Genomic DNA, 56,096 nt, shown 5'->3' on the forward strand with positions numbered 1-56,096 from the left:
AGGCATCGCCGCGATGGCCGGCTATGACGATGCCGGCGGTGGCAAGGGCTATCGGCCGGTCGATCATTCCCGCGCGCTGGAGAAGATGGGTGGATCGCTCGCCAGCGTGCTGCGCGCGAGCTGGCTGCCCAAGATCAGCCATGGCTGGTTCTTTCGTGCGGAAAGCTTCTTTTCGGTGGCGCGATATCTCGACGAGGCCGCACTCGATGATCCGTTCGGTGGCCCTCCGCCGGACTTCCTGTCGCATTCCCACGGCGAAGGCTTTCTGCGCTTCTTCAACGAGCGCTGCCAACGGCAGGGCATCTTCATCTTCGACGAGCCGGAATCGGCGCTGTCGCCGACGCGTCAGATCGAATTCCTGAAGCTGCTGCACCGGATGAACAGGACGACCCACTGCCAGGTCATCATGGCCACGCATTCGCCAGTGCTGATGGCCTATCCCGACGCGACCCTGCTGCGGTTAACAAAGGGCGGGCTGGAGCCCGTGAGCTTGAAGAGCACCGACCATTACAGGCTGATGCGCCAGTTCTGCGATGACCCAGAGGGCTTTGTCGCAGAGGCGCTGACGGAGGCAACGACATAATGGCTCGCAGGCGGCATCGCCCGATCAACCTTCCCGCGCCGTATCTCAAGCGCGTCTGGCTCGATCCATCGCTCATTCCCGATCGTGAGATCTATCCGTTTTGTCTCCCGATTTTCAGGGATCCATTCGACCTGAGCTTCGAGTCCGCCATCACCATCATCGCCGGCGAGAACGGGACGGGAAAATCCACAATCCTCGAGGGCATTGCCGCGATTGCCGGCTTTGACAGTGGCGGAGGCGGCAAGGGACATCGGTCGGTCGAAGCGGGCATCGAGGAGACGGGTGCGGACCTGGTGATCGCGCTGCGTGCGGGCTGGGTGCCGAAAGTCACTTACGGCTGGTTCTTCCGCGCCGAGACGTTCTTCTCGGTCGCGCGATACCTCGATCGTTCGGCAGTAGTGGCGCAACAGGATCTCGCTGCGACCGTCGGGGCGTCGCCGCAATTCGCGCCGGACTATCTGTCCTTCTCCCACGGCGAAGGCTTCATCCAGTTCTTCCAGGAGCGCTGCCAGAAACAGGGCATCTTCATCTTCGACGAGCCGGAATCGGCGTTATCACCCGCGCGCCAGATCGAATTCCTGAAGCTGCTGCGGCGCATGGATCAATCGGGACATTGCCAGGTCATCATGGCAACCCACGCGCCGATGCTCATGGCCTATCCCAACGCGACGCTGCTGCGGCTGTCGAAATACGGGCTCGAGCCCGTCGACGTCGAGCAGACCGATCACTACCGGGTCTTGCGCGAGTTTTGCACGGACCCGCGAGGATTTGTCGAAGCCGCGATCGAGGACTGAGAACGGGCAGAGGCCGCGCCTAGTACGCCGGGCGGAACCCGCCGAGATCGTCGCCGGGTACGGCGGATGATGCTTCGCCGACCACCGCTGTCATTTCGTGCTAGACTACGGTCAAACAAGCGGAAACAGGGAGGATGCCATGCATCATGCCTTGGTGCCCAGTGACCGCGTCGAGCGCGTCCACGTCTACGGACGCGACGGCGCCAAGCTCGGATCGATCGAGCGGCTCATGCTCGAAAAGTTGAGCGGAACAGTGGCCTATGCCGTGATCAGGACCGGCGGGGTGCTCAGCACCCACCACCATTATCCCGTGAAGTGGAGCGCGCTTCGATACGATCCGGTGCGGCAGGCCTACGAGGCCGAGGCGACACTGGAAGACTTGCAGGCAGGCCCGTGCGAGATCGACGGTGACGAATTCGACTGGGGCGATCGTTCGCGGTCGTATACGCACCCGAACTACTGGGCGGTGTAGGAACGGCGGAGTAACGGAGCGGACGAGGGCGCTTCGGCAAGCTGCACTACGCCCGCGTTTCCGCAAACGCCTTCAGCTTCAGGAAGAAGTCCTTCAGGATCGCGTTGCGGTCGATGAAGGTGACGTAGCGGATCGCATGCCGCCGGCGATCGGTGCTCCACGTCATCTGCTCGGTCAGGACAGGAGCGGGAATGATCACGCTCGGCGCCCAACTGGCGTTGAGCAGCCAGCCGACCGGCGCCATGTCCCAGATCTCCTTGGCCCAGCCCAGATGATCCGGCGAATACTCCTTGAATCGCTGCGCCAGGAACGCGCCGATGCTGCCGTGTGGTTCGACGTAGCGCTCGATCTCCGGCACCGTTGAGTGCAGGCGCGAGGTGACGCCGAGGCACGGCACCAGAACCAGCGGCACGCCACTGTCGAGCAGCACCTGCGCGCCGCCGACATCCTGTCTCATGTTGAACTCGGCCGTGTCAGGCCATTCCAGCGCGTGGCCGCCGAGCCAGACCACGACGACGCGATCGACGATGTCAGGCGCCTTGAGCAGCGCCGAGGCGACGTTGCTGATGGCGGCGATGGCCACGATGTAGAGCGGATTGTCCGGCGATCCTGACCGGGCCCGCGCGATCAGCTCATCGACCGCGGCCGCCTCGCGCGCCTGCTTCGCTTTACCGACATAGTCGGTGACACCGCGATGCACCAGCCCGTCCGGCGAAACGTTCAGCCGCTCCAGCAGGCGCAGGATTTCCTGGTAGCTCAGCTCCATGCCATGAGCAGGACTATCCGCGCGCTTGTTGAAGAACGGCGCGGCATAGATCGCCTCCACATCGAAGCGATCTCGCGACAGCATCATCTGCACAATCGCGAACTGGTCGTCGATCTCGTTGTAGGTGTCGGTGTCGAGCACGACGCGCACCTTGCCGACGGGCGGCGCGAGCAGCTTGAGGCGGGTGGCTTCAGAGAGAGGCATTGTGTTGATCCGAACTGACTTCTTGCCATTGAGACTAGGTCTTCGATCGAGGCTCGCATAGCCGCCATCGGTAGCCGAGCGGACCGACATGCGGGGTTTCCAGGTCGACGGCCCCGGATGTCGCTCCGCTCATCTGGGCTACTCGTAGCGTTTGGCGATCGAGACGAGAGCCTGGTCTGTCGTCAAAGTTCGCATCGAGCCTTCGCGTGAGTTTTTCTCACATTATGCGCGAGTTTTTGATGGATTGTCCGGCTCAAATTTTAGAGATACGTCCGTGGCAGAGATCAGTCTCAGCCGGCAATTACGGGTGAAGTGATCTGAACAGGAGACACAGGCGACATGGTGGGCGACACGAACGTTCGAGCCGGCCGGTGCCATTGCGGCGCAGTGCGCCTTGAGGTGACGCTCAGCGACGGCCTCAATTCGATCCGCCGCTGCAATTGTTCGTACTGTCGAATGCGAGGCGCCGTCGTTGTCATGGCGGAAATCGGTGGGATCAGGATCCTGCAGGGCGAGGATGCGTTAACAACCTACCGCTTCCATACCGGATCAGCGCAGCATTTCTTCTGCTCTCGCTGCGGAATTTACACGCATCATCAACGACGATCGAACCAGAATCTGTATGCCGTCAACGTCGCCTGTCTGGACGGGTTAAACCCATTCGATTTCCCCGAGGTACCGGTCATGGATGGCATCAATCATACGAACGATACCGGCCGGCCAACGCGTCGAGCAGGCACACTCCGCTTCATCCCCGCTGACTAATGTCGCGGTCAACTGACCGTCCCTTGCCTCCCGAGGAAGACGGCGGCCGGCGACTTCGCTCTCGTGCAAGAAACCGATCTCCCATCCAGTCTAAATGCCGAGCGATAAGCTTCGGCACGCGCGCCGCGCGGGCCGATCCAATGGAGGAGACGGGGATGAAGGGAACGATCGCGAAGGCCTGCGTCGTGGTGGCGGCGTTGGCGGTGCTGGGGACCGCCTGGGCGCACGGGCCGACCCGCCGCAAGGTGCAGGAATCGATCGAGATCGATGCGCCGCAAGCCAAGGTGTGGGCGGTGATCGGCAATTTCCAGGACATGAACTGGCTTGTGGGCGTCAGCAAGACCGAGGGCGAGAAGGGCAATGAGATCGGCGCGACCCGGCGGCTGACGCTGACGCAAGGCGCGACCATCGACGAGGAGCTCTACAAATACGACGCCGACATGATGAGCTATTCGTACCGGATCACGGCGGTCGATGTGAAGGTGCTGCCGGTCACCAATTATTCCTCGACGTTGACGGTGTCGCCCGCGCCCGACGGCAAGGCAAAGCTGGAATGGGCCGGCGCGTTCTACCGCGGCTATCCCAACAACGATCCGCCGCCCGAGCTGAACGACGAGGCCGCGATGAAGGCGGTGAGCGGGCTTTATCGCACCGGGCTCGAGGCGCTGAAGAAGAAAATCGAGAGCGGCACTTAGAGCATGATCCGGAAAAGTGTGAAGCGGTTTTCCGAACAGATCATGCTCAAACAAGGAGCTAAAGCGCGATCACGATTCAACCCAATCACATAGCGCTTTAGCCATGCGCGCGATCCTACTTGTGGCGCTGCTCGCCGGCCTGACGGCCGCGCATGCCGAGGAGGCGTTCGTCACCAACCAGCTCAGCGACGACCTCACGGTCGTCGATCTCGCGACCTCGAAGGCGGTCGCGACGATCGCGATCGGCGGCAAGCCGGCGGGCGTCGCCCTCACGTCGGATGGCCGTTTCGCTTATGTGACGAGCCCCGATGCCAAGGTGCTCACTGTGGTCGACGCCGCCGAGCGCAAGGTCATTGGCCGGGTCGATGTCGGCGGCGGTCCGCTCGGCATCGCCGTCGCACCCGACGGCGCTGTGGTCTATGTCGCCGACTGGTACGCCGCCGCGGTGCGGGTGATCGATGCGCGCGAGCAGCGCGTCGTCGCCAGCATCACGGTCGGCGCCTCGCCGTCCGGCCTCGCGGTGACGCCGGACGGGCGATGGCTGCTCTCGGCGGATCGCGACGACGACAGCGTGTCCGTCGTCGACACCTCCACGCGCGAGCGGAAGGGGATCGTGAAGGTCGGGAGCCATCCGTTCGGCGTCACTGTTGATGCCGAGGGCCAGCGCGCCTACACCGCCAATGTCGGCTCGAACGATGTCTCGGTGATCGACATCGCCAGCCGCAGCGAGATCGCCCGCGTGCATGCCGGCCTGCGGCCTTACGCGGTCGCGCTGGCGCAGGGCCGCGGCTTCGTCACCGACCAGTATGACGGCAAGGTCAGTGTGTTCGACCTCGCGACATTGCAGCCGCTGAAGCGGATCACGGTCGGCGATTACCCCGAAGGGATCGAGGCGACCGCCGACGGCAAGCGGATCGTGGTCGCGAACTGGGAGAGCAACACGCTGAGCGTGATCGATGCGGTCGAGCTGAAGGTCGCGGGCACGGTCAAGGTCGGCGACGGCCCGCGCGCGTTCGGGGTGTTTCTGAGAAGGACGGAGTAGGCGTGGAGGGTGGCCGATGCGGGTAGGGCGGGTTAGCCGCAAGCATAACCCGCCGTTGCCGCGGCAGCAACGGATCGGCCGATTAGGCTTCACTAATCCGCCCTACGCTCGCACGACGACTAGATCGGGGGCAAGTTTCCTATTTCCCAATGAGGTTTGCTCGCCTCAAGCTCAAGAGCTGGGAGTACTCTATTGATCTCTTCTACGATCCGTCGAACGTTAAATTCTTGGCCCCAGAAGATCACATTTGTCGTTGTCGGGTCATAGTGCCTGAATTTCTCATTTTCGAGCAAACCATTGATGATGTCTGGAGGGCCAACTAGATGGTCGGCGATGTTGTGATTGGCGGATTTTGACCACCATCTATCCAAGCGCTCGTCGAAGTGCTCGAAGTTATTGCGCATTGTTACTTCTTTGAGTGGAGAAGCGTCGGTGATTCCAATGCTGTCTCGCAACGGCTTGCGTTGCTCCGCAAGCTTGCCACCTTGGCCCCAAAGCGCTTTAGAGATATTTGCTCCCGCGTTAAGCAAATTCTGCAAGGCGTAGAAAACCCGGTCGATGTCACGGTTTTTCAGTGCCGCATCCAACTCGCGCGCCGACGATAGGACATATTTGCATTGTCTCAATGTCTGCGTTTGAAAGACGCGCAAGAGCATAAGTTCCATTGAATTGCCCCTTCAGATAACCCTCGTCGGTCAACGCGGAACTTTATTCGTATGCCGGGCGACCAGCCTTGAAGAGTACTGTATCGCTCCGGATTAACGGCTACTCTGCCGCCTCGCTCGCGCTGCTCTTCCGCGGCTTGCTGTTCGCTTTCTTCAAGACCGGCGCCAAAAACTTGCCGGTGTAGCTGCGCGGCGCTTTCACGATGTCTTCTGGCGGGCCCCAGGCGACGATCTCGCCGCCGCCGTCGCCGCCTTCGGGGCCGAGGTCGATCACCCAGTCGGCGGTCTTGATGACCTCGAGATTGTGCTCGATCACCACGACCGTGTTGCCCTGCGCGACCAGCTCGTGCAGCACCTCGAGCAGCTTGGCGACGTCGTGGAAGTGCAGGCCGGTGGTCGGCTCGTCCAGGATATAGAGGGTACGGCCGGTGGCGCGCTTCGACAGCTCTTTTGCCAGCTTGACGCGCTGGGCCTCGCCGCCCGACAGCGTGGTGGCCTGCTGGCCGACATGAATGTAGTCGAGGCCGACGCGGTGCAGGGTCTGAAAGGTCTCGCGCACGCGCGGCACCGCCTTGAAGAACTCGGCGGCTTCCTCGACCGTCATGTCGAGCACGTCGGCGATGCTCTTGCCCTTGAACAGCACCTCCAGCGTCTCGCGGTTGTAGCGCTTGCCCTTGCAGGTGTCACAGGTGACGTAGACGTCGGGCAGGAAGTGCATCTCGATCTTGATGACGCCGTCGCCCTGGCAGGCCTCGCAGCGGCCGCCCTTGACGTTGAAGGAGAAGCGCCCGGGCTCGTAGCCGCGCGCCTTGGCTTCGGGCAGGCCCGCGAACCACTCGCGGATCGGCGTGAACGCGCCGGTGTAGGTCGCGGGGTTGGAGCGCGGGGTGCGGCCGATCGGCGACTGGTCGATGTCGATGATCTTGTCGATATGCTCGAGCCCCTCGATGCGGTCGTGCGGGGCGGCGCCCTCGCTGGCGTTGTTGAGCTTGCGGGCGATGGCGCGGTAGAGCGTGTCGATCAACAGCGTCGACTTGCCGCCGCCGGAGACGCCGGTGACGCAGGTGAACAGGCCGAGCGGAATCTCCGCCGACACGTTCTTCAGATTGTTGCCGCGGGCGTTGACGACCTTGATGGTGCGGCGATGGTTCGGCGGCCGCCGATCGGGCACGGGGACCGAGAGCTCGCCGGTCAGATACTTGCCGGTCAGCGACTTCGGATTGCGCATGATCTGGTCGGGCGTGCCTTGCGCCACGATATGGCCGCCATGCATGCCGGCGCCGGGGCCGATGTCGAGCACGTAATCGGCGAGGCGGATCGCGTCCTCGTCATGCTCGACGACCACGACCGTGTTGCCGAGATCGCGCAGCCGCTTCAGAGTGTCGAGCAGGCGGGCGTTGTCGCGCTGGTGCAGGCCGATCGACGGCTCGTCCAGCACGTAGAGCACGCCGGTCAGCCCCGAGCCGATCTGCGACGCCAGGCGGATACGCTGGCTCTCGCCGCCGGAGAGTGTGCCGGAGGAGCGCGACAGCGTCAGGTAATTCAGGCCGACGTCGAGCAGGAAGGTCAGGCGCTCGCGGATCTCCTTGAGGATGCGGGCGGCGATCTCGTTCTGCTGGGCGTTCAGCGCTTCCGGTACCGTCTCGAACCATTCGCCGGCGCGCTTGACCGACAGCTCTGATATCTCGCCGATATGCTTAGCCCCGACCTTGACGCAGAGCGCCTCCGGCTTCAGCCGGTAGCCGTTGCAACCCTCGCAGGGCACATCGGAGAAATACTTGCCGAGCTCCTCGCGCGCCCACTCGCTCTCGGTCTCGCGGTAGCGGCGGTTGATGTTGGTGACGACGCCCTCGAACGGCTTCTTGGTGTCGTAGGAGCGCACACCGTCCTCGTAAGAGAACTTGATCTCGTCGTCGCCGGAACCGTACAGCAGCGCGTTCTGAACCTTCTTCGGCAGGTCCTTCCACTTGGTGTCGAGCGTGAACTTGTAGTGCTTGCCGAGCGCGGTCAGCGTCTGGATGTAATAGGGCGAGGACGACTTCGCCCATGGCGCGATTGCGCCCTTGCGCAGGGTCAGCTCCTTGTCGGGGATGACGAGATCCTCGTCGACATGCTGCTCGACGCCGAGGCCACCGCAGGCCGGGCAGGCACCATAGGGGTTGTTGAACGAAAACAGCCTCGGCTCGATCTCGGGGATCGTGAAGCCGGAGACCGGGCAGGCGAACTTCTCCGAGAACAGGATGCGCTCGGGGCCGCTCTTGTCGTGGATCTTCGCGGTCTTCTTCCTGTCTTCGCTCGCAGCCGCTGCCGGCGCGTCGGCGTACTCGATCACGGCGAGGCCGTCGGCGAGCTTCAGCGCGGTCTCGAAGCTTTCCGCAAGGCGCTGGGCGAGGTCGGGGCGCACCACGATGCGGTCGACCACGACGTCGATGTCATGCGGAAATTTCTTGTCGAGCGCGGGCGCCTCCGCGAGCTCGTAGAAGGTGCCGTCGATCTTGACCCGCTGAAAGCCCTTCTTGAGATATTCGGCGAGCTCCTTCTTATACTCGCCCTTGCGGCCGCGCACGACCGGTGCCAGCAGATAGAGCCGCGTGCCTTCGGGCAATGCCAGGACGCGATCGACCATCTGCGAGACGATCTGGCTCTCGATCGGAAGCCCGGTGGCCGGCGAATAGGGCACGCCGACGCGGGCCCACAGCAGGCGCATGTAGTCGTAGATCTCGGTGACGGTGCCGACCGTCGAGCGCGGGTTCTTCGATGTCGTCTTCTGCTCGATCGAGATCGCCGGCGACAGGCCGTCGATCTGGTCGACGTCGGGCTTCTGCATCATCTCCAGGAACTGGCGTGCATAGGCCGACAGCGATTCGACGTAGCGGCGCTGGCCCTCGGCGTAGATGGTGTCGAACGCGAGCGAAGATTTGCCGGAACCGGACAGGCCCGTGAACACCACGAGCTTGTCGCGCGGAATCTCGACGTCGATGTTCTTCAGATTGTGTTCGCGGGCGCCGCGAATCGTGATGGCGCGCGACGAGGAGCCCGCGGTCTGTTGGCGCTTCGACTTCAGCACTTCATCCATTGCGGCGATTCCGGGCGCCTGGTGTTTGCGCCTTTTTGGGCGCGCGTCACCGGTGATGCCGGGACCTTGCGCCGATGGGTGTGTGAAGACTGGAACGTAGGAAGAACGGCGGCGGATTTCCAGTGCCGTGTTGGGTCCATCAACGGATAGTTTGCCGGATGGCAGCAGCCGTCAGCAGGACGATTCTCGCCAAGCAAAAAAGGCCGGCGTAAGGCCGGCCTTTTCATCACGACGGTGTCGTGAACGTCGATCAGTAGCGCGCGGCGACCGGCCCGCCGAAGTGATAGTTCACGCCGACCTGGACGCTGTGCAGGTTCAGATCGCCGGACGGAACACCAAAGTAGTTCTCGCTGCTGAGGCTGCGATAGAGGTACTCGCCCTTCACCGACCACTGCGGAGCAAAGAACGCCTCGATGCCCGCACCGACGGTCCAGCCGGAGTGGAAGTGGCTCTCCGAGACCGTCACGCCCAGCGCGCTGAGGCTGAGCTCGTTGTTGGCCCAGGCGTAACCGCCGGTGCCGTAGAACAGCACCTTGTCGACTGCGAAGCCGAGGCGGCCACGCACGGTGCCGAGCGAATCGATCTTGCTCTTCGCGGTGACACCCAGCGCAGACACCGAGGCGTCGACGTCAGCCCAGCCGCCATCGGCCTCGATGCCGAACACGATGTTGCTGGTCTGCCAGTTGTAGCCGATCGTGCCGCCGGCGAAGCCGCCGCTCATCTTCGGGCTGGAGTCGCCATTCTCGCTGGCATAGCCGCCGAAGCCGCCGATGTAGAAGCCGGTCCAGTTGTAGATCGCGGCGGGCGGCGGAGCCTTCACGTAGGGCGCACGCGCCGCCAAGTCCGCGGCCGAGGCCGGAGCAAACGCACTCAAAACAAGCAAGCCGGCCGACGCCAGCAAAACGGTCTTCATTTTCAAAATCCCAGTCCCATTCTTCTTGTTGTCCCTTCAATCCTTGAAGGGAACGTCACAGCAGTGTTGCGTGACGCTGGCGCGTTTCTACACGGATAACCTGGAACTTGTGTATCCAGAAAGCAACAATGCACGGCAAACGCGCGATCTGATGCCCATATCGGGCACCAGCCTGTGCTCTCCAGGCAACAAAAAGGCCGGCACGAGGCCGGCCTTTACGCTAGATTGTATCAGTTCGATCAGTAGCGCGGGACGACCGGGCCGCCGAACTTGTAGTTCAAGCGGACGGTGACGAGATCGACGTCCTGACGGATGCTATCGCTGGCGACAGTAAGACCGGTGACCGGCGAGGTGAAGTTGAGGGTACGATCCTGCATGAACAGGTGGTCGTACTCGATGCCGGCCGTCCAGTTCGGCGCGAAGCCGAATTCAAGGCCCACGCCGACGGTGCCGCCCCAGCGGGTGTCGTCGCCGCTGCTCGCAAACAGCGCGCCGGTGAGATCGTTGATGCGGTACTTGTTCGAGGTCACGGCGGCGCCGCCCTTGAGGTAGAGCAGCACGTTGTTGTTGGCATAGCCAATCTGGCCGGTGAACAGGCCAAACGCATCGATCTTCGAGGTGTTGATGAAGCCGGGGAACAGCAGGCTCGCGTTGCTGCCCTTCAGATCGGCCCAGTCGCCCTGTGCTTCAAGGCCGAACACCCAGGTGCCCGCCTGCCAGCGATAGCCGATCTGGCCGCCGGCCACGCCGCCGGTCGCATCATGGCTGCCTTCCGCGCCGATCAGGAACGGAGAGACCGAGTTCCAGCTATTGCGGCTCGAGCCCCAACCGCCGTTGGCGCCGATGTACCACCCGCTCCAGTCGTACACGGCGGCGATCATCGGCGGCGGCGCCTTGGTGTAGGGACGCGCGGCGAGGTCGGCCGCCGACGCGGAGGTGATGCCGAGAGCGGCGATGCTGACCGTTGCGATCAGGAACTTCTTCATGGGATCCCCCTTCCTGAGAATTCGGAAGCTCTAAACTTGAAGCCGAAGCTACCACGGGTTTCCCGGAAGGGCTGTCACTGCGCGGCCACAGTCGCCAACAAGTTGCATCGGTTCCATTTTTTACAACTGCTTAACACTTGAAGGGGTTCCGACCACACATCGGGAAATCCGAAATCGCAAAGTGGCCCGGTCGTCCGGGGTGTTCAGCGTGCAGGTGTTGTCTTGCATGATTGGGTGATCGGACCACGCCCGCCGCAAGCGGGATTGGAGGCGTGGCGACCGCGCGCTACCGCGGCGGAGATCGGAAGCGCTGCAGGCGGCGAGGGGTGTCGATTACGGAGTGTGTCGATTACGAAGGTGCGAAAGCGCGTCCGGGATCAGCACAGTCGCCCTCGCTTCGAGGCCGCTGATAAAGGCCCGCCTGGTTGTAGCTAGCAAATGCTTCTTTGCTGGCAAGTCTGGACGCCGCTTCCCTTGGTCCCGAAGCGGCGACGCGAGCGCCCATGCCATCCGATCGCATTTATACGCCGATTCAACCGGAAATGCCGTCTCCGAACAGCCACACTCGCGCGAAGAAGTGCTTCTCGAGCAAGCCATTGACTCGTCTGTAGTTATTACGACGCGTGATTTTGGCCGGCTATTCGCTGCTGCTCTGTCCCGAGCGATTGCCTGCCACGGCAGGTTGCACGGAACAAACCTGGAACATTTCGCTGCGCGATGCTATATGTGGGGATAACCGGCGAGGGGCCGCGCGAATAGCGGAGGCGGCGCGGCGGTGCCGGCGTATAGGGTCGTTCGCGACGCCTGCAGTAAGTGGCGAAGGTTGAGAGCGGCGGCTGATGTCCGGCTGCCCGGTTTTGAGTGGAGATGAAGCAATGGCGGGAAGCGTGAACAAGGTGATTCTGGTCGGCAACCTCGGCAAGGATCCGGAAATTCGGCGGACTCAGGACGGCCGACCAATCGCAAACCTTTCCGTCGCCACCTCTGAAACCTGGCGCGACAAGGGCACTGGCGAGCGCAAGGAAAAAACCGAGTGGCACCGCGTGGTGATCTTCAACGAGGGCCTCTGCAAGGTTGCCGAGCAGTACCTTAAGAAAGGCGCCAAGGTTTATATCGAAGGGCAACTGCAGACCCGCAAATGGACCGACCAGAGCGGCGTCGAGAAATACTCGACCGAGGTCGTGCTGCAGGGCTTCAATTCCAACCTGACCATGCTCGACGGGCGTGGCGGCGGAGGCGGCAGCTTCTCCGACGATGGCGGCAGCGATTTCGGGTCATCTGGCCCGGTGAGCTCCGCGCCGCGGCGCGCGGTCGCCGCCGGCAGCCGCAACAGCGACATGGACGACGACATCCCGTTCTGAACGGGATCGCGCGATTCCGAACAATTCAGCAGGCCGCCGTTCCGTGGAACGCATGTTCGCGGGACCGCTGCCTGATGCTTGATATTCGCATCTTCACATGACTTGGCAATGTGGCCCGATAAGCGGCTGACGTATCGAATCTACTTTGCATAGTGCGGGGAAGTGAATTCCCCGCTTTGACAGATCTGAATGTTAATGATATTTACATTGCCTCGATAGCATTGTTGCCCTCGCCGGTCTGAAGGCCTGTCACCATGAGCCTTGCGCCTCTGCTCGACGCAGCGCCCGCGATCCCGCTCCATGCCTTCGCGGCGATGGCTGCCTTCGTGCTCGGCTCCATTCAGCTCGCAGCACCCAAGGGCACGCTGCCGCACCGGGCCTTGGGTTGGATCTGGGCGGCGTTGATGCTCGTCGTGGCGGTGAGCTCGTTCTGGATCCATCAGATCCGTCTGGTGGGCCCGTGGAGCCCGATCCATCTGCTGTCGATCTTCACGTTGGTGATGCTGGTGCTCGGCGTGATGGCCGCACGGACCCACGATGTCCGCCGCCACAAGTTCACGATGATCGGCATCTTCTTCGGCGCGCTCGTCATCGCCGGGCTGTTCACGTTCGTGCCCGGCCGGATCATGCATGCCGCGGTGTTTGGGCAGTGAGCGAGAGAAACCGAATGGCGAATGGCGAAGTGCGGGTAGGCACGCGGTTCCATTCGCTATTCGCCACTCTCTAGGGCGTCTCGGACCTCTGTGTCTCGAACCCCAAGACCACCTCGTAAGTCCATGAAAAAACGAGCGGAAAAACGGCTTGCCGAAGCCGGGTGAGGGTGGTTTTCGCGGCCCCGATACGCTATATGATTCCCAAGTAGAACTGACCGGATTTCCCCTTTGTCCGATAACGAAGACCACAAGCCCGGCGAGCCGCCGGGGCCCTCAGATATTCGTCCCGTTTCCATTCTCGACGAGATGAAAAAGTCCTACCTCGATTACGCGATGAGCGTGATCGTGTCGCGTGCGCTGCCCGATGCGCGCGACGGACTGAAGCCGGTGCACCGGCGCATCCTCTACTCGATGAACGAGAGCGGCTACACGCCGGACAAGAAGCACAAGAAGTCCGCCGGTATCGTCGGCGACGTCATGGGCAACTACCACCCGCATGGCGACCAGGCGATCTACGATGCGCTGGTGCGCCTAGCGCAGGATTTCTCGATGCGCGCGCCGTTGGTCGATGGCCAGGGCAATTTCGGCTCGGTCGACGGCGATCCGCCGGCGGCGATGCGCTACACCGAGTCGCGGCTGACCAAGATCGCGCTGCATCTGCTCGACGACATCGACCGGGACACGGTCGACTTCCAGGACAACTATGACGGCTCGCACAAGGAGCCGACGGTCCTTCCTGCCAAATTCCCGAACCTGCTGGTCAATGGCGCCGGCGGCATCGCTGTCGGCATGGCGACCAACATCCCGCCGCACAATCTCGGTGAGGTGGTCGACGCCTGCGTCGCGCTGATCGACAATCCCGCGCTGTCGATCGACGAACTCATCAACATCATTCCTGGACCGGATTTCCCGACCGGCGGCATCATCCTGGGCCGTCAGGGCATCCGCTCGGCCTATCATCTCGGCCGCGGCTCGATCGTGATGCGCGGGCGGGTGACGATCGACACGATCCGCGGCGGACGTGAAGCGATCATCATCAGCGAAATTCCCTACCAGGTGAACAAGGCCTCGATGGTCGAGCGTATCTCCGAGCTGGTGCGCGAGAAGAAGATCGAGGGCATCGGCGACCTCCGCGACGAATCCGACCGCGACGGCTACCGTGTCGTGATCGAACTGAAGCGCGACGCGATGCCCGACGTGGTGCTGAACCAGCTCTACAAGTTCACGCCGCTGCAGACGAGCTTTGGCGCCAACATGGTGGCGCTCGACGGCGGCCGTCCGCAGACGATGAATCTGAAGGACCTGCTCACGATCTTCGTCGCGTTCCGCGAGCAGGTGGTGACGCGGCGGACCAAGTTCCTGCTCAATAAGGCGCGTGACCGCGCCCATGAGCTGGTCGGCTTGGCGATCGCGGTCGCCAATATCGACGAGGTCATCCGCGTGATCCGCGCGTCGCCCAATCCGGCCGCCGCGCGCGAAGCGCTGATGTCGCGCGACTGGGCGGCGCGGGATGTCGAGGCGATGATCACGCTGATCGACGATCCGCGCCACCGCATCAATGCCGACGGCACCATCCGCCTGTCACTCGAGCAGGCCCGGCACATTCTGGACCTTCGCTTGCAGCGGCTCACGGCGCTCGGGCGCGAGGAGATTTCGGCGGAGCTCGACAAGCTTGCCGCCGAGATCAAGGACTACCTCGACATTCTGCGCTCACGGGCGCGTGTGCAGGGAATCGTCAAGGACGAGCTCGCGGCCGTAAAGGCCGAGTTCGCCACCCCACGCCGCACCGAGATCATCGAGCAGGAGGGCGAGGTCGAGGACGAGGACCTGATCCAGCGCGAGGACATGGTGGTGACCGTGTCGCACGCCGGCTACGTCAAGCGCGTGCCGTTGTCGACCTATCGGGCACAGCGCCGCGGTGGCAAGGGCCGCGCCGGCATGCAGACCCGCGACGAGGATTTCGTTAGCCGCCTGTTCGTGGCATCCACGCATACGCCGGTGCTGTTCTTCTCCTCGCGCGGCCAAGTCTACAAGGAAAAGGTCTGGCGGCTGCCGATGGCCGCGCCGAATGCGCGCGGCAAGGCGCTGATCAACATCCTGCCGCTGGAGCAGGGCGAGCGCATCACCACCATCATGCCGTTGCCCGAGGACGAATCCTCCTGGGCCAATCTCGACGTGATGTTCGCGACCACGGGCGGCAATGTCCGCCGCAACAAGCTGTCCGACTTCGTCGATGTCCGCCGCTCCGGCATCATCGCCATGAAGCTCGACGAAGGCGAGGCGATCGTCGACGTGCAAATCTGCACCGAGCATGACGACGTGCTGCTGACCGCCGCCGGCGGCCAGTGCATCCGTTTCCCGGTCACCGATGTGCGCGTCTTCACCGGCCGCACCTCGATGGGCGTGCGCGGCATCGCGCTCGCCGAGGGCGACAAGTTGATCTCGCTGGCAATCCTGCGCCACGTCGAGACCACCTCGGATGAGCGTTCGGCCTATCTCAAGATGCGCCGCGCCGTCGCCGGCGAGGCTGCTGCCGAGGAGCCGGCGGAGGCCGAGGGTGAGGAGGCCACGAGCGCGATCCAGCTCTCGCAGGAACGTTATGTCGAGATGTCGGCGCAGGAGCAGGTGGTGCTCACCGTGTCCGTCAACGGTTACGGCAAGCGGACGTCGTCTTACGAGTACCGCACCACCGGCCGCGGCGGCAAAGGCATCGTTGCGATGAGCGTCAACAACCGCAACGGCAAGCTGGTCGCCTCGTTCCCGGTCGAGGACGCCGACCAGATCATGCTGGTCACCGACAAGGGGCAATTGATCCGCTGCCCGGTGGCCGACATCCGCATCGCCGGCCGCTCGACCCAGGGCGTGATCGTGTTCGACACCGCCGAGGACGAACACGTCGTTTCGGTCGAGCATATCCCGGAAGAGGAGAACGGCGAGAACGGCAACGGAAACGGCGGCTAGTGCGCCGCCGTTTCGGAGAGCCGCAGCCCGGATGGAGCGAAAGATCCGGGTTCTTTGCCATGTGGCAGTCACCCGTCCCGGATTGCGCTGCGCTGCTCCGGGCTACGCCGCTACGGGATCAGCACGCGTTCTCCAGCTCCCTGGTGAGAGCGGGCAGCGCGTCCGGCTTGCCGATCTGGGCCATCCAGCACCACAGCTCCAGCGTGCAGGCGAGCCGGTAGAGCTCGATCGTGGCCGCCCAGTCCGGGCGGTCGCGCGTGCCATGACCGGCAAGCAATCCATCCCGTTTGGGCGCATCCTCGGGTGTGAAGTAGTAGAGCGCCTTCGCGACATCCATCAGCGGATCGCCGGCGGTGGCATTCTCGAAATCGACGATCCCTAAGAGATGCGGCGCGCCATCGGACGTCACCAGCACGTTCCCGGCGTGGAAGTCGTAGTGACAGAGCCGCGGCATGTCGGCAGCGTCGAGCAGGTGCCGGCGGGCGGCGATGCTGGTACGAAGCCGCTCGGCCAGCGTTTCGTTTCCGCCTCGGGTGCAAAACTCGGCGAGCTTCTTGTCGAACTGGGCCGACATGTAGGCGCGGTTGCTGGCGTGAGGCGTCCAAACCCCGTTCGGGCCGATGTAGCCGAAGCTGCCCAGGGTGACGTCGTTGATCCTGCGCAGGCAGGCGCCCATTTCGGCGTAGACCGCGAACAACTCCGCGTCCGTCAGCGACGGCTCGCGCGAGCCGAGCAGGGTGCCGTCGAGCTTGGTCATCAGCACGACGTTGAGGTCGATCACCGAGCGCGTGTCGTCTGCAAGAAGGATGCGAGGCACGGCCGGCCCGGCATCGCGCAGAAGTCCCAGGACATAGACCTCCTTCGCCATCTTCCAGTGCAGCGAGGCCGGATAGACCTTCATGATGCAGGCGGGTGCGTCGGCCAGCGTGATATCGAAGATGGTGCTGATCTCGCCGCCGTGCAATTCGGCGATGCCGAGCACCGTCGAACCGGTCAATGCGCGGTCAACGATCGCCTGCGCCTGATCGCGCGAGACCGCAAGCCGGGGCTTTAGCTGAAGAGGTGGATCGTCTGACATGTGCCGTCCGGGAGATCACTCGCACTGCGATGGTAGTCGGTCGCACCCAACAGCCAAAGCGCTCTTTTCACCTTCCGAATCCAGCGCTGGATACGTTAAGGCCTGACGCCATGATCGTCGCCCTCTGCTCCCAAGGCCCCGGATTCAGGGTCAGCCCAGAGACTTTGCCAGCCGCATTTCTGACGAATGCGATGCGGGTGTGATCGTCGTCGTCCACCGTGAATTCGTTGCTCGATGTCGCCACCAGCGGCGTCGCCTTGCCTTTCTCGAACTCCAGGATCGGCCAGGCCCCCACAGCTTCCGCGACGAGCTTGCCTTGCTCGACGCGAACTTGAAGTTGGACCGTGTTGACGCGGCGGGCGGCTCTCTCGACGCTGAGATCGCTTGCGCCATCCTGGCCCTTGTGGACGAGCTTCAGCTTGATCGTCGTGTTGGCGGGCCCGCGTAGCCTGGCCAGAACGTCGGCGAGCGAGAGACCTTTGAGCAGCGCGCCGTCGAGTTCAGTGATGAGATCGCCCGCAGCCACGCCGGCCTTGATTGCGGGACCGCCGGGAGTGGGCTTGTTGATCCTCAATCCATCCCGCTCCATTGCAACGAACGACTCGATGCCAAGCCATCCGGTCTTGCCATCGGCCAGGCCCTGTCTGTCGCGCGAGCTCACGGAGGAGCCGAAGTCATAGGTGCCGGCATAATCGGCGAGCGTCTCGGGGCTCGGATCCGTCGCTGCCGGCGGGGTGGACGTGGAGGGCACGGGAATTGCCAATGCGCCATAGACGAGATGATTGATCCCCGAGGGCAGCATCGCCGCGCGCCCTTTGCTGCCAGGCGTCGCCTGGATCATCTGTATGCCGATCAGTTTCTCCGCCGGATCGATCCAGAAATAGGTGCCCCATAGTCCAGCCCAGGAAAAGCTCCCGACCGCTCCGGGAATCCAGCTAAAAACGGGATTGGTGCGAATGCCAAAGCCAAGCCCGAAGCTTGTGCCAGCACGGCTGCCAACTTCGTCTCCACCGAAGATTTTGACATCCGGTGGCAATGCGTTCGTCGTCATCTGCTTCACCGCCTGAGGGCTGAGCACGCGCACGCCATCGAGCTCGCCGTCGTTGAGAAGCATCTGGCAGAAGCGAAGATAGTCGGGGGCCGTCGAAACCAGCCCGCCGCCGCCGGCGAACAGTTTCGTCGGTGTCGTGACATCCCAGATCGGCGGCCGCTGCGGCATGGGAGAATCGACGAGCCGGTCGAGCTTCTCGCTCGGGACATAGAAGCCCGTGTCGATCATGCGCAGCGGCGCAAAGATGCGCTCTTGCAGGAATTGGTCGAAGGGCCGGCCGGACACGACTTCGACCACACGACCGAGCACATCGGCGCTCCAGCCATATTCGTGGACCTCGCCGGGCTGATGGGCGAGCGGCAAGCCGGCCAGGCTGGAAACGAAATTCGCCAACGTCCTGTCGCGCCGGTACACGGCCTTCCAGCCGTAGAGCATGTGGATCGCCCGAATTCCGAAATCAGCGGTTGGGTCGGCAAGACCGCGTTCCGGATACGCAAAATCCATTTCCGGATAAATGAGGCCGGACGTGTGGCGCAGCAAGTCTCGAACCGTCATTGGGCGTTTTGGTGGATCGAGCCCGAATTCCGTCTTGCCAGTGGTGGCGTCCGTCTTCGCGAACGCGACCTTCATGTCTTGAAGCTCGGGCAGATACCGGGCGACGGGTGCGTCGAGGTCGAGCTTGCCGTCATCGACCAGGATCATCGCGGCGACGCTGGTCACCGGCTTGGACATCGAGGCGATCCAGAAGATGGAATTGGCCTTCATCGGAATCGTCTTGGCGCGGTCCTGAAATCCGATCGCCTGCAAATAGGCGAGCCTGCCACCCTTTGCGATGGCGACGACGGCGCCCGGTACAAGGCCATCCGACGGCGGGAAGGCATCAAAGCGCGCCTGATACCACGGCGCGATCCGTGCCAGACGCGCGGCCGAAAAGCCGACGCTTTTTGCATCGCCTGCTGCCGGGAGTTCATCTGCGAACGCCGACCCCAACAGGCATAGCGCGATGGAAATGGTCCACATCGACGCGATGAGTTTCATCGCGCAACTCCGCAAGAACGCCGCTACAGGTCGATGGTGGCCGCTTTGCCGATGATCGAACCCGGTCTCTAAAGGCTGGGCTTTGACCATCAAATCTCGATCTCCGTGCCGAACTCCACGACCTGTCCGGTCGGCACGCCGAAGAACGCAGCGGTGCGCTCGGCGTTGCGTTGCAGGAAGGCGAATAGTCCTTCCCGCCAGACCCACATGCCAGGAATATCCTCGCGCGGGATGATGGTCTCGCGGCCGATGTAGTAGGTCACGTCGGAGAGATCGATGCCGGGCAGCTTGCCCTGCCGGCAGGCGAGCTTCAGGCCCTCATAGATCGTCGGATATTGCATGAAGCCGTAATGCAGGATGATCCGCGTGATGCCAGGGATGATCTCGATCACCTCGGCCCGGTCCTCGTCCGATATCCGCGGCAACTCCTCGATCTGCACGGTGACCAGCAGCACGCGCTGATGCAGCACGTGATTGTGCTTGACGAACTGCGTCAGCGCGAGCGGCACGCCCTTGGGCGCAGAGGCCAGGAATACGGCGGTGCCGGGCAGGCGGCTTCGGCACTTGTTGACCGCGGTCTCGATCAAATCCTCTTCCGGCTGGCGCAGCTTGGCGCGCGCCTTTTCGACGAGCTTCACGCCGCCGCGCCAGGTCAACATCAGGAACGCCACGGCGGCGGCGAGCAGCAGCGGAAACCAGCCGCCTTCGAACAGTTTGGCTGAATTCGCCGCGAAGAAGATCGTGTCGATGACGAAGAAGAAGCCGTTCACCGCGATCACGAGGATCGGCGAATAACCCCACTGGATTGCGACCAGCGCGGCGAGTAACGTGGTGATCGCCATCAGCAGCGACACTGCGATGCCGTAAGCGCCGGCGAGCGCATCCGACGTGCCGAACGCAAGCACAGCGCCGAGCGTTGCGGCCGCGAGCAGCCAGTTTACCAGCGGCACGTAAATCTGCCCGATCGCATCGCTCGTGGTGTGCTCGATATGCATGCGCGGCAGGAAGCCGAGCTGGATCGACTGCTGGGTCAGCGAGAACACGCCGGAGATGATCGCCTGCGAGGCGATCACGGTCGCGATCGTTGCGAGCAGGACCAGCGGATAATGCGCCCAGTCGGGGGCAAGCTGGAAGAACGGGTTGTCGGCCGACGTCGGGTCGGTGATCAATTCACCAGCTTGGCCGAAATAGTTCAACACCAGCGCCGGCAGGCAAACCGCGAACCAGGCGAGGCGGATCGGGAACCGGCCGAAATGGCCCATGTCGGCATACATCGCCTCGCCGCCGGTGACGGCGAGGAAAGCGGCGCCGAGAATGGCGAAGCTGATGTGGAAATCCTGATGCACCAGGAAATCGAACGCATAGAACGGGCTGAGCGCAACCAGCACGCTTGGGGCCTTGACGATGCCGTGGATGCCGAGCGCCGCCAACACCGCGAACCAGCCGAGCATCACCGGGCCGAAGATCCGGCCGATGAAGCCGGTACCCTGCTTCTGCATCACGAACAGGCCGACCAGGATGACGACGGTGAGCGGCACGACGGCAGGCGCCAGCGACGGGGCATCGACCTTCAGGCCTTCGATCGCCGACAGCACCGAGATGGCCGGTGTGATCGCGCCGTCGCCATAGAGCAGGGCGGCGCCGATCAGCCCCACGATCAGGAGTTGGGCCCGCCAGGTGCCGGGCGCGGCGTTGCGGGCCGACAGCAGGGCCAGCAGCGCGACGATGCCACCTTCGCCGCGATTGTCGGCACGCAGGATCAGCATCGCGTACTTGAGCGAGATGATGAGAATAAGCGCCCACAGGATCAGCGAGACCACGCCGAGAACGGCGTCGTGCGTGAGCGCGCCGCCATGGGCGGCGGCTTTGGCCGCCTCTTTCAGGGCATAGAGGGGGCTGGTGCCGATGTCGCCGTAGACGACGCCGAGCGCGCCGAGCGTAGTCGCGACCGGAAGCGGGCTCGGATGGTGGCCGGAGGAAACGATGGCAGGCGTACTGGTCACGTGCAAATCCCCCGGATGCCGCGCGCCCGAACGGAACATCGGCCGGGCGCGCTAGGTGATAGTCTGCGACGAGACGTCGCAAATTTCCATGGGATTTGCGTGACAGTGAACGGCGCCGCCGTGCCGACTACGGCGCGCGGGGGGCGGTGACCAGGCGGGCTTCACGGACCAACAGCTTGCTGCCGGCAGCGCGCAGGCAGGATGCCTCGAAGTTGGGCCAGGCCTGCTGCGAGCAGTCCTTGCCGACTGGATGGATGTCGAGGCGGTCGGCCTTGGCGAGCGGCTGCGGGGTGCTGGCCGCGACCTGCGGGGCGAAGCCGGGAAGAACGGTAAGCGCCGCCGCAATGAACGCGGCGATAGCGACGGCGGAAAGTGCCTTGATCATGACGGTCCCCTGTGATCGGGCCCCCCGGGCCCGTCGTTTTCGTTATGCAGGCTGTACCGGCCGCGCGTTTCCTGGTGTCTTCGCCGCGCGCGAAAAATGGTTTCGTCGCCGAGCGGTTTTGTTTCGTCCGTCACTGGCTGACGAAACATTCGGCTTGATAGACGCTGGGATGCCAGGGCTGGTTCACTGGCCGAGGCGAAATAGGAGGGCCAAGGTCTCTGGAACCGGGCCGGCTTGCCGGGCAAGGCAGGGCGGGTTAGAGGGGATTATGACCCGCATCGCGCTCTATCCTGGCTCCTTCGATCCCGTCACCAACGGCCACCTGGACGTGGTCCGGCAGGCCGTTCATCTGTGCGACCGCCTGATCGTCGCGATCGCCGTCCATCCCGGCAAGAAGCCGCTGTTCTCGACCGATGAGCGGTTTGAGATGCTGCGCGAGGTATGCGGGCCGATTGCCCAGAAAGCCGGCTGCGCCTTCGATTGCACGACCTACGACAACCTCACCGTGACGGCCGCGCGGAAGCTTGGTGCGAACATCATGATTCGCGGTCTGCGCGACGGCACCGATCTCGACTACGAGATGCAGCTTGCGGGCATGAACGAGGCCATGGCGCCCGAGGTGCACACCGTGTTCGTTCCGGCATCGGTCGCGGTCCGCCCGATCACCGCCACACTGGTGCGCCAGATCGCCCAGATGGGCGGCGACTTCTCTGCATTTGTGCCGTCATCGGTCGCCGTTAGCCTGAAGGCCAAATTCGCCGGCTGATGCCGGCACCGCCATATCCCGAACGTCCTGATCCGGAGTTTCCATGATCCGAATTCTTGCATTCGTTGCCGCGCTGTTCTGCGTCGTTCCCGCGATCGCACAGCCGTTGCCTGCCGGCCTCGACAAGGCCAATGCGATCGTGATCGACACCACCAAGGGCCGCATCGTCATCAAGCTGCGCAGCGACATCGCGCCGAAGCATGCCGAGCGCATCAAGCAGCTCGCTCGTGAGGGCTTCTACAACAACGTGCCGTTCCACCGCGTGATGGACGGCTTCATGGCGCAGACCGGCGACGGCCAGAACTTCAACGGTACCGGCGGCTCGAAGTATCCGAACCTGAAGCAGGAATTCTCTCAAGTGCCGTTCAAGCGCGGCATCGTCGGCATGGCCCGGCGCGGTGACTCGGTCGACAGCGCCAATTCGCAGTTCTTCATCATGTATGCCGACGGCCCGAGCCTGAACGGCCAGTATACCGTGATCGGCGAGGTGGTGTCGGGCATGGATGTGGTCGACAAGCTGAAGAAGGCGCCGGCGGGCTCGGCCAGCGGCACCGTGACCGATCCCGACAAGATGGTGAAGGTGCAGGTCGCATCCGACATCAAGTGATCCCGATGGCGGCGCGCAGCAAGCCACTCCTCTGGTTTGCCGCGCCGCTCGTGTGGCTTGCGCTGGCCGGGCCAGCACCGGCCGAACCCCAGCAACTCAACACGATCCGGGATGTTGTCCTGAGCATTCATCGGTGCTGGAGGCCGCCGCCGCTGGACAAGGCCAACCCGATCGACATTACGGTTATTGTGAGCTTCAACCGCGACGGCGCGATCCTCGGGCATCCCAGGATCTCCTACGAATCGGAACAGGCGACCGACAATGACCGGCTGCAATATCGGATCGCGGTGATGGAGGCGTTGCAACGCTGCACGCCGTTGCCATTTACGGAGAGCTTGGGCGGCGCGGTGGCGGGCCGCCCGTTCGCGATCCCGTTCAGAAACAAGAAATACCCACCCAGAAGCCAGGAGAAGCGAGCATGGCTGCTACCGAGAATACTCTGATCCTTGAAACCACCCAGGGGCCCGTCACGATCGAGATGCGCCCCGATCTGGCGCCCAACCATGTCGCGCGGATCAAGGAGCTGGTGCGCGAAGGCTTCTACGACGGCATCGTGTTCCACCGCGTGATCGACGGCTTCATGGCCCAGACCGGCTGTCCGCAGGGCACCGGCATGGGCGGGTCCGGCAAGAAGCTGAAGGCCGAATTCAACAAGGAGCCGCATGTCCGCGGCACCGCCTCGATGGCCCGCGCGGCCAATCCGGATTCCGGCGACAGCCAGTTCTTCATCTGCTTCGACGACGCGTCTTTCCTCAACGGCCAGTACACCGTCTGGGGCAAGGTCACCGAGGGCATGGAGAACGTCGACAAGATCAAGCGCGGCGAGCCGGTGAAGGACCCGGACAAGATCGTCAAGGCGCGCATGGCCGCCGACGCGGCGTAACTGTTGTCCCCTTATGGTGAGGAGCCTGCGAAGCAGGCATCCCGAACCATGAGGCCACGATGCTACAACAAGCTGGCCTCATCCTTCGAGACGCGCTGTCGCGCTGCTCAGGATGAGGGTCAGCAGTGTGCAGGCTAAAATGCGCACCGATCTCTTCGACTTCGAACTTCCTCCTGAGCGGATCGCGCTGAGGCCCGCGAGCCCGCGTGATTCCGCGCGGATGCTGGTGGTGCATCCCGACGGCGTGCTGCGCGATGCCACGATCGCCGACCTGCCGCACTGGCTGGAAGCGGGCGACCAGATCGTGGTCAACGACACCAAAGTGATCGCCGCCCAGCTCAAGGGCCGGCGCATCGGGCGCGAGACCGAGCCCAAGGTCGAGGCGACGCTGATTAAGCGGCTCGACGGCTCGCGCTGGCAGGCGCTGGTCAAGCCGGCGAAGAAGCTTGCGGTCGGCGACATCGTCCGCTTCGGCAATGAGGGGAAGGTGTGCCTGCTCGGCCATCTCGACGCCGAAGTCGAGGCGAAGGGGCACGAGGGCGAGGTGACGCTGTCGTTCTCCTTCCACGGCCCCACGCTCGACCAGGCGATAGCGGACGTCGGTGCGACGCCGCTGCCGCCCTATATCGCATCGAAGCGCACGCCCGACGATAACGACGTGGCGGATTACCAGACGATGTTCGCTGCGAACGAAGGCGCGGTGGCCGCGCCGACGGCGGGACTACATTTCACGCCGGCGCTGGAGGCGGCGCTGCGAGCTCGCGGCGTCGAGCTGCATCGGCTGACGCTGCATGTCGGGGCAGGGACCTTCCTGCCGGTGAAGACGGAGGAGACCTCCGAGCACAGGATGCACGCCGAATGGGGCTGCATCACCGCCGCAACCGCATCCGCTCTGAATGCCGCGCGCGCCAAAGGTGGACGGATCGTCGCGATCGGGACCACGTCGCTGCGGCTGCTCGAGAGCGCCACGACCGGCGACGGCACCATCCTGCCGTTTTCTGCCGAGACCTCGATCTTCATCACGCCGGGCTATCGCTTCCGCGCGGTGGATATTCTCCTGACCAATTTTCATCTGCCACGCTCGACGCTGTTCATGCTGGTGTCAGCCTTCTCCGGGCTCGAGACGATGAAGCGTGCCTATGAGCACGCGATCAAGCACGGCTATCGCTTCTATTCGTATGGCGACGCCTGCCTGCTGTTTCGCGCGCACGAGCCGCACGCCAATTTGTAGTGCGCAAAGCGCAAGCCACGTGCCCTAAATCAAGCACAGCGCGAGAAATGGCGAACGCTTACGTTTGCCCATTTCACCGCGTCGGCACGTGCGAATCGATCGCCGCCATTTGCCTAGTCAGCGCTCGCCCAATCCAGCGCGATATCAATCCGTTGCGCAGTTGCCGATGAACCTAACTTGTCTGTCAGACTCTGATTCACTTGTCATTTGAAATGCGGGATCATTTGGAAGCTCCGATCGTTTTGTTCGCCATTGCTGCAACAAGCAAGGAGGAACATTCCCATGACCTGCAAGATCCTTAATGGCCTCGCCGTTGCCGTGCTCGGAACGGCGCTTGGTCTTGCATCACCGGCCTTGGCCCAGCATGGCGGCGGTGGCGGTATGTCCGGCGGCGGCATGTCTGGTGGTGGCATGTCCGGAGGTGGGGCTGGCATGTCCGGCGGCGGAGGTGCCATGTCCGGTGGTGGAATGGGTGGCGGCGTGTCCCGTGGCGGCGGAGGCGGAGCCGGGATGAGCCCCGGCGGTATGGCCGGCGGAATGCAGAGCCCGGGAGGCGGCACGCATGTCGGCGCCACAGGTGGACGGACGCAATTCGGCGGCGGAGGGCGTTTCGCCGGCGAATCTTTTGCGCATCGAGGCTTCTCGCCCCGGTTCTCAAGGTTCGCTGATCGAGACGACTTTCACCGTCGGTTCTTCGATCATCGGTTCGATCACCGCTTCGCGGACCGCCGCTTCTTCGATCATCGCTTCCGTCGCCTTGCGTTCGTTGGCGACGATGGCTGCTTGCGCAGGATTTGGACGCCGCGTGGACCGCGGTTCATCAACATCTGCGGCTAGCTAGCGCGAGGAATGACGTGCGGCGGGAGTGTAACGGCGTGCCCACCACCGAAGCGAAGTGGTGGGCACGCTCGCGCTTTGCCGATCCTACAACCTCACGCCGGCACGCGCTCGGGCAACAGCTCGGCGATCTGCACGGCATTGAGCGCCGCACCCTTCAGGAGCTGATCGGCCGCGACGAAGATCGAGATCGAGTGTCCGCTGGGGTCGCTCAAGTCCTTGCGGATGCGGCCGACCAGGACGTCGTCCTGACCCGAGGCGTCGATCGGCATCGGGAAGTAGTTTCCGGCGCGGTCGTCGACGACCTTCACGCCCGGCGCCTGCGCCATGATCGCGCGCACCTGGTCTTCGGTGATCGGCTTTTCGCATTCAAAGGTGATCGCCTCGCAATGGGCCCGCAGCACCGGCACCCGCACGCAGGTGACGCCGATCGCGATCTTGTCGTCTTCGAAGATCTTGCGGGTCTCCTTGATGACCTTGGTCTCCTCATCGTTGTAGCCAGTCTCGGGATCGACAGCCGTATTGTGGTTGAAGAGGTTGAAGGCGTAGGGGTGCGGCATCACCTTCGGCGTGTAGACCTGTCCGTTGAGATTGGCGCGGGTCGACTCGACGAGCTCGTCCATCGCGGCGGCGCCGGCGCCGCTCGCGGCCTGGTAGGTCGAGATGATCACGCGCTTGATGCGGTTCTTCTGGTGGATCGGCCACAGCGGCACCAGCGCGGTGATGGCGGCGCAATTCGGGTTGGCAATGATGCCCTTGTGATCGCGGATGCGGTGCGCGTTGATTTCCGGGATCACCAGCGGCACGTTCCGGTCCATGCGGAAGGCCGAGGAATTGTCGATCACGACGGCGCCGGACTTCACCGCAAGTGGCGCGAACTTCTTCGAGATGCCGCTGCCAGCCGAGAACAGCGCGATGTCGACGCCGTCGAAGGCGCGTTCGGTGAGCTCCTCGATCACGACGTGCTTGCCGCGGAAGTCGATGGTCTTGCCGGCCGAACGGGCGCTGGCCAGGGCCCTCAGCTTGCCGACGCGAAAACCGCGCTTGTCCATAGTGGCGATGAATTCGGCACCGACTGCTCCGGTGACGCCGACGATCGCGACGACGGGATCGTTACTCACTTTGTCCTCCATTCGAGATGTTGCTACAGGCAATAAAAAAGCCCCGGACCTTCATCAGGCGGGGCTTCGGGTTCAGATGATGCGGTTCGACCGACTACGCGCGCACGCCTCCCGAGGCCCCGGAGGGCTTGGTGGTTTTGGTCGTGCGTTTGGTCGCGGTGATCATGTGGCGCACTTATGCGGGAGAGATCGGCGGCCGTCAATGTCTTTTCGGCGAAACCGTGGCGGCCGTAGCTCTGGCGTCATCGCTTGCGCGTCGCCCCCGGCGGCTCGAGGATGACCTCTTTCAGATCGGCGCCGCTGAGCACGACGATCACGAAGTTGAGCCGGCCGCGCTCGCGCGTCAGGCCGCCGCTGATCGCCCGGCCCGACGTTGCGTGCTCGGCCACGCGCACGGCATCCGACAGGCGATGCCGAAGGCCCCGCAGCACGACGAGGTTGCTGCGATCTTCGTCGTCCAGCATCGCGAGCGGTGAGGCGGCCTCGCCGCCCGTCACTTCTCCGGTCGCAGCATTGATGGCATGCTGCCACACGCGGTCGCGCTGGACCGTCTTGACCCTGTAGACTGCGGGGTCAGCGCCGCCGTCGAAGCTGATATCCGCCGCGGTCGCGCCTGCATGCTGCGCCTCGGCGATCGCCACGGCTTGACGCAGCGAGATCTGGGCCGCCCGGAAGCTGTCGATCTCGCGCCGGACCGCCTGTGCGTCGAGCTGCGCGCTGTCGTCGTTCTGGAGTGGAGCCCCTGCTGCGGCATCCGTCGTGGCGATCGCGCGGGCCGGGGAGGCGACGAGCAGGGACACCAGCGCAATCGCAAGCAGCCACGTCCCGAACATCCGGTGTCCCAGCCTGCGCAGTCGTCCTGTCGTCATCGTCGAACTCGTGCTTTTCGCGCTGAAGCGCTTGCGCGTCGCGGCCGCCATGCGGATGGAGAAAGTGCGGCCGACCCGTTGCGTGAAGGTCGGCCGCTGAACGTCCAGCGGAGCGACGGCGTAGGCTCCGTTGCGGCGATCGTAGTTTGTCAGGCGACGCGAAACCCTTGGGGGGCTCGTTGCAGTGGGTTCGCATCTCTTTATAAATAAAACCATACGGTATCGTTTTGTTTTGGTCAAGCACGGAATTGCCGCAGTGCGCGAGGTAGCCTGATGCGGAACTGTCAGCGTGCGGGCCGGCGGCGCTGGCTGGCCTTAGGCAAGATAGGAGCCCGTCCGGGCGGACCAAGGGCCCCGGCGAGAAACAGTCGGATCGAGACCTCCATGCGCCTCTCGGCGGTTTCCAGGTCCATTGGGATCCCGAAGGTCGCCATCCGATGGGTGTGGCCTACCACCATGTTGAGGAACGTCTCGGCGGCGATCGTGGTGTCCTCGAGTTCGAGGGCGCCGCTCTCGACCAGATGGTCGAAGAACACCGCCGTCGTCGAGACGGCTTTCGACCAGCCTTCATCCACCGCAAGTTTTGCAACCTCGGGAAAGTTGATCGCCTGCGCGGTCAGGATTCGGCTGAAGGCGATGGCATCGTCGCCGCAGTTGAGCTGCAGCAATTGGCGTCCGAGGTCGGTCAGTCGCTGCTCCACCGAACCATCCGAGACGTCATCGACGTGCATTTCGGCCGCGGCCGCAGCGAGGGGGGCAAGCCAGCGCGCGATTTCACGCCGGAGCACCGCAGCGAACAGGCCACGTTTGTCGCCGTACTGCGCATAGACCGTGGGCTTGCTGACCCGCGCGGCTTCCGCCACCGCGTCGATGGAGGTTGCGTCGAACCCGCGATCAAGGAAGAGCCGCGTGGCGACTTCGATCAGCCGCTGGTCGCGTTCGATCGCGGCGTCCCGGGTCGGCCTGCCGCCGCGCGATTTCGCAACGTTGCGTTTCGTTGCCCTGACCTTGGTCGCGGTCAATCCCATTCCTGCTCATCTGGTTGCGTTTCGGACGGGCGTGTCCGGTCTATAACCCGTGGCGGCCGGATTCGTCCATTCGCGCCGTCGCTTCGAGCCGGCCTCTCATGGAGGCGTTGACGTCCAGGCATGGCCAGACGCGGCCTTCTGGTAGCCGTATTGATAGAGGGCGCGCATGTAGGCCGTGTCGAAACCCTGTGAAGCAGGCGACGGATAGTCGCGCTCGATGTAGGACAGATGGAAACCCAGCCGGTTGCGGCGGGCGAAGTCGTAGGTCGACAGGATCACGGACCGGGTTTGCGCCTGCGTGATTGCGGAGATGCTTCGCGAGGCGACCTCGATCGTCGAGTTGGAGACCAGCTCAAAGCCCTGTTCGAGCTTCTTGTTGACGAGGACGTAGATATTCAAGCGGCGGTTGGCGGGCCATTTTCCGTCCTGAAAGAGCAGGGCGTCCGGCAAGGTCAGCACCGGCGCCGTCACACCGCCATCGACATGCATCTCCTGAAAGCGCCGGCCCTGGCCCTCGGCGTCGATCATGATCGGCGGAAACACCAAGGGGATGCTGGCCGAGGCGGCCATGACATCGCGGAACAACTGCAGCGCCCCGGGAGTTCCGACGCTGGCGATCCGGCCCATGTCCCAGATCACCGAGCGCTGGGTGTCGAGGTCGGTGGTGACGATCAGGAGCTTCCGGCCCCTTGCGTTCTCCTGGGCCACTTCACTCAGGACCTGTGGCCCGACGTAGCGGGCCACCAGCTCGCGCAGCCGGGTGTTGCCGAACAGGCCGGACCCGAACAGCACCCGCATCAGGCTTGGATCCTGGAGCAGGCTCTCGGCGATGCCGCTGGTGTAGACGTCCTTCAGCGTCTCGTCGTAGCGGGGCCCGAGAAAGGCGAAGGGGGCGATCAGGCCGCCGGTGCTGACGCCCGACACGGCCGAGAAGGCCGGCCGGGTGCCTGCTGCCGTCCAGCCGTTCAGGACGCCGACGCCGTAAGCGCCGTCGGCACCACCACCGGACAGCGCCAGATATGTCGTGATCGGCGCGACGGTTTCTTTGTCGAGACGGAATTTCGCCGCCGGTTCGTCCGCGTAGCGCCGCAGCCCGTCGAGGTCGAGCACACGCGCATCGGCGGCGTCGGCGGCCGTGTAGGGGGTACGCGCCAAGGTGCTGCAGCCGGCCAGCCCGAGCGCAAGGCCACACAGCAGGACAACGGCATGCCGTGTCGTGCGTGCGGGAACTGCCGTCATCGCGCGAGCGATGGACGCTAGGGCCTGGCCGGCTGAGAACATCGTTCGCCTGTTACTGTTTGAAGCACATCAGGCGCCGAGGGCATCTCATCGCCATACCGTCAACGTAAAACGATACGGTTTCGTTTTGTTTAAAAGAAGGCATCAATGACCTAGCCGCGATCGGTCGCACGCATTGGACCGCCGCGAGCCGGGTTGATTGAGCCTCGTCGGCACGCAATAAGCAGCCGCATGAGTCTTCCCAATCATTTCGAGCTTCTCGCAACCGACGGTGCGGCCCGCACCGGGCGCCTTGCGACGCCTCACGGCGTTGTGCGGACGCCCGCCTTCATGCCGGTCGGCACCGCCGGCGCCATGAAGGGGATGCATTGGCGCGAGGTGCGCGAGGCCGGCGCCGACATCGTGCTTGGCAACACCTATCACCTGATGCTCCGGCCAGGCGCCGAACGGGTTGCGGTCCTTGGCGGCCTGCAGCGCTTTACCGGCTGGGGCGGCCCGATGTTGACGGATTCAGGCGGCTTCCAGGTCATGTCGTTGTCGGAGCTGCGCAAGGTGACCGAGAAGGCCGTCACGTTTCGCTCACATATCGACGGCACCAAGGTCGAACTGTCGCCGGAGCGCTCGATTGAGGTACAGCGATTGCTCGGTTCCGACATTGCGATGCAAATGGACGAATGTGTCCGGCTTCCGGCCGAGCGCGCCGACATCGAGCGGGCGATGCAATTGTCGTTACGCTGGGCCGAGCGCTCCAAGCGCGCCTTTGAAGCCGCACCTGACGGCTACATGCTGTTCGGCATCGTGCAGGGCGGTGACGTTCCGGCGCTGCGCCACGCCAGCGCGCGCGGACTGACCGAGGTCGGCTTTCACGGTTACGCGATCGGGGGTCTGGCGGTCGGCGAGCCGCAGGACGTGATGCTGTCGATGATCGAGGAGACCGCGCCGGCCCTTCCTGCCGACCGGCCGCGCTATCTGATGGGCGTCGGCACGCCTGAGGACATGCTGGAAGCGGTGGCGCGCGGCGTCGACATGTTCGATTGCGTGATGCCGACGCGGAACGGACGCCATGGAATGGCGTTCACCCGGTTCGGCCAGATCAATCTGCGCAACGCCCGCCACATCGACGATCCACGCCCGCTGGACGAGGAGAGCCCATGGCCTGCGGCGCGAACTTGCTCGCGCGCCTATCTGCATCATCTGGTGCGCGCAGGCGAGACGCTGGGCGCGATGTTGTTGTCGGAGATCAACGTCGCCTATTACCAGGAGCTGATGCGCGGTATTCGCGAGGCGATCGCCGGCGGCACGTTCGCGCAGTTCAGAAACCAAACGCGCGCCGGATGGGCGCGCGGGGACATCACACCGAGGTAGCTTGGTCAGTTGCAGACGATCGGCTTCACCAGGTGTTTGGTCACGAACCCATAACCGCAGGTGTCGCAGGTCCAGAGATAGCTGATTAAATTCTCATGGAGGTAGGCGGACGCTTCCGCCGCGACCATGGAGTCGGCGCACACCGGGCAGGTCGGCAAATCGCTGCCGCGCGGATCTGGCTTAGACGCGACGGTCGACAGGATTTCAGCAAGCGCTGGCATCGTGACCTCCTTTGCGTTCTGAGCTTCGGTGACGAAAGTATATAGCCAGATTTGTTTGACCTTGTCGCAACACAAATGCGTTGGTTTTACGTTATTTGAATTGGTTCTGATTTTGCGATGCAACGAATTCCGGATGAACCGGTTTCTCCCTTGCGCGTCACCCCGCGCCGCATCTAATGACATGAAGATCGCATCTCTCCCGCGCACCTGGCCATAGGAGCCGCTTGATGGACGCATCGTCGACAACGCGTGCAGTGCAACCCGGACGCGGCCGCGTCTTCGATTCCATCGTCGACGCGATCGGGGATACGCCGATTGTCCGCCTGCGCAGATTGCCGCAGGCCAGCGGCGTCAACGCGACGATCCTCGCCAAGCTGGAATACTTCAGTCCTGCCGCCAGCGTGAAGGACCGCATCGGCGCCGCGATGATCGTCGCGATGGAGCAGGCCGGCATCATCAATCCCGATACGGTGCTGATCGAGCCGACATCCGGCAACACCGGAATTGCGCTCGCCTATGTCGCGGCGTCACGCGGGTACCGGCTCAAGCTGGTGATGCCGGAATCGATGTCGATCGAGCGGCGGCGCATGCTGGCCTTCCTCGGTGCCGAGATCGTGCTCACGCCGGCGTCGCAGGGCATGAACGGGTCGATCGCGACCGCCGAAGAGCTGGTGCGCACGACGCCGAACGCTGTGATGCCGCAGCAGTTCAAGAACCTCGCCAACCCCGAAATCCATCGTCGCACCACCGCCGAGGAGATCTGGAACGACACCGGCGGCGACATCGACTACTTCGTGGCCGGCGTCGGCACAGGCGGCACCATCACCGGGGTCGGGCAAGTGCTCAAGCCGCGCAAGCCCTCGCTGCGGATCGTCGCCGTGGAGCCTGAGGAAAGCCCGGTGCTGTCCGGCGGTCAGCACACGCCGCACAAGATCCAGGGCATCGGCGCAGGCTTCATCCCTGACATCCTCGACCGTTCGGTGATCGACGAGATCGTCAAGATCAATAGTGCGACCGCGATCGAGACGTCGCGGGCGTTGGCGCGCAACGAGGGGATTCCCGGCGGCATTTCATCGGGCGCCGCGATTGCCGCAGCCTTGCAAGTCGGCAAGCGGCCGGAGGCGGCGGGCAAGACCATCCTGGCGATTGTGCCCTCGTTCTCGGAGCGCTATCTGTCGACCGTGCTGTTTGAAGGAATCTGAGACATGGCCGATCAACCCCGGCGACCGCGAACCCTGAACGATGCCCGCAGCGAGGCCGAGGCGGCGTTCAAGCGCGCCACCACCAAGGTTGCGGAAGCACCGCCGAAGGCTGCGGCGATCCCCGGTGTCCGCGAGCAGGTCACGTTGCGGATCGATCAGGACGTGTTGGAGTACTTCCAGGAGGGCGGCCCCGGCTGGCAGGACCGCATCAATGCGGCGCTGCGCAAGGCCGCGGGGAAATAGCGTTCCAGCAAGACGCCGCCGAGGACGAAGTCACGCTCTGGCGCGCGCAGTCATTGGCGTGCCTGGTTTCAGGTTCAAGAGATTGCCGGCGAGGATCATGGCCGCGCCGAGCACGGTGAAGGCATCAAGCCGCTCCGCGTAGAGCAGCCAGCCCAGGATCGCGGTCAGCGGCACGCGCAGGAAATCCATCGGGATCACGACCGTGGCGTCGGCATGCAGCAGCGCGCGAGCCATGCAGTAATGCGAGAAGGTGCCGCCGAACGCGATCAGCGCGAGCCAGCCCCAGGTCTGGAGCGGCGGCCAGCTCCAGACGTAAAGCGCGGGCCCGAGACTTGCGGCCGACTGCACCACCAGCATCCAGAAGATGATCGCCAGCGTCTGCTCGGTCCGCGTCAGCGACTTCACGATCGCGACCGAAACGCCGAAGCCGACCGCCGCCGCGAGCGCGATCAACTGGCCCGGATTGATCTCGCCGGTTGCCGGCCGCACGATCACGAATACGCCGACCAAGCCAAGCACGATCGCGCCGATCTTCATGGCTGTCATTCGCTCGCCGAGAAAGCTCGCCGCGAGGATCGCGGTCCAGATCGGCATGGTGAACTCGATCGCGACCACCTGGCCGATCGGGATCAAGGTCAGCGCATAGAACCAGCCGAGCTGCGCGCCGAAATGGATCAGGTTGCGCCCGATATGCACGTGGAGCCGCGCCGTCTTTACGATCGCGAAGCCGCCGTTCATCCGGATCAGCGGATAGAGCATCACGAAGCCGAGCACGCCGCGCACGCACATCAACTGAAAGACGTTCACCTCGCGCGTCGCCTCGCGGCCGGCGACTGCGACAATCAGCATCAGCGCAAGCCAGCCTGACATCCACAATGCGGCGCGGGTCTTCGAGGGAGTGCGGTCCATGGCTGCGAGACGAGCGGAGAGGGACCGCCGGTATCGGCGAGATGGTCCGGATTTGCAACGCGCAATTCTGCCGATCCAGTGATGCGCCGTCCATGCGATCGGTGCTAAGCACTGGCTGGAATAATCAGGAGGATTTGCTCATGCGTGTCTTGCAACCGGCCGAATGGTCGAAACCCCGCGGCTTCTCGCACGGCGTCGCCTTCGACGGCCCGGGCAAATGGATCGTGCTGGCCGGCCAGACCGGAGGCGACGAGCGGGGCGACTATCAGCCCGACATAGCCGCCCAGGTCGGCACCGCGCTGAAGCGCATCGTCAAGCTCCTGAACGAAGCGGGCGCGGGGCCCGAGCATATCGTCCGCCTGACCTGGTACCTGACCAGCCGCAGCGAATACGAGGCCGCAGGCGCGGGTATCGGCGCGGCGTGGAAGGAGACCCTCGGGCGCAATTTCCCGCCCTCGACGCTGCTTTACATCGACGGGCTGGTCGATCAGCGCGCCAAGGTCGAGATCGAAGTCACCGCGTTCGTGCCCGCTGCATAGGATCTGTCATCATGAACAATCTCAGGAAGGCACCGGACTTTCTCACCGGCTTTGCGACCGGTTGGCCGGAGCAGCAGCCCGACATCATGGTGATCTCGATGACGACCGATAAGGGCGTGCACGACTTCGCGGTGAACAAGGAGCAGGCGCTGTTGATCGCTCGTACCATTCAGCAGACCGCCGAGAAGCTCGCCACGCCGCCCAAGGCATAGCGTTCGTTGGACGCAGCAAAAAGCCCTCAGGGGACGACCCGAGGGCTTTTCGTCGGTGTATCGCTTTACCGCACCAACGCGATGGTGGCGCCGCGGAACTGGCTGTCCGCCCGGATCGAAACCGACTGGCGGTTGCCGGTTGTGCGCATCGAGATGTCGGCATTGAAGCCGGGCGCACTGGCGATGACCTGGAAGTTTCCACCGCCGCCGCGACCTCGCAGGTCGCCGCTGACATTGCGGCTGGACTCACTCCAGGAGCCGGTGACCGCGCTGCCCTCGGCCTGCACATCAGCCGCCAGATTGAACTTGTAGGCGTCGCTGGCGCAGATCAGGCTCATGGCCATGCGCGGGCCGGTGACACGATAGGTTGCGCGGCAGCGAATACGCTCGCTCGAGCCGTCGTCCAGCGTGACCGAGCCGCTGCCCGACCAAGTGCCGGCCATGCCGGTGAACGGGCCGGACTGTGCGTGCCCAGCCGTGCTTGCCATGGCCGTCACAAAAAACGCGGCGGCTGCAAAAGCAGGCCGCCGCGCCTTGGCGAAAAATCCTGCTGCGCTGCTGATTTTACTGACGGGACGCTTCCCATCGGCCGCTGCACGGTACACCCGCTGATGCCCCATTCCACTTCCCCGATCCGGAGTTGCCACTGAGTTGACCGTTCGCATATGCACCATTGATCGAGACGCGCACAAGTCCCCCGCTGCCCACGGTTCCGGAGATCGCCGCACCCTGAGCCGAAATCCTTCCGTCGGTCACGGTCACGGTCGAACTGGTCGACGGTTCGCAGCTACCAGTTTTGGTCACGACAGTGACCTGCCAAAGGCCGTCATAGGGTTGCTGGGCAGAAACGGGAGCCGCTGCGACAATGATTACGGAGGCGGCGACGGACGCAACAAGCAGGTCCCGAATGCGGGTCGAACGCATGGATCAAATCCCTGTCATTTGATGAGATAGCGCGGCTTATCCGGGGACAATGTGACGAAAATTTGCTGCGACGCAAGAGTCGCGGAAAGTTCCTGTGGACTCAAACACATCATAGTGAAGTGAGACGGTGAATCCGGCCCGATCCGAGGACCCGGTGATCGAAGCCGTCGCTCCAATATTGGCGGCATTTGGACACCTAGTGCTTGCTGCCCGGCAGGCTGGGCGCCTTGGTGGCAAACTGTTCGTCCTGCGGCTTGGCGGGCAACTCCTTGTAGGTCTTGGCGTAATCGATGACTTCGCCGAGTAGCTTGAGGCCGAGCGGCGCCAGCGCGCGCTCCCACAGCTCGCGCGCGGTCTCGCCTTTCTTGACGAACACCCAGTCCTGGGCGGCGATCGCGCCGGCATCCATGCGGTCGGCCAGATGATAGATGCTGCCACCCGCAATCGGATCGCCTTCCTGGATGGTCCATTCCACGGCGGCGATGCCGCGATGCCGGGGCAGCAGCGACGGGTGATATCCGATGCCGCCGAGCCTGGCGACCGCCAATGCCTCCCTGCTGACGCGGGCGTGGCTGTGCGCCGTCACAATCAGATCGGTACCCGGCGCGACCTCGGACGCGGTGACCAGCTTGGGGTCTGCCTGCACCACGACGTCGATGCCGGCTGCCCTGGCCGCCGCGGCCAATCGGTCCTCGCCGTCATGGACGACGACCCTGACGATCGTGACGGCGTGTTCACGCAGCATGTTCAGGGTCGCCACGCCAAAATGGCGAGAGCCGACGAGGGTAATGCGCATGGGACCAATTCCGTGGGTTCACTCGGACCGCTATGCCGATAGCACAGCGCGGCTGGCCTTTTCGATTTCCTGCCGGTTATCAACAGGGCGGTGGGTAAGCAATTTCAGGACTTGCGCGACCGGCTCGCCACGACCTTGTCGATACGCCGGCCATCGAGATCGACGATCTCGAACTCCCAGCCCTGCGCGGTGACCTTGGCGCCGACGTCCGGAATCGCTCCGAAAGCGTGCAGCAGGAAGCCTGCGGCGGTCTGGTAGGGGCGCGGCGAAGGCAATGCGATGCCGAGCAGTTCTGCGAATTCCAGCGCGGCCATCCAGCCCGAAATCAGATAGGAGCCGTCGTCGCGCCTGACATAAGCGGGCTCGGCCGGACCCTCCTCGGTGTGGAAGGCGCCGACGATAGCCTCAAGAATGTCAAAGCTGGTGACGACGCCCTGGAAGGTGCCGTACTCGTCGTGGACGAGGCCGATATGAACGGCGGAGTCGCGCAGGATCGCGACCACGTCGCGGGCATCGACGGTCTCGGGGATGATCGGTGCATCGCGCGTCAGCGCCCGGATGTCGGGGGAGCGGCCGTCGAGATAGACATCGAGCACCTCCTTGGCCTGCACAATTCCGAGCGCATGGTCGCGATTGCCGTCGAACACCACGCAGCGCGAGTGCGTGCTGTTCTGCAGCGCCGCCAGGATTTCGGACTCGGGGTCGGACAGGTCGATCAGACTGACCTCGTGGCGCGGCGTCATCACGGCGCCGACCGGAAGATCACCGAGGCGCATGACGCCTGCGATCATCTCTTTCTCGCCTGGCTCCAGCACGCCCGCGTTTTCGGCCTCCACCACCAGCGTCTTGATCTCGTCCTCGCTGACCCGGTCGTGCGGGTCCTCGCGATGGCCGAGAACCCACAGCAGCCCCTTGCCGGAGCGGTCGAGCAGCCACACCAGCGGCAGCGACAGTTTCGCCAGCAGCGTCATCGCCGGTGCGACCTTCACCGCAACCGCCTCGGGATCGCGCAGCGCGATTTGTTTCGGCACCAGTTCTCCGACGATCAGCGAGGCATAGGTGATCACACTTACGACGAGGCCGACGCCGACCGCATCGGCGATGCCTGGCGACAGCCCCAGATCGAGCAGCCATTGCGTCAGACGCTGGCCGAGCGTCGCGCCCGAAAATGCGCCTGACAGCACCCCGATCAGCGTGATGCCGATCTGCACGGTGGAGAGGAATTTTCCGGGATCGGAGGCCAAAGCGAGGGCAAGACGCGATCCGCCGACGCCTTTCTCCACCAACGCCGCAAGCCGCGCCGGACGCGAGGATACGATGGCGAGTTCCGACATCGACAGAAGGCCGTTGATGATGATCAACGCCATCACGATCGCAAGTTCCAGATAGAGCACGGGTGTTCCTGAGAATCAGCGGCGCTGGCCGCGGCACTACGCACGATATAGGCATGCTGGCGCGGTTCTGCCGCGGTATGCATGGACCGCGGCGGACAAGGCGGCGGCGCGGATGACCCGCATGCGCGGGACGATTTGCGACATTTTGGCGCGATCGCCGGTGCGCGCCACGCGCTCCGGGGATGAAAGCCCGAGCGGCTAGCTCCAGGCCAGCAGCCGCAACTGGGGCATCGCGAACGTCTTCCCGGGCGGGACGTGAGGCTCCGGCGGCCGTTCGGACGCGGCTCGCAGATGCCTGCGCAAGTCCGCGCTGCATTGTTTCATCTGGTTGCGCAGCTCGCGACGGGAGAAAGCGGTGAGAGACGGGTCTCCGAGCTGCATCCAGGCACAGCGCAGCCATTCCTGCAGGGCGCGAATATCCTGATCCAAGGCTTCGGGCTCGGTCATGCCGCCAAACCTCAAGGGGTGATCAGTTATGAAGTAACGCTGATTCGCGTCGTTTCACCTAGCGAGATTGTAGTGCGGCGCGCTTGCGACGTGCGGATGCGGCGGGGGGATGATATCGACGGCCGCGCTGCATCAGCCGGCCTTGCCGGGCCGGGAGCGCAGGAGGTCCAGTGCAACCGGAAGCGCGATGAAGAGTGCAGCGCTCATCGAGAGATGGCGAATCTGTGCGCCGGGCAAGCCGAGATCATGGGCAATGCAGGCGAGCACGATCGCTGCGTATGCGGCGACGCAGATTGCGACCATGATGGTCGCGACATCGATCTTGCTGTCCATGGCGGCACCCAATGGTTACGGGCCGGTGTAGCGCAACCGATGACCGGCGACTGTGAGATGGCTCACGGGTGACGCGGTTGTTGTCTGCAGCGTTTTTTCCGCACCGAAGCAGGCGCGCAGGACGAGACCGGAGCCGAGGGGGGCCCGCTGCACAGGGCTGCCTGCAATCTCACCGGCGGTCCATAGCCTCGGGATTACTTCCGACTCGGTAGCTTAATTGGGACGTGGGGCGAGGTGCTGACCACGCGCGGGCTTCCGTCGGAATAGGTTTGGCTCTGGAGCAGTGTCTCAAGGAGCAAAATGAATTTTTCGGCAAGCATGGGCGTAGCCCCGAAGGTTATTTCCTTTGGTCGCGGCACGCGTGCGAAGAATTCGATCAACTAAACGCGAAGCGCGCCGGCTCGCGAGGCTGCGGCGCCGAGGCCTCAATGTGCAATCCGGGAGACTAGCGGCCATGCCCAATCGGCGCCGCCACATGCCGATACCCGCCGCGTCCTCAATCGCCTTGCGACGCATGGCAGATCCAATTTGCGATCTAGTTTGCGCTTGGCTCCGACATCAATGTCTTCCCCGACTGCGCGGGGCAGGCAACTGAGCCAGCACGTTGCGTTAATCCTTCAAAGCGCCAAAGCGTAATCGGCGCCGTGACTCCGCAATGTTCGCAGCGTAATGGATCGCTGCCGACCAAATACCGACCACGTCGGAACGCCTCGGACGAGGCTATTTCCTTGCAATGCGGGCAAGCCAACGACAGCTTGCTCGTCTTCCATCGATGAATCAGTTGAAACACCGCACCCCTCAGCGTTTCAGATGGCCAACACTGTGACTGATTAGCAATGTTTGGGCTCCCGTGGAAGTAGCGGGAGATCGTATTTTGGTTCCATTTCGTGTGGGGCGAGTTGTCTGGCGGAATGGGGTGGCGGCCGTGCCGAATGGTTAGGAATCGCTAACCATGAGCCTCGCGCCGACTCGCCATATCAATGGACCAGGATCAGGGGAGCACTTCGCCGCAGCTCTGGGCGGCTGGCCTGGAGGATGGTCCAGATTGGATCGCATGTTCGGGCCGTTCCGTGTCGCCGGACCAAGGCGGCCCACGTGCCGCCGCGCACAGCCGTTTCGCCACACCAAACTCACGCTGCCAGGTCCCGACCAGCACCGCCATAATGCCGGTGCCCCCGTATCGGCGGTCCAGCCAGACTGCTATGCATGCGCCATCCGCGGACAGAAGCTCCGCATTGTTTGACAATGCAGCCGCAAGGCGGCCCAAGCGACGGAAGGACGAATGCAATGATTGAGACGGTTGGCATTATCGGGGCCGGGACCATGGGCAACGGCATTGCTCAAGTCTGCGCAGCGGCGGGGCTCGGCGTCACGATGGTCGACATCTCCGACGCGGCCGTGCAACGCGGGCTCAAGACGGTCGGCTCGAGCCTCGATCGCCTGGTCAGCAAGGAGAAGATGACTGCGGCGGATCGCGATGCGACGCTCGCACGCATCAACGCGACCACGGACAAAGCGAAGCTCGCCGCATGCGATCTCGTCATCGAAGCCGCGACCGAGAACGAGGACCTGAAGATCAAGATCCTGAAGGATCTTTGCGCGACGCTGAAACCGAGCGCGCTGGTCGCAACCAACACCTCGTCGATCTCGATCACCCGGCTTGCGGCCGCGACCGATCGTCCCGACCGCTTCATCGGGATGCATTTCTTCAATCCCGTTCCGGTGATGGCGCTGCTCGAGCTGATCCGCGGACTGCAGACCTCCGCCGACACCGTCGCCAAGGCGGAAGCCTTCGCCAAGCGCGTCGGCAAGGTCGCCATCACCGCGAAGAACAGCCCCGGCTTTGCCGTCAACCGCATCCTGTGCCCGATGATCAACGAGGCCATCTTTGCGCTTCAGGAAGGCATTGCGACCGCCGAGGAGATCGATGCCGGCATGAAGCTCGGCTGCAACCACCCGATTGGGCCGCTCGCGCTCGCCGACTTGATCGGGCTCGACACCATGCTGTCGGTGATGGAGGTGTTCTATACCGGCTTCAACGATCCCAAGTATCGGCCGGCGCCGCTCCTGAAGGAAATGGTCGACGCCGGCCATCTCGGCCGCAAGACCGGGCAGGGGTTCTACAGCTACAGCAAGTGAGGACTTGTTCGAGCCGCGTTACGAAATACCGTAGTCATCCGGAATGGATGGCGTGGCGAAGCTGACGTAACTCACGGCTCGTCAGACATCTGATCCGCCACCTGAGGCGGGGGACAACAACGAGGCCCGGTCTCCTAGGCACACCGGGCCTCGTGCTCTTAGCGATGTCGAATACTCATTTCGCTGATGCGACGGGCGATATGCTCGCCTCATCCGGGTCGAAGCCGAACAAGCCGACCAGATACTTGTAGTATTCGGGCATCTTCTCCTCGAGCTTGGCACGAGTGAAGGGCGCGTGGACGGAGTCCGCGCCAACCAGAAAGATGCTCGCTGTCACCGCGAAGAACTCCTGCTGGTTCTTCAAGGCGTAGGCGTCCTTGGTGAACAGCTCCTTCGATTTGGCTTCGCCGAGGAATTGCTTGATCCCCTTGTTGTCATAGCCGTTCGGCATCAGCCGGGCGTGATAGGCGTGAAGGAATTCGTGAAGCAGCACCGGGTCCTTTTGATAGCGCATCATGTTCGGGCGCAGCCTGATGACGCCGATGCCGGAATCAACGGCGAGCGCGAGCGGGTCCGAATTGATCCATTGCTGTTTGTCGGGATCCCAGGTCGTGACGTGGCGCGTCGTGCGCTGGCCCCATTCAAGAGGCGTCAGGCCGTAGCAGGCCGCTGCTGCCGCCTCGTCCAGACAGGCCATCTCGCTCGCGACGATCGGCACGCCCCGATCGCATTCCGCGAGGGCGGAACAGCGATGTCCGCAGAAGTGCTGGAGGGTCATCCAGGGCTGCGCGGCGCAAGGTGTCCTCACAGCTTGTTGAGGCCGTGTCCGGAAACCTCGCGGATCCCGTACTCGTACCTTAGATGAGCAACGTACGGCTGACGGGAGAAGGAATGGGACTATGCGCAGGACGATTTGGGTAATTCTGGCGTTCGCAGCACTCGGGACCGGCTCCCTCATTGGTGTTCCGTCGCCCGCAGCGGCCCGCGACTACCCCTGGTGCATCCAGGGCAGAGAGGAAGGCTATCCGGGCTACTGCGGCTTCCAGACCTACGCGCAGTGCCAAGCGACGGCGTCAGGTCGGAATGCGTATTGCGGCTACAATCCACGCTTTGCCTACGGCCAATCACGAACATCGCCGCGGGCGTTCCGCTGAACCCGGATGTCTGTAAGGCACGAGCAATGAATGACGGTCTGCCGGCTGGCCGTGAAAACGGCGGTGGCGGACCCGTCGCAGCGTGACCGGCCGGCACGATGTTGGTGCCGCAGGTCGTATCGAACAGAGTTTCCGCATTGGAGAACAAATGGGCGAGGTCGTCCGATTCATCTCGAAGTCCGAACTCGAGCGTGCGCGCCTGATACGCGAAGCGCGCGCGAACTATGAGCGCGTCTTTCCTTCCGCTGATGGAGGCTGCGAGCAAGAAGATCCGTCCGACGGTAACTCGATCCAGGCGTCGTCCGATCCGTGACGGTTCGAACCGGGCGCGCCGGCGGCGTGCTCTTGAGGCGACCGCACATAGCGGGAGAGGTGGGACGCGACGATGTGGAAGCAGATGTGGCGGACCTGGACGATCGACAAGCCCGCTGCGTTGGGCGAATGGCTGTGGCAAATCCTGGTCGTGGAGCTCGCAGCCTTGCTCGATCGGTTGACGCTGCGAAAGGTCGTCGCGCTCATTCCGGTTGTCATCGTAATCGCAGCGTACCTGCACCGGATTCCTATTTCCCCCGAGGTGATGCTGCTTGGCGACGTGCTCGCCTATATCGATATTTTCTCGGTGATCCTGCTACTCAGCTTGTTCTCGCGCGCTGCAACCGTGCTGGCGGCGGTCAAACAGACCGTCGACCAAATCGGTGCAGCATTGCATCGTCTTGCGATCGCGTTGCGCAGGGGCGATGGTCGTCACCGTCGTACGACCGGCGGTGGTCCACGCAAGCAGCCCGCTCGTGAGAAGAACGAAGACGAGGACGTGGCTATTGTTCCCGGTTTGGCCTGGGTCTGAGCCCTGCAGCTAGCTAGCGCGTGCGCCCAGTCTGCGCGTCGCTATCGCCAGTCCTCGGCTGGACCGGGGCCGTCACGGAAGCGCTGTTTCCACCGCGCCGGTTCGCGCTGCTGAGATCGGTCGGTCCGCGTTGGGCGCGATGATAGGCGATCCCCATCTGGACGCTCCAGACACCGAACAGCAGCGCGGCTGCGATGCACGCTGCCACGAAAGCCCAATCACGTTTCTTCATCGGATCAAACAAGGTCAAGCCATCGTCGCGTTACCCGCGGCTTCTCTGGAAGAAGCGCTTCGCGGACTCGATTGCCTCGAGCAGAAACGGCGATAGCGCGAAAAATGCACCCATCCCAACCGAGACGATGATGTAACGCAGCGAGAACTTCGCGTGATCCTCGAGTGGATAGGCGTTCTTGCCGATCGGTGCAGGCGCCAGATCCCGGCCGGCCTGCGCTGCCGGTTCCGAACGTCGCGCTTTTCTCGGCGGCACCATCACGACCACAAAAAGGACGTTCAGGAGCAGCCAGACTCCCAGAAGGATAAGTAACGTTCGCACCGCGCTGGTCCAAAAAGGCGAACAAAAACAATGTCAGCTTATCTGCTCAAGCCGCGCACCGCCACAATTCATTTTCCGGTGACATGGGGCTTTTCCGGTTCGTCCGGGCGCCGAATGCCAGATGGCAGGTACGGTCTCGACCGCAGTCGTGTCCTCGCTGTTGTCCCCTCCGGTGGAAGAACCATCGGTCACCACTGAAGTGTTGGGTCGAGCGTGAAGATTGGCTCCTGACGAGCCATCACGCTTGCAACGAAGGACACACGACCGGCAGACAACTCGGACGACGAGTGCGAAGCCTTCGGAACTGGCGCCAGTTAGTGCACGACCAACACCGGCACGCTTCCGTCCACCAGCACCTCAGATGTTTGACTCCCCAGGAAGAGCTTCCTGAGGCCGCGCCGCCCATGAGAGGCCATGACGATCAAGTCGCAGCCTCTGGACTTTGCTGTTTCGATAATCGCAGTGGCTGGGTGCGCATTCGGAACGTGCAGGAGTTCCGCAGTTAGCCCGATCTGCTCAGCGGTTGATCGAGCCTCATCGAGGATTTTGCCCGCGAGTTTTTTGGAGGCCGCGTCGAAGCGATCAACCTCTTCCTGTGTGGGGATCCATCCCGAGGCCAACCCGGTCCCATAGTCGACCGGCAGCGGCTCAGTTACGGTGATGACAGTCACCTTGGCGTTCAAGGCCTTTGCCAAGGCAATCCCGTGCTGAACGCCCTTTTTTGCGATATCCGATCCATCCGTGCTCAAGAGAATATTTGTGTACATCCGGGGCTCCCTTGCTTGACGAACATCTTCGCTAAAAAGAGTGAGCCTTACTTGGAGGGCTGACCGCGCGATTTATGGCTGGTGCAGGCCTGGTCGATCCGATGCGAAATCAGATCACAACGGCTTCTCGATGGAAGTGCAATTTGTGCCAGATGTTTGTGCCAGACGATAGGCCTGCATGTCGGCGACGAATTGGCGGGTCACTCCAGGCGGGATCTCGACTGGCTTTCGTCTGACCATGCGCCCAAGATAGGGATCCGAAGATGCCTTCGCGAATCCGTCAGCGCTCTTGGTGCGGACCTTCGACGAGCCTCCGCCTTACATATTCGGCTTGCTCCTTCGTCAGTTTCTCAGCGAAGCCGTCCTTGTATAGCGCCGGCCCCTTGCGGTCTCGATCATAAACCATCCAGCCAGTGGTTCCTTGCCGAACCAGGAACCTGGCCTGCAGAGGTACTGCGTGATCCAAGACGGTCCCCATTTTGCGGGCATAAGTCTAAAAGACGAGCCCAGCACAGGCGTCACGGGGCTCAGGATGTACGATTTCCAGATCGCGGCACTAAACTCGACGCCGCCGGGTTTGTTCCTGAACATGAGTGGCTCAGCGCTGGGTTGGCCGAGACGCCGTGAGCTAGATGGGGGGCGCAGCGCCCGTAGATTGACGGAATTTACCCGGCTGCGGTCACGATGTTAGAGACTTGTAGGAATAGGGGATTTCAAGATGATTGTGGTGCAGGTCGTCATTTTCATCGCAGCGGGGGCATCTCTGTTCGGCCTAATCGGGTACCTCTTTAGAGATCAGATCACGAGCAGGCGTTGAATTAAGGCCATCGGCTGAGGTGGTCTTATCGTAAGCCAATCCTGGCTACGGCTGTTTCCGCGATCTCTCTTGCGGACCTCGCACCAGCCGCGCCGACCTCGACAACCTTACGAGCAACCATCTCGCAAAGCGGATCGTCACGATCAACCAAGCCTAATGAGCGCAAAGCTTGGGCGAAGGCCTCGTTCAACAACTCGATTTCGTCCGGCGTGTACTTTCCGGTTTCAATAAGCGACGGATCGGCATTGGATGCACCTCCGCCAGACGATAGGAATGTTTTTTTGCGCAGCCTGTCGAGGCTACCTTCAATTCTGGCCTTTCCAACTTCCATCAGGCGTGATGCCAACAATACCCGAAGCCAGTTGAAGCCAGTTTGAGTGTCCTTGCCCCGCGCCAACGTGGGAACGATGCTGAGATCTTTCCGTTGATCGCTTGACCTTGCTGGAGGGCCCTCCATGCACGATTACTTTCGCGATGCGGAGCTTTGGTTAGCTGCTGTGGTCGGCTGGGCGCCGGCGATTCTGATCGCCGCCCTAATGATCGTGTCGCTGCTCCAACCGCAGTTTCCGGGCTGACTGTCGAGAGGCGGCTTAGCCGGAGATGTCCTTGACGAAGTGATCAGCTCGCTCCACCCCAGACGGATTTCGACCCAATCGCCTTGCCGCAGGCGGCGCGGCTTGGCAGCGTGCCTCCGGCACTGCGTAGAAAATTCCGCTATGCATGCAATGCGGCGGGCGGGGCGGAGGGCGCCGTTACTCAGCACAAAGCAGGAGCACTTTCGGCTTATGCATAACTTGCGGGTCGCCGATTTGGATTAAATTTTTGATCTTGCTTGGTGAGCTCGGAGGGACTCGAACCCTCGACCCCATGATTAAAAGTCACGTGCTCTACCACCTGAGCTACGAGCTCACTCACCCAAAGCGTCGTATCCGGACGTCGGCGGTTTCCCGCATCTTCCGGATCATGCTCCAGCCCGGGCTGTGTAGGGGGCAGGGCGCATCGGGTCAATAGCCGAGGGCCAGCAATCGCACGCTGGAGCGGATCGGATTTGCCCTTGCAGGACCTGTGGTTACGACCGCCTCTTGAAGTCGGGCCCGCTGCTCGTCCACGGTATTCCGGCGGTTCCGGTTCAGCCGTCCCGGCGCATCTCGGAGCCGACCGGCTGGGACGGGGCGGCGACCGAAGGCAGGCTGACCGGACGCAACCCGATTAGTTCCGCCGTGCGGATCGCGCTGTTGCGCCAGAACGCGAACTCATTGATCCGCGAATTCTCCAGGATCGCGATCGCAACCGCCGCGAGGAACGGCAGGCTTTGCAGGACAAGGACGGCGGCGAAGATGTAGATCTCGCGCACCTGCTTGTAACCGTTGCTGGCGACCAGCACGGCGGCGCCGATCAGCAGCAGCACGCCGATCACCGCTTCCCAGAATGCCTGGAATTCGATCGACATCCGCGACAGACCGCCTTTGGAGGTGCGCGCGAATGCAAGGTGCTCGGTGATCAGGCCCTGGGCCACCGCGCGCGACACGGTCCACTGCACGCTCATTGCCGCGATCATCGCCCCGAGCATCTGGCCGGCCTTGATCTTCACCCGCAGCCGATACAGCGCCACAAAATGCACCAGCGAGACGATGAAGGAGGCGATGATCGGGAGCGTCAGGATTTTGTCGGGAATCGCAATGTCGGCAAAGGCAACGATCGGCACCCAGATCAGGTTGAGAATCGCGACCACGACGCCGAGGCTTTCGGCACCCAGCCAGTTGAGCCAGCCCAGCGAGAACTCGCGCCGTTGATCGGGGGTCAGGCGGCTGCCGCCGGGCAGGAAGCGCCGCCAGTGCTTCTTGACGATCTGGAAGCCGCCATAGGCCCAGCGATGGCGCTGCTTCTTGAAGGCCTCGTAGGTGTCGGGGAGGAGACCCTCGCCGTAGCGCACATTGGTGTAGTGCGTGAGCCAGCCCTGCTGCTGGATCGTCAGCCCGAGATCGGTGTCCTCGCAGATCGTGTCGCTGGACCAGCCACCGGCCTTGTCCATCGCGGCGCGGCGGATCAGGCACATCGTGCCGTGCACGATGATGGCGTTGAACTCGTTGCGCTGGACCATACCGATGTCGAAGAAACCGGCATATTCGCCGTTCATGATGTAGTGCATCAGCGAGCGATCGCCGTCGCGATGCTCCTGCGGCGCCTGCACGAGGCCGACGCGCGGATCGGCAAAGGCCGGCACCAGGTCCTTCAGCCAGTCAGGATGCACGACATAGTCGGCATCGATGATGCCGATGATCTCGGCGTCCGCCGCGGTGCGGTCCATCGCGATGCGCAGCGCGCCGGCCTTGAAGCCTTGCACCTTCTCGGCGTTGATGAACTTGAAGCGCTCGCCCAGGAGCCGGCAATGATCCTGGATCGGCCGCCAGAACTCGGGGGCGGGCGTGTTGTTGATGATGCAGATGCATTCGAAGTTGGGGTAGTCGAGCCGCGCCACCGCGTCGAGCGTCTGCTTCAGCATCTCAACCGGCTCGTAGTAGGCGGGGATGTGGATCGAGACCTTCGGGAACGACACGTTCTCGCCGATCGTGGCGGGGGCAAGCGATGCGCTCTTGCGGATCAGGCGGCGCGGCCCGCGGCCGAACGCCACCGCGGCGATTTCCTCGATCCGCGCCATCGCGATCAGCACCAGCGGAACGAGCAGGACCAGGCCGAGGCTGAGCGCAAATGCGGAGCCCCAGACGAAATAATGCGTAGTCCAGTATGAAAACACCGTCGCAACCCACGCACCGACGCCGTTGGCGGCCGCCGACAGCAGCAACGCTTGCATCATGGTGGGTGAATCCAGTCGCAAGATCGGCAGCGACATGAACAGCCCGACCAAGACGGCGACCAGGGCGATCTTCCAGTAATTGGGATCGGTGATCGGCCCGGTCCAGGCGAACTTGGCCTCGCGGTCTGCGTTGAGAATGCCCCAATAAGGACCGACGCCGCCTTCAAAGAACTTCCACGGCTGATCGATCGACTCAACAATGTTGTAGTCCATGCCGATGGCTTCGGCGCGCGCGACGAAATTTCGCAACACCGAGGCCTGCTGGAACGGACCGGGTTCGGCGCTGCGCAAATTGTAGCCTTGGCTCGGCCAGCCGAATTCCGCGATCAGGATGCGTTTACCTGGAAACGAGTCGCGCAACAGATTGAAGCGGTCGACCGCCTGGTCCACGGCCTGCCTGTCGGTGAAGTTTTCCCAATAGGGCAGCACGTGCGCGGCGATGAAGTCGGCGGAATTGGCGAGTTGGGGATGATCGCGCCAGATGTTCCAGATTTCACCGGTCGTGACGGGAACGTTGACCGACTTCTTGACGCGCTGGATCAGCTTGATCAGCCGGTGAACGTTGTTCTCGGCGATTGCCCATTTCGTCGCCTCGGCCCGCTTGTCTTCAGGCTGGGCCTCGGCGTCGCGAATTCGCTGGGCCTCCTCGCGAAGGATTCGTTCGGACTCCTCGGGAGTGATACCGCTCTCAGGAACCGAGCCGAGATTTTCGAGCGGGATCTGCTCTCCACGAAACACCGTCTCGTTGCCGACCACGATACCGATGACATTGCTGTTGCGCTTCGCCAGGTTGATCGCGGCCTCGATCTCGCGGTTGTTGCGATTGGCGTCCTTGTCGACCCAGGCGCCGACCGTGACTTTCATGCCAAACTCGGCGGCGATCGGCGCCACCAGCTCGTTGCCCTCCGTCGACGAATAGAGACGGACCGCCCGCGTCAGCGTGGACAGCTTCTTCAGGTCGGCGCGCACCTTTTCGGTGTCGGCGGCAAGGTCGACGACGGTGTGGCCGGGTTCGAATGGTGCGTAGGACAGGCTCGGCAACGTGCCGCGGAAATCCGGCGCCGACTGCTTCTCCTGAAACAGGCCCCACAATGCGGCGTGGGCGGCGGTGACAAGCAACAGGACGGCGACGACGGCGCGCATCGCGGTTAAACCATACGGGGCCTGAGATTGAGGACTAAGCGAACCCGTCCCCTAGGTTCGACCGGCAGGGCGGTGGACACAAAGATATCTCCACCATCCGATTTAACAACTGGTATGCCGCGATGGCGTTTTAAGGGCGCAAGCCGTTCCGGCCGCGAAAATAAATCGCGGCCGCGCAGCGTGCCGGATGCGGCTATTTCGCAGGCGTCGGTGACGCCGACGGCGTGGGCGCAGGCGAGGCGGGCGACGCGTTGCCGGCCGTCGACGGCGTGGGGGCAGGTGAGGCTGCTGCCGTGGCCTGCGGCTGGGCGCCCGGGTTGACCCAGCAGGCGTGGATCCGGCCGTCGAGGCTGCGCGGCACCTTGTCGTCGATCTGGGCCCCGAACCGGGTCAGGCAGCGGAAGGCCGCCTGGACATGTCCGCCCGGACAGCCGAATCGGTCGTAGAGATCGAGGTGGCGGAAGGCGGTGTCGAGATCGTCGAGCCACATCAGGCGGACGACCCGACGGCCGAGCCAGACGCATTCCGGGTTGCCGGCCGGGCCGTTGATGGCCTGCTGGGCCTCGACGAACTCGTCGGTCTTGCGCTGATTATTTTCCTTCGCCGCGGCTGCGTTGGCGTCGGCCGGATTGCCGGACTGCTGCTTGGCCTGATCCTGTGGACTTGGCGTGCCGCTCTGGGCGAAAGCGCCGCCGACCCCCATCAGAAAGGCAAGGCCTGTTACGGCGAGGTGGCGCAAACCCGTGTTCTTCAACTCAAGCAGCCGTCGACGCATGCATTCCCCGATATGTTCCTACCCCGCAGGACATCCTAACGGCTCGCGTGATGCCGTCCAAATAGGTCTCCAGTACGGCGGAGACTCTGCTGCAGTCTGATGACCGGAATTTCAATTTTTGTCCAGCAAAGTCACAACTTTATCGCAGCAGCGCAAAACTGTCGCAGGACAACCATGGTATTGACCGATTCCCGCTCTTGGCAGATGGGCTGCGACCGGCTAATTCGACGGTCCCCCGGAGGATGGAACCGATTTCGCTTCGTACGCCGCTGGCGCTTCTCCTGATTTCACTCTCGGTCATCGCAGCCGTGTGGTGGTGGCTCGCCACGCCGATCACGCTTGCGCGCGCGCCGATCGATCCCAACGCCAAGCTGCAATGCGTGTCCTACACGCCGTTCCGTGGCGCCCAGACGCCGTTGGATCCGACGACGCAGATTCCGGTCGAACAGATCGAGCAGGACCTGACCGAGCTCGCCAAGGTTACCGACTGCGTCCGCACCTATTCGATCGAGAACGGGCTCGACCAGGTGCCGGGCGTCGCTGCCAAGGTTGGCCTGAAGGTGATGCAGGGCATCTGGCTCGGCAGCAACCGCTTCAAGAACCTGCAGCAGATCGCGATCGCGGTGCGGCTTGCCAAGCAATATCCCGACGTGATCACCTCGCTGATCGTCGGCAACGAGGTGCTGCTGCGCGGCGAGATGACGACCGCCGATCTCGCCGCCAATATCCGCGCCGTGAAGGCGCAGGCCAACGTCCCCGTCACCTATGCCGACGTCTGGGAATACTGGCTGAAGAACCGCGAGATCTATGACGCGGTCGATTTCGTCACCATTCACATCCTGCCGTATTGGGAGGACATGCCGGTCAAGGCCAAGTTCGCCGCCGCGCATGTCGACGACATCCGCAAGCGGATGGCGGTGGCGTTCCCGGGCAAGGAGATCCTGATCGGCGAGACCGGCTGGCCAAGTGCCGGGCGGATGCGGGAGGGCGCATTGCCGTCGCGCACCAATCAGGCGCGGGTGGTCTCCGAGATCCTGGACCTCGCCAAGCGCGAGGGCTTTCGCGTCAACCTGATCGAGGCCTATGACCAGCCCTGGAAGCGCAAGCTCGAGGGCACCGTCGGCGGCTATTGGGGCTTGTTCGATTCCGTGCACCGGCAGGTGAAGTATCCGCCAGGGGTTGCGATCAGCAACTATCCCGCCTGGAAGCTGCACATGGCCTGCGGCATGGTGCTGAGCGCCTTCACCTTCCTCGCAGCGTGGCTGACGCTGCGGCGCCGACCCTGGACGCCGCGGCCCTCGGCCTGGCTCGCGGTCGGCATCTCCGCAACGACGGCGGGAGCGCTGCTCGGAATCGCCGTCGACAAGATGACCTATGAGAGCTACGGCGCCGGCGGCTGGATGATGTGGGGTGTCTTGCTGGCCGCCGGGATTGCCGCCCCTCTGCTGACGGCGCATGCGCTGGTCGCCGGCCGCCCGCTGCCGACCTTCCTCGAACTGGTCGGACCGCGCGACTATCGCGGCAAGGGCGGGCTTGCGGCGCTGCTCGCCGTCGTGCTGGCCGCGACCACCGTCATCGCCACCGAGACAGCGCTCGGCTTCACCTTCGATCCGCGCTACCGCGATTTTCCCTATGCCTCGCTGACCATGGCGGTGGTGCCGTTCGCCCTGCTGACCTTGTTCAACCGGCGGAAGGAGGGCACCCGTCCGCTCGCTGAATCGGTGTTCGCCGGCCTGCTCGCAATCACCGCCGCCTATACGCTCTACAACGAGGGTACGATCAACTGGCAGTCAGACTGGACCTGCGCCATGTACCTGTTGCTGGCGGCTACGCTGTGGCGGGGGCGGGCCGCGCAAAACCCAGAATGAACAGTCCGATCGCAATTCCCGACAGCGCGACGTTGTAAAGCACGATCCCAAGGCCGGCGGCGATTAGCCCGCCGGTCAACAGCACGATCGATGGTCGCATCAGGTTCAACACCGCGATGACGAGCGCGGTGATGCCGAACACCGAATTCTTGAACAGTACGGTCGAGAGCGCGCGCGCCTTGCAGATCATCGTCTGCAGACCGGCATCGCAGGCGAGCGCGACGGGCGAGAATTCGATCGCCAGATAGCGCAGGTAAAGCGCGTAGCCGACGGTCAGAAAGCCGACGACCATCAGGAACTGGACCTGGTAGGGAGAGAGGCGGAACGGAGGCTTCGTCATTGCGGCAATATGGTCCGGAACGGCGTGTGGGACAAGGCTCGGCTAGAACCGCGAAATCAGGTGAAAATCCGGCTGTAACGCCTTGCTTGGCATAGTTATTGGCTGTTCCGCCGGAAGATCGAGGAGAACGTCGTCGGCTCGGGCTTCTTCTCCTCCGCAACTGGCGGCGGTGGTGGCGCGGCGACATGTTTCGGGGCGGCCCGGCGGTGAACCGGCTTGCTGGTCGGCAGCGCCTCCTCGGGTTTCAACGATAATCGCTGGCCGTCATAGATCGCTGTCTCGCAGGTTCGGTGGCTCAGGCTCAGCTCGGCGCATATCCTGGCGGCAGTGCCGGCGTCGTTCAGCGGTCCGGCAACCAGGCGGAGCTGCATGCCGAGCCCGCTGGCGCCTTCCTTGATCACCATGATAGGTCGCAGCGCGGCGAGCGGCGCGTTTGCCCTGGACTTCAGGAGACCACGCCACAGCGCACGCAGCCCATTGACCGAATTCGCGGTGCCGAGGTCGACGCCGAACTCGGTGCGCTGGACCTGCGCCTTGGGTGCATCGTCGTCCGCCGTATCGCTGGCCGGAGCCGCGGTCGCGACTTCCGGCAATGGGGCCGCCGTCACCCCCTTGGCCGGTTCGGTCGGCATGCTGGCGGTGGGAGCCGGTGGGCCGATGGTCGCCGTGTCGGCGACCCGCGGTTCAGCCGGCCCTGCCGTCGAGGATTTCCGCTCGTCGGTGCCAGGCGACGCCGCCGTGACGGCTGGACTGGCAGCCGGTGCGGCGGATGTGGTTGCCGCCGATGGCTTCTCACCTGATGCGGCCGCCTTCTCGGGGGCCGCCGGCTTGTCGGCCGGGGCAGGCGGGGCGCTTGCGACCGGTGCCACTGCAGGGGCCGTGGCCGGGCTCAACGGCGCCGCGACCGGCATCTGGGCCTGCTTTGCGATCGCGCCGGTGACGGAATCCAGGCTCTGCTCCAGCGTGGTCACGCGCGAATACAGCCGGTCACGGTCGCTGTTGAGCGTATCGATCGCCAAGGCCAGCCGCCGCGTTTCGCTCTGGCTCTCCTTGGTCAGCGTCTGCAATTGCTGGGCCTGACGGACGAGATCGGCGGCGGCGAGCTGGTCGCGCTTGAGCGTCAGCGACGACTGGTTGGCCATCACGGCAACGCTGACCGCGCCGACCGCCGCGAAGCCCCACGACCCGAGCCGCCACAGCATACGACGGCCGAACTCGGTCTCCTCGGCGAGCACGCCGCTGAGCAGACCGTCGTCAGTCTGCAACTCAGCCGCCAGCTTGTCGGAATCTTTGGCCAAAGCCCGCTCGGCCCTCCTCAAGGCCTGCCGAATCACAGGGTAAAGATTAACAGGAAATGGCGCGGGAACCTGAATCCGGGCGCGCACGGAGGCGAAACGGTTTCCTCTCCCAAGGAAAACAATTAAAGACGGCCCGGCGCAGACGACTGCGCGCGCCATAGAGGACACGGAATGACTGCACGATCGAGCCTGACGGTGGTGCTTGCGGCCGGCGAGGGCACGCGCATGCGCTCGTCGCTGCCGAAGGTGCTGCATCCCGTGGCCGGCCGGTCGCTGCTGTCGCATGTGCTCGACGCCGCCGCTTCTGGCGAGGGATCGTCGCTTGCGGTCGTGATCGGGCCGGACCACGAGGCCGTTGCCGACGAAGCACGCCGCGTGCGGCCCGATGCGCAGACCTTCGTCCAGCGCGAGCGGCGCGGTACGGCGCATGCGGTGCTCGCCGCGCGCGAGGCGCTGGCCCGGGGCGCCGACGACCTGCTGGTCGCATTCGGCGATACGCCCCTGATTTCGGCTGAGACGTTTGCACGCATGCGCGCGCCGCTGCGGCAGGGCGCGGCGCTCGCGGTGCTCGGCTTCCATGCCGCCGACCCGACCGGCTATGGCCGGCTGGTGGTCGAGAACGGCAAACTGGTCGCGATCCGCGAGCAGGCCGACGCCAGCCCCGAGGAGCGCAAGATCACCCTGTGCAATGCCGGCGTGATGGCGTTCGACGGCGAGAGGGCGCTCACGATCATCGAGAAGATCGGCAATGCCAACGCCAAGGGCGAATATTATCTGACCGACGCCGTCGGTATCGTCAGGGAATTGGGACTGGAGGCCGTCGTGATCGAGACCAGCGAAGACGAAGTGCGCGGCATCAACACCAAGGCGCAGCTCGCCGAGGCCGAGGCCGTGATGCAGGCGCGGCTGCGCAAGCAGGCGCTCGACGCCGGCGTGACGCTGATCGCGCCCGAGACGGTCTATCTCGCCGCCGACACCACCTTCGGCAAGGACGTCACCATCGAGCCGTTCGTGGTGATCGGTCCCGGCGTGTCGATCGCCGACGGCGCCGTGATCCATTCCTTCTCCCACATCGTCGAGGCCAGCATCGGCAAGAAGGCCTCGGTCGGTCCCTATGCGCGTATCCGGCCCGGCACTTCGCTCGGCGACGGCGTGCGGATCGGCAATTTCGTCGAGACCAAGGCGGCGACGCTCGAGGCCGGTGTCAAGGTCAACCATCTCTCCTATGTCGGCGACGCTCATGTCGGCGCCAATTCCAACCTCGGCGCCGGCACCATCACCTGCAACTATGACGGCTTCCTCAAGCACAAGACGCTGATCGGCGAGGGCGCCTTCGTCGGCACCAACTCGTCGCTGGTGGCACCGGTCAAGATCGGCAAGGGCGCCTATATCGGCTCGGGCTCGGTCATCACCAAGGATGTGCCCGACGATGCGCTCGCGGTCGAACGCAGCCAGCAGACCATCCGCGAAGGCGGCGCCGCGCGCTACCGCGAGATCAAGCTGAAGGAGAAAGCCGCGAAGGGGAAATGAGCCTCTCGCGCCGCCGTCGCGATCGCGAAGCGGTTTGCGCAAACGGGCGCGAGTTTGCGATTTAATGGTCAAACAGCGTAGTGCTGTCATCACCCGCGCATGCGGGTGATCCGGTATTCCAGGGACGGCGGTGCATGAGCCGAGGGGCCGCGGCGTACTGGATCGCCCGCCTTCGCGGGCGATGACAGATGATGATGAGGATACAACTTCGCATTCTCGCGACATGAATTGTCCGAGCTTTGCATTTCGTTCCGCCCTCTCTTGGACAGAGGGCGCAGGGAAAGCCGGGTGCCGATCGCACCCATGGGCCCCGAGCATTGGTAGAAAGCTCGGGGGTAGGACCACAGGTGTAACCGGAGCAAGCCCGGCTTTCCCTGCGCGATGGGTTACGGCTTATACGTGCTCGCCCCGGCGAGACTGGGCTTGGTTGTCACCGCTGTTGCGAGACGCAATTGCGTCTTGCAACAGGACACCTGCCACTAGGGCGTCAGGCCTGCACGACTTCGCCGTCCGCCTTGCATGTGCTCGTCAGTCACACACTTGGCGTCCACCGCATCCCGACCCAGCACTCGTGACGATCGCGAAGCGCCCCTCAAGCGGGTGGGACGGGCTCTTCATACACTGAGTTGCGCTTCTTGAAAACCGAAATATTTTTGCATGAGGGTCTTGCGCCGTCGGGCAACTCAGTGCCAAGGGCAATCGTCCGGCAGCACCTCTCGTGAGTGTCGATTGCGAACGCGCATGAGCACGACAGCGATTGCCAGTCTTCGATCGCAGGTTCTGTTGCCAACGCGGGAATGTATGACTACCCTTGACCCAGCTAGCCCCGCGCGGCCTTTCAATCGGCTGGACGCTCATGCCCAAATTCCTTCGCGTCGGAGTCCATCAGTCGAACGTTTCCGGATACACGTCGAAGGCATGGTGCATTCGACGGGCTGGCTCGACGGTTTTCCTGAAGTGGGGCGCCGTGGAGGTCCATGGCGCCGGAGATGGACGAAAGGTCTACTGGACGCTTCCGCCGAGGGAAAAAACAATTCGTTGCCGCACGGTGCAGCGCGCCAGCGACTATACAAGGGCCGCCATCGCGCGCCGACGCAACCATCGCTACGAACCGCTGACTGGAAATATTGCGAACCCGCGTCGAACCGCCGATCGTGACGCAGAGCTCAAGCAAGCGCTCGCCACGATCCTGTTTGTCGATATCGTCCGATCGACCGAAAAAGCCGCGCGGCTCGGCGATGCGCGTTGGGCGCAGGTGATGAATCACTATTACGCCGCCGTCCGCAGAGAGCTGAAGGCCTTGCGCGGAAGAGAAGTCGTGACGACGGGCGACGGGCTGCTGGCGACGTTCAGTGCGCCGGCGGCCGGGATCCGTTGCGCGACCGCGATCCGCGAG

The 56,096-nt window shown here is 63.5% G+C and carries 56 protein-coding genes and 1 tRNA gene (2 of these 57 only partly in view); 26 read left to right on the forward strand and 31 right to left on the reverse strand.

Annotated elements, in window-relative coordinates; translation table 11 throughout:
• From P6U25_RS17810 to P6U25_RS17820, 3 genes are all read left to right on the forward strand, one after another.
• A protein-coding gene (locus P6U25_RS17810; RefSeq protein WP_407146063.1) for an AAA family ATPase crosses the window boundary here: on the forward strand, positions 1-583 show its 3' portion. The gene continues 197 nt to the left of window position 1, outside the view; 583 of the gene's 780 nt are visible here — the last part of the coding sequence; the start codon falls outside the window, past its left edge; its stop codon occupies positions 581-583.
• Positions 583-1,377, forward strand: a complete 795-nt coding sequence (locus tag P6U25_RS17815; protein WP_407146064.1) for an AAA family ATPase — start codon at positions 583-585, stop codon at positions 1,375-1,377. Before P6U25_RS17810 ends, P6U25_RS17815 begins: the two co-directional genes overlap by 1 nt.
• Positions 1,378-1,516: 139 nt before the next feature.
• Positions 1,517-1,849: a PRC-barrel domain-containing protein gene (locus P6U25_RS17820; protein WP_407146065.1), complete on the forward strand. Its 333-nt coding sequence runs from the start codon at positions 1,517-1,519 to the stop codon at positions 1,847-1,849.
• A 46-nt stretch (positions 1,850-1,895) separates the two neighbouring features.
• On the opposite strand, the gene P6U25_RS17825 is transcribed toward P6U25_RS17820, so the two are convergent.
• Positions 1,896-2,819 (reverse strand): nucleoside hydrolase, encoded by a 924-nt coding sequence (locus P6U25_RS17825; protein WP_407146066.1) that lies wholly within the window; start codon positions 2,817-2,819, stop codon positions 1,896-1,898.
• Positions 2,820-3,158: 339 nt separating this feature from the next.
• Here P6U25_RS17825 and P6U25_RS17830 point away from each other — a divergent pair, with 339 nt between their 5' ends.
• From P6U25_RS17830 to P6U25_RS17840, 3 genes are all read left to right on the forward strand, one after another.
• Positions 3,159-3,584: a GFA family protein gene (locus P6U25_RS17830; protein WP_407146067.1), complete on the forward strand. Its 426-nt coding sequence runs from the start codon at positions 3,159-3,161 to the stop codon at positions 3,582-3,584.
• Positions 3,585-3,739: 155 nt separating this feature from the next.
• On the forward strand, positions 3,740-4,279 hold the full coding sequence (locus P6U25_RS17835; RefSeq protein WP_407146068.1) for an SRPBCC family protein: 540 nt from the start codon (positions 3,740-3,742) through the stop codon (positions 4,277-4,279).
• Between the two features lie 103 nt (positions 4,280-4,382).
• Positions 4,383-5,321 (forward strand): cytochrome D1 domain-containing protein, encoded by a 939-nt coding sequence (locus tag P6U25_RS17840; RefSeq protein ID WP_407146069.1) that lies wholly within the window; start codon positions 4,383-4,385, stop codon positions 5,319-5,321.
• 119 nt (positions 5,322-5,440) lie between these two features.
• Here P6U25_RS17840 and P6U25_RS17845 read toward each other — a convergent pair whose 3' ends face one another.
• From P6U25_RS17845 to P6U25_RS17860, 4 genes are all read right to left on the reverse strand, one after another.
• Positions 5,441-5,986, reverse strand: a complete 546-nt coding sequence (locus P6U25_RS17845) for a hypothetical protein (RefSeq protein ID WP_407146070.1) — start codon at positions 5,984-5,986, stop codon at positions 5,441-5,443.
• 100 nt (positions 5,987-6,086) lie between these two features.
• Positions 6,087-9,062, reverse strand: a complete 2,976-nt coding sequence (gene uvrA / locus P6U25_RS17850) for an excinuclease ABC subunit UvrA (protein WP_407146071.1) — start codon at positions 9,060-9,062, stop codon at positions 6,087-6,089.
• Positions 9,063-9,312: 250 nt separating this feature from the next.
• Complete coding sequence (locus P6U25_RS17855) at positions 9,313-9,975, reverse strand: outer membrane protein (RefSeq protein WP_407146072.1); 663 nt, start codon at positions 9,973-9,975, stop codon at positions 9,313-9,315.
• Between the two features lie 239 nt (positions 9,976-10,214).
• Positions 10,215-10,961: an outer membrane protein gene (locus tag P6U25_RS17860; RefSeq protein WP_407146073.1), complete on the reverse strand. Its 747-nt coding sequence runs from the start codon at positions 10,959-10,961 to the stop codon at positions 10,215-10,217.
• Positions 10,962-11,836: 875 nt separating this feature from the next.
• On the opposite strand from P6U25_RS17860, the gene P6U25_RS17865 reads away from it, so the two are divergent.
• The 3 genes from P6U25_RS17865 (at position 11,837) to gyrA (ending at position 15,936) form a co-directional block, all read left to right on the forward strand.
• The gene (locus P6U25_RS17865; protein WP_407146074.1) at positions 11,837-12,322 is read left to right on the forward strand and encodes a single-stranded DNA-binding protein; all 486 of its coding nucleotides are present in this window, start codon (positions 11,837-11,839) and stop codon (positions 12,320-12,322) included.
• Between the two features lie 254 nt (positions 12,323-12,576).
• Positions 12,577-12,975 carry a DUF2306 domain-containing protein gene (locus tag P6U25_RS17870; protein WP_407146075.1) on the forward strand — a complete coding sequence of 133 codons (399 nt, stop codon included), beginning with the start codon at positions 12,577-12,579 and terminating at the stop codon, positions 12,973-12,975.
• 228 nt (positions 12,976-13,203) lie between these two features.
• Entirely contained in the window at positions 13,204-15,936 is a 2,733-nt protein-coding gene (gene gyrA / locus P6U25_RS17875) for a DNA gyrase subunit A (RefSeq protein WP_407146076.1), read from the forward strand.
• A gap of 118 nt (positions 15,937-16,054) precedes the next feature.
• On the opposite strand, the gene P6U25_RS17880 is transcribed toward gyrA, so the two are convergent.
• From P6U25_RS17880 to P6U25_RS17895, 4 genes are all read right to left on the reverse strand, one after another.
• The gene (locus P6U25_RS17880) at positions 16,055-17,014 is read right to left on the reverse strand and encodes a phosphotransferase family protein (RefSeq protein WP_407146077.1); all 960 of its coding nucleotides are present in this window, start codon (positions 17,012-17,014) and stop codon (positions 16,055-16,057) included.
• A 67-nt stretch (positions 17,015-17,081) separates the two neighbouring features.
• Positions 17,082-19,310 (reverse strand): serine hydrolase, encoded by a 2,229-nt coding sequence (locus P6U25_RS17885; RefSeq protein WP_407146078.1) that lies wholly within the window; start codon positions 19,308-19,310, stop codon positions 17,082-17,084.
• Positions 19,193-21,106, reverse strand: a complete 1,914-nt coding sequence (locus P6U25_RS17890; RefSeq protein WP_407146079.1) for a potassium transporter Kup — start codon at positions 21,104-21,106, stop codon at positions 19,193-19,195. Before P6U25_RS17890 ends, P6U25_RS17885 begins: the two co-directional genes overlap by 118 nt.
• A gap of 127 nt (positions 21,107-21,233) precedes the next feature.
• Positions 21,234-21,491, reverse strand: a complete 258-nt coding sequence (locus P6U25_RS17895) for a hypothetical protein (protein WP_407146080.1) — start codon at positions 21,489-21,491, stop codon at positions 21,234-21,236.
• 268 nt (positions 21,492-21,759) lie between these two features.
• On the opposite strand from P6U25_RS17895, the gene coaD reads away from it, so the two are divergent.
• The 5 genes from coaD (at position 21,760) to queA (ending at position 24,978) form a co-directional block, all read left to right on the forward strand.
• Positions 21,760-22,257 (forward strand): pantetheine-phosphate adenylyltransferase, encoded by a 498-nt coding sequence (gene coaD / locus P6U25_RS17900; protein WP_407146081.1) that lies wholly within the window; start codon positions 21,760-21,762, stop codon positions 22,255-22,257.
• A gap of 43 nt (positions 22,258-22,300) precedes the next feature.
• Positions 22,301-22,864, forward strand: coding sequence for a peptidylprolyl isomerase (locus P6U25_RS17905; protein WP_407146082.1), 564 nt, complete (start codon positions 22,301-22,303; stop codon positions 22,862-22,864).
• A gap of 5 nt (positions 22,865-22,869) precedes the next feature.
• On the forward strand, positions 22,870-23,307 hold the full coding sequence (locus tag P6U25_RS17910; protein WP_407146083.1) for a hypothetical protein: 438 nt from the start codon (positions 22,870-22,872) through the stop codon (positions 23,305-23,307).
• A complete protein-coding gene (locus P6U25_RS17915) occupies positions 23,283-23,747 on the forward strand; it encodes a peptidylprolyl isomerase (protein ID WP_280977922.1) in 465 nt (154 codons plus the stop codon). The genes P6U25_RS17910 and P6U25_RS17915 overlap by 25 nt, the downstream gene beginning before the upstream one ends.
• A gap of 139 nt (positions 23,748-23,886) precedes the next feature.
• Positions 23,887-24,978, forward strand: a complete 1,092-nt coding sequence (gene queA, locus P6U25_RS17920; protein ID WP_407146084.1) for a tRNA preQ1(34) S-adenosylmethionine ribosyltransferase-isomerase QueA — start codon at positions 23,887-23,889, stop codon at positions 24,976-24,978.
• Between the two features lie 345 nt (positions 24,979-25,323).
• Here queA and P6U25_RS17925 read toward each other — a convergent pair whose 3' ends face one another.
• The 5 genes from P6U25_RS17925 to P6U25_RS17945 all read right to left on the reverse strand — a co-directional run bounded on the left by P6U25_RS17925 (position 25,324) and on the right by P6U25_RS17945 (position 30,072).
• Positions 25,324-25,611 carry a hypothetical protein gene (locus P6U25_RS17925; RefSeq protein ID WP_407146085.1) on the reverse strand — a complete coding sequence of 96 codons (288 nt, stop codon included), beginning with the start codon at positions 25,609-25,611 and terminating at the stop codon, positions 25,324-25,326.
• Positions 25,612-25,910: 299 nt separating this feature from the next.
• Positions 25,911-26,948 carry an aspartate-semialdehyde dehydrogenase gene (locus tag P6U25_RS17930; protein WP_407146086.1) on the reverse strand — a complete coding sequence of 346 codons (1,038 nt, stop codon included), beginning with the start codon at positions 26,946-26,948 and terminating at the stop codon, positions 25,911-25,913.
• Positions 26,949-27,178: 230 nt separating this feature from the next.
• Entirely contained in the window at positions 27,179-27,856 is a 678-nt protein-coding gene (locus P6U25_RS17935) for a PepSY domain-containing protein (RefSeq protein ID WP_407146087.1), read from the reverse strand.
• Positions 27,857-28,089: 233 nt separating this feature from the next.
• The gene (locus tag P6U25_RS17940; protein WP_407146088.1) at positions 28,090-28,833 is read right to left on the reverse strand and encodes a TetR/AcrR family transcriptional regulator; all 744 of its coding nucleotides are present in this window, start codon (positions 28,831-28,833) and stop codon (positions 28,090-28,092) included.
• Positions 28,834-28,929: 96 nt separating this feature from the next.
• A complete protein-coding gene (locus P6U25_RS17945; RefSeq protein WP_407152550.1) occupies positions 28,930-30,072 on the reverse strand; it encodes a patatin-like phospholipase family protein in 1,143 nt (380 codons plus the stop codon).
• Positions 30,073-30,303: 231 nt separating this feature from the next.
• Here P6U25_RS17945 and tgt point away from each other — a divergent pair, with 231 nt between their 5' ends.
• A complete protein-coding gene (tgt, locus tag P6U25_RS17950; protein WP_407146089.1) occupies positions 30,304-31,437 on the forward strand; it encodes a tRNA guanosine(34) transglycosylase Tgt in 1,134 nt (377 codons plus the stop codon).
• A gap of 5 nt (positions 31,438-31,442) precedes the next feature.
• Here tgt and P6U25_RS17955 read toward each other — a convergent pair whose 3' ends face one another.
• Positions 31,443-31,658 carry a hypothetical protein gene (locus P6U25_RS17955; RefSeq protein ID WP_407152551.1) on the reverse strand — a complete coding sequence of 72 codons (216 nt, stop codon included), beginning with the start codon at positions 31,656-31,658 and terminating at the stop codon, positions 31,443-31,445.
• 227 nt (positions 31,659-31,885) lie between these two features.
• Here P6U25_RS17955 and cysK point away from each other — a divergent pair, with 227 nt between their 5' ends.
• Entirely contained in the window at positions 31,886-32,860 is a 975-nt protein-coding gene (cysK, locus tag P6U25_RS17960; protein ID WP_407146090.1) for a cysteine synthase A, read from the forward strand.
• A gap of 3 nt (positions 32,861-32,863) precedes the next feature.
• A complete protein-coding gene (locus P6U25_RS17965) occupies positions 32,864-33,103 on the forward strand; it encodes a BrnA antitoxin family protein (protein WP_407146091.1) in 240 nt (79 codons plus the stop codon).
• Positions 33,104-33,133: 30 nt separating this feature from the next.
• On the opposite strand, the gene P6U25_RS17970 is transcribed toward P6U25_RS17965, so the two are convergent.
• A complete protein-coding gene (locus P6U25_RS17970; protein ID WP_407146092.1) occupies positions 33,134-34,012 on the reverse strand; it encodes a DMT family transporter in 879 nt (292 codons plus the stop codon).
• A 140-nt stretch (positions 34,013-34,152) separates the two neighbouring features.
• Here P6U25_RS17970 and P6U25_RS17975 point away from each other — a divergent pair, with 140 nt between their 5' ends.
• Both P6U25_RS17975 and P6U25_RS17980 read left to right on the forward strand, forming a co-directional pair.
• Positions 34,153-34,551 carry a RidA family protein gene (locus tag P6U25_RS17975; RefSeq protein WP_407146093.1) on the forward strand — a complete coding sequence of 133 codons (399 nt, stop codon included), beginning with the start codon at positions 34,153-34,155 and terminating at the stop codon, positions 34,549-34,551.
• 11 nt (positions 34,552-34,562) lie between these two features.
• The gene (locus tag P6U25_RS17980; RefSeq protein WP_407146094.1) at positions 34,563-34,763 is read left to right on the forward strand and encodes a hypothetical protein; all 201 of its coding nucleotides are present in this window, start codon (positions 34,563-34,565) and stop codon (positions 34,761-34,763) included.
• Between the two features lie 65 nt (positions 34,764-34,828).
• Here P6U25_RS17980 and P6U25_RS17985 read toward each other — a convergent pair whose 3' ends face one another.
• From P6U25_RS17985 to P6U25_RS18010, 6 genes are all read right to left on the reverse strand, one after another.
• On the reverse strand, positions 34,829-35,383 hold the full coding sequence (locus tag P6U25_RS17985) for a hypothetical protein (RefSeq protein ID WP_407146095.1): 555 nt from the start codon (positions 35,381-35,383) through the stop codon (positions 34,829-34,831).
• The gene (locus P6U25_RS17990) at positions 35,328-35,687 is read right to left on the reverse strand and encodes a hypothetical protein (protein ID WP_407146096.1); all 360 of its coding nucleotides are present in this window, start codon (positions 35,685-35,687) and stop codon (positions 35,328-35,330) included. Before P6U25_RS17990 ends, P6U25_RS17985 begins: the two co-directional genes overlap by 56 nt.
• A 196-nt stretch (positions 35,688-35,883) precedes the next feature.
• The gene (locus P6U25_RS17995) at positions 35,884-36,483 is read right to left on the reverse strand and encodes a formyltransferase family protein (protein ID WP_407146097.1); all 600 of its coding nucleotides are present in this window, start codon (positions 36,481-36,483) and stop codon (positions 35,884-35,886) included.
• A 104-nt stretch (positions 36,484-36,587) separates the two neighbouring features.
• Entirely contained in the window at positions 36,588-37,877 is a 1,290-nt protein-coding gene (locus tag P6U25_RS18000) for a hemolysin family protein (RefSeq protein WP_407146098.1), read from the reverse strand.
• Positions 37,878-38,075: 198 nt separating this feature from the next.
• Complete coding sequence (locus P6U25_RS18005) at positions 38,076-38,324, reverse strand: hypothetical protein (RefSeq protein WP_407146099.1); 249 nt, start codon at positions 38,322-38,324, stop codon at positions 38,076-38,078.
• Positions 38,325-38,456: 132 nt separating this feature from the next.
• Positions 38,457-38,657 (reverse strand): hypothetical protein, encoded by a 201-nt coding sequence (locus P6U25_RS18010; protein ID WP_407146100.1) that lies wholly within the window; start codon positions 38,655-38,657, stop codon positions 38,457-38,459.
• 1,287 nt (positions 38,658-39,944) lie between these two features.
• On the opposite strand from P6U25_RS18010, the gene P6U25_RS18015 reads away from it, so the two are divergent.
• On the forward strand, positions 39,945-40,796 hold the full coding sequence (locus P6U25_RS18015; RefSeq protein WP_407146101.1) for a 3-hydroxybutyryl-CoA dehydrogenase: 852 nt from the start codon (positions 39,945-39,947) through the stop codon (positions 40,794-40,796).
• Between the two features lie 175 nt (positions 40,797-40,971).
• Here the strand turns inward: P6U25_RS18015 and P6U25_RS18020 are convergent, their stop codons facing one another.
• On the reverse strand, positions 40,972-41,514 hold the full coding sequence (locus P6U25_RS18020; protein ID WP_407146102.1) for a hypothetical protein: 543 nt from the start codon (positions 41,512-41,514) through the stop codon (positions 40,972-40,974).
• A gap of 181 nt (positions 41,515-41,695) precedes the next feature.
• On the opposite strand from P6U25_RS18020, the gene P6U25_RS18025 reads away from it, so the two are divergent.
• The 3 genes from P6U25_RS18025 (at position 41,696) to P6U25_RS18035 (ending at position 42,794) form a co-directional block, all read left to right on the forward strand.
• The gene (locus tag P6U25_RS18025) at positions 41,696-41,950 is read left to right on the forward strand and encodes a DUF3551 domain-containing protein (protein ID WP_407146103.1); all 255 of its coding nucleotides are present in this window, start codon (positions 41,696-41,698) and stop codon (positions 41,948-41,950) included.
• A 148-nt stretch (positions 41,951-42,098) separates the two neighbouring features.
• Entirely contained in the window at positions 42,099-42,263 is a 165-nt protein-coding gene (locus P6U25_RS18030; protein ID WP_407146104.1) for a hypothetical protein, read from the forward strand.
• Positions 42,264-42,335: 72 nt separating this feature from the next.
• Positions 42,336-42,794 (forward strand): hypothetical protein, encoded by a 459-nt coding sequence (locus P6U25_RS18035; protein ID WP_407146105.1) that lies wholly within the window; start codon positions 42,336-42,338, stop codon positions 42,792-42,794.
• 262 nt (positions 42,795-43,056) lie between these two features.
• On the opposite strand, the gene P6U25_RS18040 is transcribed toward P6U25_RS18035, so the two are convergent.
• From P6U25_RS18040 to P6U25_RS18065, 6 genes are all read right to left on the reverse strand, one after another.
• Positions 43,057-43,347, reverse strand: coding sequence for a hypothetical protein (locus P6U25_RS18040; protein ID WP_407146106.1), 291 nt, complete (start codon positions 43,345-43,347; stop codon positions 43,057-43,059).
• A gap of 314 nt (positions 43,348-43,661) precedes the next feature.
• On the reverse strand, positions 43,662-44,114 hold the full coding sequence (locus P6U25_RS18045; RefSeq protein WP_407146107.1) for a universal stress protein: 453 nt from the start codon (positions 44,112-44,114) through the stop codon (positions 43,662-43,664).
• Positions 44,115-44,956: 842 nt separating this feature from the next.
• Positions 44,957-45,328, reverse strand: a complete 372-nt coding sequence (locus tag P6U25_RS18050; RefSeq protein ID WP_407146108.1) for a hypothetical protein — start codon at positions 45,326-45,328, stop codon at positions 44,957-44,959.
• 436 nt (positions 45,329-45,764) lie between these two features.
• Positions 45,765-45,840 (reverse strand) — tRNA-Lys (locus P6U25_RS18055).
• Positions 45,841-46,060: 220 nt separating this feature from the next.
• A complete protein-coding gene (locus P6U25_RS18060; protein WP_407146109.1) occupies positions 46,061-48,889 on the reverse strand; it encodes a glycosyltransferase in 2,829 nt (942 codons plus the stop codon).
• A 193-nt stretch (positions 48,890-49,082) separates the two neighbouring features.
• Positions 49,083-49,664, reverse strand: coding sequence for a beta-1-3, beta-1-6-glucan biosynthesis protein (locus P6U25_RS18065; protein ID WP_407146110.1), 582 nt, complete (start codon positions 49,662-49,664; stop codon positions 49,083-49,085).
• A 242-nt stretch (positions 49,665-49,906) separates the two neighbouring features.
• Here P6U25_RS18065 and P6U25_RS18070 point away from each other — a divergent pair, with 242 nt between their 5' ends.
• A complete protein-coding gene (locus tag P6U25_RS18070; RefSeq protein ID WP_407146111.1) occupies positions 49,907-51,532 on the forward strand; it encodes a beta-(1-6) glucans synthase in 1,626 nt (541 codons plus the stop codon).
• On the opposite strand, the gene P6U25_RS18075 is transcribed toward P6U25_RS18070, so the two are convergent.
• Both P6U25_RS18075 and P6U25_RS18080 read right to left on the reverse strand, forming a co-directional pair.
• Positions 51,492-51,872 carry a hypothetical protein gene (locus tag P6U25_RS18075; protein ID WP_407146112.1) on the reverse strand — a complete coding sequence of 127 codons (381 nt, stop codon included), beginning with the start codon at positions 51,870-51,872 and terminating at the stop codon, positions 51,492-51,494. The genes P6U25_RS18070 and P6U25_RS18075 overlap by 41 nt on opposite strands.
• Positions 51,873-51,967: 95 nt before the next feature.
• Positions 51,968-53,170: a hypothetical protein gene (locus P6U25_RS18080; RefSeq protein WP_407146113.1), complete on the reverse strand. Its 1,203-nt coding sequence runs from the start codon at positions 53,168-53,170 to the stop codon at positions 51,968-51,970.
• A gap of 171 nt (positions 53,171-53,341) precedes the next feature.
• Between P6U25_RS18080 and glmU the strand changes: the two genes are divergently transcribed.
• The gene (gene glmU, locus P6U25_RS18085; RefSeq protein ID WP_407146114.1) at positions 53,342-54,700 is read left to right on the forward strand and encodes a bifunctional UDP-N-acetylglucosamine diphosphorylase/glucosamine-1-phosphate N-acetyltransferase GlmU; all 1,359 of its coding nucleotides are present in this window, start codon (positions 53,342-53,344) and stop codon (positions 54,698-54,700) included.
• 856 nt (positions 54,701-55,556) lie between these two features.
• Positions 55,557-56,096 carry the 5' portion of an adenylate/guanylate cyclase domain-containing protein gene (locus P6U25_RS18090; RefSeq protein ID WP_407146115.1) on the forward strand. 255 nt of this gene lie beyond the right edge of the window, so only the first 540 of its 795 coding nucleotides appear in the window; the start codon lies at positions 55,557-55,559; its stop codon lies beyond the right edge, outside the window.

Origin of the sequence: Bradyrhizobium sp. ORS 86 (assembly GCF_045571475.1) — a bacterium.
In the GTDB taxonomy this organism is placed as follows: Bacteria; Pseudomonadota; Alphaproteobacteria; order Rhizobiales; family Xanthobacteraceae; genus Bradyrhizobium.

Excerpts from the sequence above, each read along its gene's own strand:
- P6U25_RS17815 (WP_407146064.1), top strand. The coding sequence starts at position 583 with ATGGCTCGCAGGCGGCATCGCCCGATCAACCTTCCCGCGCCGTATCTC.
- P6U25_RS17820 (WP_407146065.1), top strand. The coding sequence starts at position 1,517 with ATGCATCATGCCTTGGTGCCCAGTGACCGCGTCGAGCGCGTCCACGTC.
- P6U25_RS17825 (WP_407146066.1), bottom strand. The coding sequence starts at position 2,819 with ATGCCTCTCTCTGAAGCCACCCGCCTCAAGCTGCTCGCGCCGCCCGTC.
- P6U25_RS17830 (WP_407146067.1), top strand. The coding sequence starts at position 3,159 with ATGGTGGGCGACACGAACGTTCGAGCCGGCCGGTGCCATTGCGGCGCA.
- P6U25_RS17835 (WP_407146068.1), top strand. The coding sequence starts at position 3,740 with ATGAAGGGAACGATCGCGAAGGCCTGCGTCGTGGTGGCGGCGTTGGCG.
- P6U25_RS17840 (WP_407146069.1), top strand. The coding sequence starts at position 4,383 with ATGCGCGCGATCCTACTTGTGGCGCTGCTCGCCGGCCTGACGGCCGCG.
- P6U25_RS17845 (WP_407146070.1), bottom strand. The coding sequence starts at position 5,986 with ATGGAACTTATGCTCTTGCGCGTCTTTCAAACGCAGACATTGAGACAA.
- uvrA (WP_407146071.1), bottom strand. The coding sequence starts at position 9,062 with ATGGATGAAGTGCTGAAGTCGAAGCGCCAACAGACCGCGGGCTCCTCG.
- P6U25_RS17855 (WP_407146072.1), bottom strand. The coding sequence starts at position 9,975 with ATGAAGACCGTTTTGCTGGCGTCGGCCGGCTTGCTTGTTTTGAGTGCG.
- P6U25_RS17860 (WP_407146073.1), bottom strand. The coding sequence starts at position 10,961 with ATGAAGAAGTTCCTGATCGCAACGGTCAGCATCGCCGCTCTCGGCATC.
- P6U25_RS17865 (WP_407146074.1), top strand. The coding sequence starts at position 11,837 with ATGGCGGGAAGCGTGAACAAGGTGATTCTGGTCGGCAACCTCGGCAAG.
- P6U25_RS17870 (WP_407146075.1), top strand. The coding sequence starts at position 12,577 with ATGAGCCTTGCGCCTCTGCTCGACGCAGCGCCCGCGATCCCGCTCCAT.
- P6U25_RS17880 (WP_407146077.1), bottom strand. The coding sequence starts at position 17,014 with ATGTCAGACGATCCACCTCTTCAGCTAAAGCCCCGGCTTGCGGTCTCG.
- P6U25_RS17895 (WP_407146080.1), bottom strand. The coding sequence starts at position 21,491 with ATGATCAAGGCACTTTCCGCCGTCGCTATCGCCGCGTTCATTGCGGCG.
- coaD (WP_407146081.1), top strand. The coding sequence starts at position 21,760 with ATGACCCGCATCGCGCTCTATCCTGGCTCCTTCGATCCCGTCACCAAC.
- P6U25_RS17905 (WP_407146082.1), top strand. The coding sequence starts at position 22,301 with ATGATCCGAATTCTTGCATTCGTTGCCGCGCTGTTCTGCGTCGTTCCC.
- P6U25_RS17910 (WP_407146083.1), top strand. The coding sequence starts at position 22,870 with ATGGCGGCGCGCAGCAAGCCACTCCTCTGGTTTGCCGCGCCGCTCGTG.
- P6U25_RS17915 (WP_280977922.1), top strand. The coding sequence starts at position 23,283 with ATGGCTGCTACCGAGAATACTCTGATCCTTGAAACCACCCAGGGGCCC.
- queA (WP_407146084.1), top strand. The coding sequence starts at position 23,887 with ATGCGCACCGATCTCTTCGACTTCGAACTTCCTCCTGAGCGGATCGCG.
- P6U25_RS17925 (WP_407146085.1), bottom strand. The coding sequence starts at position 25,611 with ATGCGCAAAAGATTCGCCGGCGAAACGCCCTCCGCCGCCGAATTGCGT.
- P6U25_RS17930 (WP_407146086.1), bottom strand. The coding sequence starts at position 26,948 with ATGGAGGACAAAGTGAGTAACGATCCCGTCGTCGCGATCGTCGGCGTC.
- P6U25_RS17935 (WP_407146087.1), bottom strand. The coding sequence starts at position 27,856 with ATGGCGGCCGCGACGCGCAAGCGCTTCAGCGCGAAAAGCACGAGTTCG.
- P6U25_RS17940 (WP_407146088.1), bottom strand. The coding sequence starts at position 28,833 with ATGGGATTGACCGCGACCAAGGTCAGGGCAACGAAACGCAACGTTGCG.
- P6U25_RS17945 (WP_407152550.1), bottom strand. The coding sequence starts at position 30,072 with ATGACGGCAGTTCCCGCACGCACGACACGGCATGCCGTTGTCCTGCTG.
- tgt (WP_407146089.1), top strand. The coding sequence starts at position 30,304 with ATGAGTCTTCCCAATCATTTCGAGCTTCTCGCAACCGACGGTGCGGCC.
- P6U25_RS17955 (WP_407152551.1), bottom strand. The coding sequence starts at position 31,658 with ATGCCAGCGCTTGCTGAAATCCTGTCGACCGTCGCGTCTAAGCCAGAT.
- cysK (WP_407146090.1), top strand. The coding sequence starts at position 31,886 with ATGGACGCATCGTCGACAACGCGTGCAGTGCAACCCGGACGCGGCCGC.
- P6U25_RS17965 (WP_407146091.1), top strand. The coding sequence starts at position 32,864 with ATGGCCGATCAACCCCGGCGACCGCGAACCCTGAACGATGCCCGCAGC.
- P6U25_RS17970 (WP_407146092.1), bottom strand. The coding sequence starts at position 34,012 with ATGGACCGCACTCCCTCGAAGACCCGCGCCGCATTGTGGATGTCAGGC.
- P6U25_RS17975 (WP_407146093.1), top strand. The coding sequence starts at position 34,153 with ATGCGTGTCTTGCAACCGGCCGAATGGTCGAAACCCCGCGGCTTCTCG.
- P6U25_RS17980 (WP_407146094.1), top strand. The coding sequence starts at position 34,563 with ATGAACAATCTCAGGAAGGCACCGGACTTTCTCACCGGCTTTGCGACC.
- P6U25_RS17985 (WP_407146095.1), bottom strand. The coding sequence starts at position 35,383 with ATGGGGCATCAGCGGGTGTACCGTGCAGCGGCCGATGGGAAGCGTCCC.
- P6U25_RS17990 (WP_407146096.1), bottom strand. The coding sequence starts at position 35,687 with ATGCGTTCGACCCGCATTCGGGACCTGCTTGTTGCGTCCGTCGCCGCC.
- P6U25_RS17995 (WP_407146097.1), bottom strand. The coding sequence starts at position 36,483 with ATGCGCATTACCCTCGTCGGCTCTCGCCATTTTGGCGTGGCGACCCTG.
- P6U25_RS18005 (WP_407146099.1), bottom strand. The coding sequence starts at position 38,324 with ATGACCGAGCCCGAAGCCTTGGATCAGGATATTCGCGCCCTGCAGGAA.
- P6U25_RS18010 (WP_407146100.1), bottom strand. The coding sequence starts at position 38,657 with ATGGACAGCAAGATCGATGTCGCGACCATCATGGTCGCAATCTGCGTC.
- P6U25_RS18015 (WP_407146101.1), top strand. The coding sequence starts at position 39,945 with ATGATTGAGACGGTTGGCATTATCGGGGCCGGGACCATGGGCAACGGC.
- P6U25_RS18025 (WP_407146103.1), top strand. The coding sequence starts at position 41,696 with ATGCGCAGGACGATTTGGGTAATTCTGGCGTTCGCAGCACTCGGGACC.
- P6U25_RS18030 (WP_407146104.1), top strand. The coding sequence starts at position 42,099 with ATGGGCGAGGTCGTCCGATTCATCTCGAAGTCCGAACTCGAGCGTGCG.
- P6U25_RS18035 (WP_407146105.1), top strand. The coding sequence starts at position 42,336 with ATGTGGAAGCAGATGTGGCGGACCTGGACGATCGACAAGCCCGCTGCG.
- P6U25_RS18045 (WP_407146107.1), bottom strand. The coding sequence starts at position 44,114 with ATGTACACAAATATTCTCTTGAGCACGGATGGATCGGATATCGCAAAA.
- P6U25_RS18060 (WP_407146109.1), bottom strand. The coding sequence starts at position 48,889 with ATGCGCGCCGTCGTCGCCGTCCTGTTGCTTGTCACCGCCGCCCACGCC.
- P6U25_RS18065 (WP_407146110.1), bottom strand. The coding sequence starts at position 49,664 with ATGCGTCGACGGCTGCTTGAGTTGAAGAACACGGGTTTGCGCCACCTC.
- P6U25_RS18070 (WP_407146111.1), top strand. The coding sequence starts at position 49,907 with ATGGAACCGATTTCGCTTCGTACGCCGCTGGCGCTTCTCCTGATTTCA.
- P6U25_RS18075 (WP_407146112.1), bottom strand. The coding sequence starts at position 51,872 with ATGACGAAGCCTCCGTTCCGCCTCTCTCCCTACCAGGTCCAGTTCCTG.
- glmU (WP_407146114.1), top strand. The coding sequence starts at position 53,342 with ATGACTGCACGATCGAGCCTGACGGTGGTGCTTGCGGCCGGCGAGGGC.